48 protein-coding genes, 1 other RNA gene and 1 pseudogene (1 of these 50 cut by a window edge) are annotated in these 50,572 nt (G+C 58.8%); 33 read left to right on the plus strand and 17 right to left on the minus strand.

The features are described from left to right. Positions 1-1,019, plus strand: partial view of an iron-containing alcohol dehydrogenase gene (locus GH659_RS05615; RefSeq protein WP_153109988.1) — the 3' portion only. Its footprint begins 127 nt before the window's first position; the window shows 1,019 of its 1,146 coding nt (coding positions 128-1,146); the start codon falls outside the window, past its left edge; its stop codon occupies positions 1,017-1,019. 122 nt (positions 1,020-1,141) lie between these two features. After that, positions 1,142-1,576, plus strand: a complete 435-nt coding sequence (locus GH659_RS05620) for an Hsp20/alpha crystallin family protein (protein ID WP_153109990.1) — start codon at positions 1,142-1,144, stop codon at positions 1,574-1,576. Positions 1,577-1,662: 86 nt separating this feature from the next. Here GH659_RS05620 and pncB read toward each other — a convergent pair whose 3' ends face one another. Further along, positions 1,663-2,874 (minus strand): nicotinate phosphoribosyltransferase, encoded by a 1,212-nt coding sequence (pncB, locus tag GH659_RS05625; RefSeq protein ID WP_153109992.1) that lies wholly within the window; start codon positions 2,872-2,874, stop codon positions 1,663-1,665. Between the two features lie 196 nt (positions 2,875-3,070). Next, positions 3,071-3,946, minus strand: coding sequence for a cysteine hydrolase family protein (locus GH659_RS05630; protein ID WP_153109994.1), 876 nt, complete (start codon positions 3,944-3,946; stop codon positions 3,071-3,073). A gap of 155 nt (positions 3,947-4,101) precedes the next feature. On the opposite strand from GH659_RS05630, the gene xsc reads away from it, so the two are divergent. Beyond that, entirely contained in the window at positions 4,102-5,829 is a 1,728-nt protein-coding gene (gene xsc / locus GH659_RS05635; protein ID WP_211364116.1) for a sulfoacetaldehyde acetyltransferase, read from the plus strand. Between the two features lie 113 nt (positions 5,830-5,942). On the opposite strand, the gene GH659_RS05640 is transcribed toward xsc, so the two are convergent. From GH659_RS05640 to GH659_RS05670, 7 genes are all read right to left on the minus strand, one after another. After that, on the minus strand, positions 5,943-6,389 hold the full coding sequence (locus GH659_RS05640) for a hypothetical protein (RefSeq protein WP_153109995.1): 447 nt from the start codon (positions 6,387-6,389) through the stop codon (positions 5,943-5,945). A gap of 191 nt (positions 6,390-6,580) precedes the next feature. Beyond that, an RNA gene (gene ffs, locus GH659_RS05645) (signal recognition particle sRNA small type) lies at positions 6,581-6,679 on the minus strand. 94 nt (positions 6,680-6,773) lie between these two features. Next, positions 6,774-8,078: a hypothetical protein gene (locus tag GH659_RS05650; RefSeq protein WP_153109997.1), complete on the minus strand. Its 1,305-nt coding sequence runs from the start codon at positions 8,076-8,078 to the stop codon at positions 6,774-6,776. Positions 8,079-8,080: 2 nt separating this feature from the next. Next, a complete protein-coding gene (gene yoaA, locus GH659_RS05655; RefSeq protein ID WP_246167728.1) occupies positions 8,081-10,006 on the minus strand; it encodes a DNA repair helicase YoaA in 1,926 nt (641 codons plus the stop codon). After that, positions 10,006-10,758, minus strand: coding sequence for an amino acid ABC transporter ATP-binding protein (locus GH659_RS05660; protein ID WP_153109999.1), 753 nt, complete (start codon positions 10,756-10,758; stop codon positions 10,006-10,008). The genes yoaA and GH659_RS05660 overlap by 1 nt, the downstream gene beginning before the upstream one ends. A gap of 19 nt (positions 10,759-10,777) precedes the next feature. Next, positions 10,778-11,428, minus strand: a complete 651-nt coding sequence (locus GH659_RS05665) for an amino acid ABC transporter permease (protein WP_153110001.1) — start codon at positions 11,426-11,428, stop codon at positions 10,778-10,780. Positions 11,429-11,526: 98 nt separating this feature from the next. After that, positions 11,527-12,330 carry an amino acid ABC transporter substrate-binding protein gene (locus GH659_RS05670; protein WP_153110003.1) on the minus strand — a complete coding sequence of 268 codons (804 nt, stop codon included), beginning with the start codon at positions 12,328-12,330 and terminating at the stop codon, positions 11,527-11,529. A 90-nt stretch (positions 12,331-12,420) separates the two neighbouring features. Between GH659_RS05670 and GH659_RS05675 the strand changes: the two genes are divergently transcribed. From GH659_RS05675 to GH659_RS05690, 4 genes are all read left to right on the plus strand, one after another. Beyond that, positions 12,421-14,049 carry a methyl-accepting chemotaxis protein gene (locus GH659_RS05675; RefSeq protein WP_153110005.1) on the plus strand — a complete coding sequence of 543 codons (1,629 nt, stop codon included), beginning with the start codon at positions 12,421-12,423 and terminating at the stop codon, positions 14,047-14,049. 134 nt (positions 14,050-14,183) lie between these two features. Continuing rightward, a complete protein-coding gene (locus tag GH659_RS05680; protein ID WP_153110007.1) occupies positions 14,184-14,639 on the plus strand; it encodes a peroxiredoxin in 456 nt (151 codons plus the stop codon). 45 nt (positions 14,640-14,684) lie between these two features. Next, positions 14,685-16,115 carry a PhoH family protein gene (locus tag GH659_RS05685; protein WP_153110009.1) on the plus strand — a complete coding sequence of 477 codons (1,431 nt, stop codon included), beginning with the start codon at positions 14,685-14,687 and terminating at the stop codon, positions 16,113-16,115. 149 nt (positions 16,116-16,264) lie between these two features. Beyond that, positions 16,265-17,542: a transglutaminase-like domain-containing protein gene (locus GH659_RS05690; protein WP_153110011.1), complete on the plus strand. Its 1,278-nt coding sequence runs from the start codon at positions 16,265-16,267 to the stop codon at positions 17,540-17,542. 8 nt (positions 17,543-17,550) lie between these two features. On the opposite strand, the gene GH659_RS05695 is transcribed toward GH659_RS05690, so the two are convergent. From GH659_RS05695 to GH659_RS05710, 4 genes are all read right to left on the minus strand, one after another. Beyond that, positions 17,551-18,957 carry a DUF1302 family protein gene (locus GH659_RS05695; RefSeq protein WP_153110013.1) on the minus strand — a complete coding sequence of 469 codons (1,407 nt, stop codon included), beginning with the start codon at positions 18,955-18,957 and terminating at the stop codon, positions 17,551-17,553. Positions 18,958-19,053: 96 nt separating this feature from the next. Further along, positions 19,054-19,380, minus strand: coding sequence for a thioredoxin family protein (locus GH659_RS05700; RefSeq protein WP_153110014.1), 327 nt, complete (start codon positions 19,378-19,380; stop codon positions 19,054-19,056). A 62-nt stretch (positions 19,381-19,442) separates the two neighbouring features. After that, entirely contained in the window at positions 19,443-20,333 is an 891-nt protein-coding gene (locus GH659_RS05705) for an HDOD domain-containing protein (protein ID WP_153110017.1), read from the minus strand. Positions 20,334-20,387: 54 nt separating this feature from the next. Then, positions 20,388-20,633 (minus strand): hypothetical protein, encoded by a 246-nt coding sequence (locus GH659_RS05710; RefSeq protein ID WP_153110019.1) that lies wholly within the window; start codon positions 20,631-20,633, stop codon positions 20,388-20,390. A 30-nt stretch (positions 20,634-20,663) separates the two neighbouring features. Between GH659_RS05710 and GH659_RS05715 the strand changes: the two genes are divergently transcribed. From GH659_RS05715 to ettA, 5 genes are all read left to right on the plus strand, one after another. Beyond that, complete coding sequence (locus tag GH659_RS05715) at positions 20,664-21,554, plus strand: transporter substrate-binding domain-containing protein (protein ID WP_153110021.1); 891 nt, start codon at positions 20,664-20,666, stop codon at positions 21,552-21,554. 19 nt (positions 21,555-21,573) lie between these two features. Beyond that, positions 21,574-24,513: a hybrid sensor histidine kinase/response regulator gene (locus GH659_RS05720; RefSeq protein ID WP_153110023.1), complete on the plus strand. Its 2,940-nt coding sequence runs from the start codon at positions 21,574-21,576 to the stop codon at positions 24,511-24,513. 84 nt (positions 24,514-24,597) lie between these two features. Then, the gene (locus tag GH659_RS05725) at positions 24,598-24,948 is read left to right on the plus strand and encodes a glycine cleavage system transcriptional repressor (protein ID WP_246167731.1); all 351 of its coding nucleotides are present in this window, start codon (positions 24,598-24,600) and stop codon (positions 24,946-24,948) included. 31 nt (positions 24,949-24,979) lie between these two features. Further along, complete coding sequence (locus GH659_RS15030) at positions 24,980-25,123, plus strand: ACT domain-containing protein (RefSeq protein ID WP_246167733.1); 144 nt, start codon at positions 24,980-24,982, stop codon at positions 25,121-25,123. 40 nt (positions 25,124-25,163) lie between these two features. Further along, entirely contained in the window at positions 25,164-26,828 is a 1,665-nt protein-coding gene (ettA, locus tag GH659_RS05730) for an energy-dependent translational throttle protein EttA (protein ID WP_153110025.1), read from the plus strand. Here ettA and GH659_RS14775 read toward each other — a convergent pair. Next, complete coding sequence (locus GH659_RS14775; RefSeq protein ID WP_170285830.1) at positions 26,818-26,988, minus strand: hypothetical protein; 171 nt, start codon at positions 26,986-26,988, stop codon at positions 26,818-26,820. The two genes, ettA and GH659_RS14775, sit on opposite strands and share 11 nt — an antisense overlap. Between GH659_RS14775 and GH659_RS05735 the strand changes: the two genes are divergently transcribed. The 3 genes from GH659_RS05735 (at position 26,987) to GH659_RS05745 (ending at position 31,711) form a co-directional block, all read left to right on the plus strand. After that, a complete protein-coding gene (locus GH659_RS05735; RefSeq protein WP_170285831.1) occupies positions 26,987-28,624 on the plus strand; it encodes a sensor domain-containing diguanylate cyclase in 1,638 nt (545 codons plus the stop codon). The genes GH659_RS14775 and GH659_RS05735 overlap by 2 nt on opposite strands. Positions 28,625-28,701: 77 nt before the next feature. Next, positions 28,702-30,573: a molecular chaperone DnaK gene (dnaK, locus tag GH659_RS05740; RefSeq protein ID WP_153110030.1), complete on the plus strand. Its 1,872-nt coding sequence runs from the start codon at positions 28,702-28,704 to the stop codon at positions 30,571-30,573. 34 nt (positions 30,574-30,607) lie between these two features. Then, positions 30,608-31,711, plus strand: coding sequence for a DnaJ C-terminal domain-containing protein (locus GH659_RS05745; protein ID WP_153110032.1), 1,104 nt, complete (start codon positions 30,608-30,610; stop codon positions 31,709-31,711). A 198-nt stretch (positions 31,712-31,909) separates the two neighbouring features. Here the strand turns inward: GH659_RS05745 and GH659_RS05750 are convergent, their stop codons facing one another. Together GH659_RS05750 and GH659_RS05755 are read right to left on the minus strand one after the other, a co-directional pair. Next, positions 31,910-32,518, minus strand: coding sequence for a hypothetical protein (locus tag GH659_RS05750; protein ID WP_153110034.1), 609 nt, complete (start codon positions 32,516-32,518; stop codon positions 31,910-31,912). A gap of 59 nt (positions 32,519-32,577) precedes the next feature. After that, complete coding sequence (locus tag GH659_RS05755; protein WP_211364117.1) at positions 32,578-33,579, minus strand: SLAC1 anion channel family protein; 1,002 nt, start codon at positions 33,577-33,579, stop codon at positions 32,578-32,580. Between the two features lie 197 nt (positions 33,580-33,776). On the opposite strand from GH659_RS05755, the gene GH659_RS05760 reads away from it, so the two are divergent. After that, positions 33,777-34,634: an MBL fold metallo-hydrolase gene (locus tag GH659_RS05760; RefSeq protein ID WP_153110036.1), complete on the plus strand. Its 858-nt coding sequence runs from the start codon at positions 33,777-33,779 to the stop codon at positions 34,632-34,634. Positions 34,635-34,647: 13 nt separating this feature from the next. On the opposite strand, the gene GH659_RS05765 is transcribed toward GH659_RS05760, so the two are convergent. Continuing rightward, positions 34,648-35,868: a hypothetical protein gene (locus tag GH659_RS05765; protein WP_153110038.1), complete on the minus strand. Its 1,221-nt coding sequence runs from the start codon at positions 35,866-35,868 to the stop codon at positions 34,648-34,650. A gap of 189 nt (positions 35,869-36,057) precedes the next feature. On the opposite strand from GH659_RS05765, the gene GH659_RS05770 reads away from it, so the two are divergent. From GH659_RS05770 to GH659_RS05850, 17 genes and pseudogenes are all read left to right on the plus strand, one after another. After that, positions 36,058-36,489 carry a tautomerase family protein gene (locus tag GH659_RS05770; RefSeq protein ID WP_153110039.1) on the plus strand — a complete coding sequence of 144 codons (432 nt, stop codon included), beginning with the start codon at positions 36,058-36,060 and terminating at the stop codon, positions 36,487-36,489. Between the two features lie 45 nt (positions 36,490-36,534). After that, the gene (locus GH659_RS05775) at positions 36,535-37,161 is read left to right on the plus strand and encodes a class I SAM-dependent methyltransferase (protein ID WP_153110041.1); all 627 of its coding nucleotides are present in this window, start codon (positions 36,535-36,537) and stop codon (positions 37,159-37,161) included. A gap of 8 nt (positions 37,162-37,169) precedes the next feature. After that, entirely contained in the window at positions 37,170-37,862 is a 693-nt protein-coding gene (locus GH659_RS05780) for a Crp/Fnr family transcriptional regulator (RefSeq protein ID WP_153110043.1), read from the plus strand. A gap of 77 nt (positions 37,863-37,939) precedes the next feature. Then, positions 37,940-38,131 carry a YgaP family membrane protein gene (locus GH659_RS05785; RefSeq protein ID WP_153110045.1) on the plus strand — a complete coding sequence of 64 codons (192 nt, stop codon included), beginning with the start codon at positions 37,940-37,942 and terminating at the stop codon, positions 38,129-38,131. Between the two features lie 103 nt (positions 38,132-38,234). Beyond that, positions 38,235-39,893 (plus strand): FAD-dependent oxidoreductase, encoded by a 1,659-nt coding sequence (locus GH659_RS05790; protein ID WP_170285832.1) that lies wholly within the window; start codon positions 38,235-38,237, stop codon positions 39,891-39,893. A 46-nt stretch (positions 39,894-39,939) separates the two neighbouring features. Next, positions 39,940-40,452: a YeeE/YedE thiosulfate transporter family protein gene (locus tag GH659_RS05795; protein WP_153110049.1), complete on the plus strand. Its 513-nt coding sequence runs from the start codon at positions 39,940-39,942 to the stop codon at positions 40,450-40,452. Between the two features lie 11 nt (positions 40,453-40,463). Beyond that, positions 40,464-41,039, plus strand: coding sequence for a YeeE/YedE thiosulfate transporter family protein (locus GH659_RS05800; RefSeq protein WP_153110051.1), 576 nt, complete (start codon positions 40,464-40,466; stop codon positions 41,037-41,039). 130 nt (positions 41,040-41,169) lie between these two features. Continuing rightward, entirely contained in the window at positions 41,170-41,784 is a 615-nt protein-coding gene (locus GH659_RS05805; RefSeq protein WP_211364118.1) for a peroxiredoxin, read from the plus strand. A 98-nt stretch (positions 41,785-41,882) separates the two neighbouring features. After that, positions 41,883-42,320: a thioredoxin TrxC gene (gene trxC / locus GH659_RS05810; protein WP_153110055.1), complete on the plus strand. Its 438-nt coding sequence runs from the start codon at positions 41,883-41,885 to the stop codon at positions 42,318-42,320. A 56-nt stretch (positions 42,321-42,376) separates the two neighbouring features. Further along, complete coding sequence (locus GH659_RS05815; protein WP_153110057.1) at positions 42,377-43,591, plus strand: TsoY family (seleno)protein; 1,215 nt, start codon at positions 42,377-42,379, stop codon at positions 43,589-43,591. Between the two features lie 99 nt (positions 43,592-43,690). Further along, positions 43,691-45,865, plus strand: a complete 2,175-nt coding sequence (gene katG / locus GH659_RS05820; RefSeq protein WP_153110058.1) for a catalase/peroxidase HPI — start codon at positions 43,691-43,693, stop codon at positions 45,863-45,865. A gap of 170 nt (positions 45,866-46,035) precedes the next feature. Next, the gene (locus GH659_RS05825) at positions 46,036-46,434 is read left to right on the plus strand and encodes a hypothetical protein (RefSeq protein ID WP_153110060.1); all 399 of its coding nucleotides are present in this window, start codon (positions 46,036-46,038) and stop codon (positions 46,432-46,434) included. Between the two features lie 231 nt (positions 46,435-46,665). Then, positions 46,666-47,337 carry an ArsR/SmtB family transcription factor gene (locus tag GH659_RS05830; RefSeq protein WP_153110062.1) on the plus strand — a complete coding sequence of 224 codons (672 nt, stop codon included), beginning with the start codon at positions 46,666-46,668 and terminating at the stop codon, positions 47,335-47,337. Between the two features lie 21 nt (positions 47,338-47,358). Continuing rightward, positions 47,359-49,035, plus strand: coding sequence for an acetolactate synthase large subunit (gene ilvB / locus GH659_RS05835; RefSeq protein ID WP_153110064.1), 1,677 nt, complete (start codon positions 47,359-47,361; stop codon positions 49,033-49,035). Between the two features lies 1 nt (position 49,036). Next, entirely contained in the window at positions 49,037-49,360 is a 324-nt protein-coding gene (ilvN, locus tag GH659_RS05840; RefSeq protein ID WP_153110066.1) for an acetolactate synthase small subunit, read from the plus strand. After that, positions 49,357-49,713, plus strand: a complete 357-nt coding sequence (locus tag GH659_RS05845) for a DsrE/DsrF/TusD sulfur relay family protein (RefSeq protein WP_153110068.1) — start codon at positions 49,357-49,359, stop codon at positions 49,711-49,713. The genes ilvN and GH659_RS05845 overlap by 4 nt, the downstream gene beginning before the upstream one ends. A 169-nt stretch (positions 49,714-49,882) precedes the next feature. Further along, positions 49,883-50,389 (plus strand): annotated as a pseudogene (locus GH659_RS05850) (class I SAM-dependent methyltransferase); the annotation flags it as partial. Positions 50,390-50,572 lie beyond the last annotated feature (183 nt).

Below are 50,572 nucleotides of genomic sequence, written 5' to 3' on the forward strand. Positions count from 1 at the left end.
ACGGCGTCTATGACCAGGTCGCCGCCGCGCTCGACGGCCGGCAATGGCTGGAGTTTTCCGGCGTCGAACCCAACCCGACGGTCGAGACGCTCGACAAGGCCGTGGCGCTGATCCGCAAGGAAGGCGTTGACTTCATCCTCGCCGTCGGCGGCGGCTCAGTCATCGACGGCAGCAAATACGTAGCCGCCGCTGCGTGTTACGACGGCGACGGCTGGGACATTCTGACCGGCCGCCACCGCGTCAGCCAAGCCTTGCCGCTCGGCGCCGTGCTGACGCTACCGGCAACCGGCTCGGAATCGAATGGCGGCGCCGTCATCACCCGCAAGACAACGAAAGAAAAACTCGTTTTCTCCTCCGATGCCGTTTTCCCGCGCTTTGCCGTGCTCGATCCGGACGTTATCAAGTCGTTGCCGGAACGACAAATCGCCAACGGCATCGTCGATGCATTCGTCCATGTCTGCGAGCAATACCTGACTTACCCGGCAAAAGCATGGGTGCAGGACGGCTACGCGGAAGTGCTGTTGCGCAATCTCGCCAACCTCGCCACCCAGTTCAAGGAACGCGACAGCGATTCCTGGCGCGCAAATTTCATGTGGACGGCCAACCAAGCGTTGAATGGCCTGATCGGTGCCGGCGTGCCGCAGGACTGGGCAACGCACATGATCGGCCACGAACTCACCGCCCGTTACGGCCTCGACCATGCGCGCACGCTGGCCATCGTCCTCCCCTCGTTGTTGCGCAACCAGATTGAAAACAAACGCGTCAAACTCGCCCAGATGGGGCGCAACGTGTTCGGCCTCATTCCCGGCCTCGATCTCTCCGAGCGCGCCATCGCATCGATTGAAGACTTGTTCCGTAGTCTGGATGTTCCTGTGCGACTCAGCGAGGCTGGCATTAACGATCCCGAAGCCGCCGACGCCATCTCCGCCGCACTCCGGACACACGGCATGGAGAAGCTCGGCGAACGCGGCGCCGTTACACTGGAAGTGGTCCGCGACATCCTCGTTGGGGCCGCCTGATTCTTGCTGTTCTGGCATCGAGGCTGGGGCGAATTCAAAAGGGAAGCGAACTTGAAAACGCTTCCCCCATCCTCCATATTGGATTCACACGGGACACCCCGGTGATTTGCAAGGAGGAAAAAATGGCCAATATTTCGCGCTACAACCCCACCGACGATGCATTTGACGATCTCTTTCGCGGCTTCTTCCTGCGTCCGGTACGCGTCGGTCTTGAAGGGCAACCTGACGTTCAGATCAAGCTTGATGTGAACGAAGACGACAAGGCTTATACCGTTCACGCGGAAATTCCCGGCGTGAAAAAGGAAGACATTCACGTCACGGTGGAAGGGGGCATGGTCGCCATCACTGCCGAAGTGAAGAAGGAAAAAGAGGAAAAGGACAAGGAAGGCAAGAAAGTGCTGCGCAGCGAACGGTATTTCGGCAAGGTTTCGCGTTCGTTCTCACTCGGACAGGATGTTGATGAATCGGCCGTAACGGCCAAATACACGGACGGCGTCCTTGAATTGACGTTGCCGAAGCGCGCCGAGTCGAAATCGAAACGGATTGAAATCCAGTAGTCCTTCACCTGGCATTCAACACACAGGGGCACGGAGAAAGCATTCTCCGCGCCCTTCGTATTTTCGGACTTGACGCGCCAAGGAAGTCAGCCCGGCGCGCGGTGGTTGAATACCTGGCGCAAATACGCAAGGAAGGTTTCGTTTTCGCACAGCGTCTTGCCGGGCGAATCGGACAGTTTGGCGACCGGCTGGCCGTTGCATGACAGAATCTTCATGACGATATTCAGCGCTGCATGCGGCGTATCGTTGGTCAGCGCGGTACCGATGCCGAACGCCGTTTGCACACGGCCTTTGAAGTGCTGATAGAGCTCGACAGCACGCGGAATGGTCAACGCGTCAGAAAAAACGAGACGTTTGGTCTTCGGTTCCAGGTTCAACGATTTGTAGTGCGCGATGGCCTTCTCGCCCCACACGAACGGGTCGCCGGAGTCGTGCCGCAACCCGTCGAAGAGCTTGGCAAAGTAGAGATCGAAATCGGCGAGAAACGCATCCATGCCGACCACGTCGGTCAGCGCCACGCCAAGGTCGCCGCGGTACTCCTGCACCCATCCCTCCAGCGCCGCCTTCTGGAAATCGCGCAGTCGAAAACCGAAGGACTGGTAGGCCTGCAGATATTCGTGGGCCATCGTGCCGACGGGTGTAACGTCGAATTTCCGGGCGAGATAGACGTCCGAGGTGCCGCGAAAATGCTCCGGCACTTCCTCGACGAGCGTGCGAATGACTTCTTCATGCCATGCGCCGGAATATCGCCTCCGAAGACCGAAGTCGAAGAAAACGAACTTCTCTTGCCCGGAAATCAGTTCGTCACGACGCGCACGAAGAAAATCGATCTTTTCCCGCAGCCGCCGGCGCGCCTCTTCCAATACGGAAGTATCGTGCGGTAGCCGCCGAAAATACAGTTCATTGACGATGTAAAGAACGAAAATCTCGAACGCCATGACATGCACCAGCGGTCCCTTGACCGTGATGCGCAGGTTTCCCCCCGCGGCGCTGACCTCGATGAAGTGCCGCTGAAAACGGAACAGCGTCAGAAAATCGACGAAATCGCTCTTGATGAAGCGCAGGCCACGCAGGTAATCGAGTTCGCCGGCCGTAAAGCTCAGCGTGCAGAGGTGATCTAGCTGGGCATTAACCTCGTCCTTCAATTCGGCCAGCGGAAAAGCCATCCGGTTCCGGCAGACAAACGCATATTCGGCCTGCGCGCCGGGATGGCTGTGCAGCAAAGCCTGCCACATGGTGAATTTGTAGAGATCGTTCTCCAGCAGACTGTGAACGACCGGTTCTCGACAAAGGCTCATTATTGTTCTCCGATTCGGCCGAATACGGCGCACGCCGGCTCTCCGGCAATATCCGGTTCTTTCCGCCCAGGACTCAGGGCAGCATTTTGGAATGGTGCTGGGCATCGCCGCAAATCAGGCGACGCGAGATGTCGCGAAATATCTCTGAGTATCCGATGAATCAGCTATCGGACGACAACCCCGCACTCAATGCCGGTCAGCCAGCCGCATTTGCCAGCAACTCCGGCAGCACGTCACTCGAACGCGCAATCCGCACGCCACGCAACCGCATGGCGTCAATGAAAGACTCATACTCCGATTCGAAACCACTGACCGGGCTCATGCAATCGGTCAACAGCACCAGCTTTCCGGCCTCCGCCGCCGGAAAGTTCTCGACGATATGCTCAACGGTTGCCTTGACGCAGTGGCTCCCCGCCTCACCCGCGATCAGGATCGTATCGGCCATTTTCAGCTGTTCGATGAAAGCCGTGTTGAGCTGCGTCGCCGGATCATCGTCCAACGGCACTTCGGCTTTGATCGCGCTGTAGTGTTCCGTCCACGGATTCGTGCCTTTGATCAGCTTGCCGACCACACGCCCGAATTTCTCTTCCCAGCGATTGTAGGCATGGCGCACGTCAGCGTGCACGTTGTTGCCCCATGTGCCGATTTCGCAATGCACCGGCCAGACCATGTGAACATAGCGGCCGTTCGCTTCCAGCACCTCAAGATAGGCCAGCACCCGCGGCGCCGCGGCCTTGTCCCGCGGGCGGAAACGACCATTGCAGACATCGGCCGCGCGGATCTGGGTAAACGGCGCCACCGCCGCGCCATCGCTCGTCAGCCAGAACGGCGGATGCGCAATATCGACGCGATGGTGCGAGTCGAGTGTGACGGTGATGGCCGTCAGCCCATCACCGCCCTGATCGATCAGCGTAGCGAGCCGCTGCATGTCGGCATGCGCCCCCGAAACAGGAAGGGCCGGCGTCTCATACTCATGGGGCTTGCCTGGAAGTGCCGGACAGTAATCCGACGGCAGATCGCAAAAGTCGTTTTGCGGATCGATGATAACGAGATGGATTGATTTACCGGCCATTGCAAATCTCCAGATGCAGACGGCTTATCATATCCCGCGCTTTCGGTTTTTCGCAGTTTTGTTCTTTGGGTTGCCCCCAAATTGCCCGGCAGGAGCAGAGTTGCCTAGAATCCGGGCTTGTCCGATATCGCTATCCCCGAGCAAAGGAATCCATCATGGTTCAGTCGCACATCAAGCAACGCATGACGCCCTCCGAGGCGTTTGTCGAAACCCTCGTCGCGCACGGCGTGACTGACGTCTTCGGGATCGTCGGCTCGGCATTCATGGATGCGCACGATCTCTTTCCGCTTGCCGGCATCCGCTTCATTTCCGTAGCTCACGAACAAAACGCCGCGCACATGGCCGACGGCTACGCCCGCGCCAGTGGCAAGGCGGGCGTCTGCATCGGGCAAAATGGGCCGGGGATTACCAATTTCGTAACCGCCGTCGGCGCTGCCTACTGGGCGCATTCGCCAGTGGTGGCAATCACCCCGGAGGCAAGCAGTCTGAACATGGGCCTTGGCGGTTTTCAGGAAACGGAACAGTTGCCGATCTTCTCGAAGATCACCAAATGGCAGGGCCACGTCGCCAACCCGGCGCGCATCGCCGAACTGACCGGTCGCGCCTTCCACTATGCGTTGCACGAACGCGGCCCGACGCAACTCAACATCCCGCGCGACTTTTTCTACGGCGAGATTGAAACGTCCATCCCCCGGCCTGTCACGATCGGACGCGGCCCCGGCGACAGCGAGGCCATCCGCGCTGCCGCCCGACTGCTCGCCGACGCGAAATTTCCCGTCATTCTCGCCGGCGGTGGCATCGGTGTCGCCAACGGCATGGAAGAACTCAAGCGTCTCGCCGAACAGCTGACGGCGCCGGTCGCCAATTCCTACCTGCACAACGACACCTTCCCGGCCAGCCATCCGCTTGCCGCCGGACCATTGGGCCATCAGGGTTCGAAAGCCGCAATGCGACTGATCGCCAAGGCCGACATCGTGCTGGCCCTCGGTTCGCGCCTGAGCCCGCTCGGCGCCATTCCGCAGTACGACCTAGACTACTGGCCGACGGAAGCGAAAGTAATCCAGGTCGACGCCGACTTCCGCGCCCTCGGTCTGGTCAGACCGGTCGATATCGCCATCCACGGCGACGCCCGCGCCACCGCCGTGGCACTGATGGATGAACTCGTCAAAAGCGACGGATGCCGCGCCCCCGATACGACGCGCCTTGCCGAAATCACCCGCATCAAGGCCGAATGGGCGCAGGAACTGGCCTCAATGGTTGGAGAAAATCAAGAAGGTCGCATCGACCCGCGCCGGGCGCTGACCGCATTGGCCAAGGCGATGCCTGCCAACGCCATGGTCACAACCGACATCGGCAACGTCTGCTCGATCGCCAACAGCTACCTGAAGTTCGAGGCGCCAAACTCCTTTTTCGGTGCCATGGCCTTCGGCAATTGCGGTTATGCACTACCGACGGCGATGGGCGCCAAGATTGCCCGCCCTGACCGCCCATCGATCGCCTACGTCGGCGACGGCGCCTGGGGGATGAGCCTCAACGAAGTAATGACCGCCGTGCGCGAGAACATCCCGGTCGTCGCCGTTGTTTTCGAAAATGCGCAATGGGGCGCCGAGAAGAAAATCCAGATCGAGAACTTCGGTAATCGCATCCAGAGCACCGAACTGGCCAACCCGGACTACGCTGAACTGGCACGCGTCATGGGCGCCGATGGCATCGTCGTTTCCGAAGAAGACGAGGTTGGCGACGCGCTCAGAACCGCCGTAGCCTCCGGCCGCCCCACGGTCATCAATCTGAAGCTGACGAAAGCACTCGGAAATCTTTTCCAGCGCAATGCCGTCAAGTCCCCCGTTCGGTTGCTCGAAAAATACGCCGCGCACAGCAGATAACGAAACCGGGCGCTCTCGAAAACTGAACGGCCAAAACAAAACAGCCCGAGGAAATTCCCGGGCTGTTGCTATCACCTATTCACCACCATTCCACAATGGGCGTGGCAAAAAACTTATTCGGCCGAATTATCAGGCGCCGGTTTCGGCGCTGCAGAAACCTCGGCGGTGGCGCCTCCGGAATTCGATGAATCATTTTGCTGACCAGTTGGCCTCTCGCCCATCGGCTTTTTCGGACGACGATGCTGGCGTTTCGGATGGCGCGCTTCCTGTTTGGGATTGGCGCCATCACCTTGGGGACGCGCATCCTGACGTGGGCCGCTGTTATTGACGGAAGGCCTGGCGTTTTGGTTGCGGTCCTGGCGACGTCCCTGCCCGGAATTTCCCTGCCGTTTATCCTGCGTTCGTTCCGAGTACCGGTTGCTGTTTTCCCGATTTCCAGGCGCTGTCTGGATCTCAAGCTCATTAAGCTCGTCCCATTCCGCATCGGTACGATCCCGATCAGGAATGGCAAGGAGTTCGCGAATTCGACGACGCAAATCGTTTAGCTGTGAATCATTCATCGATGCATTATGTACCACACAATGTCAGTGATTCAATACCGGGCGGAAAAGCACACAAGGAGGACTTATTGCGAACAAGTCCAGACCGGGGAGCTATAACCCCGGAATCAATTCAATTGCTTTGATTACGCATTTGCAATTGCAACCGCTTGGCGACTTTTTCGGCTAACAAGCGGTTAAGGCTGGGTTAAGGTGGCGAGCCTTACCCCCGGCACTCACAGTAAATGGCTGTGGCTGCTTCCTTCCGGACCTGACCAGGTTCACCACCCTGCAATGCGGGGAGACCCGCCGGCGCGAATAGTATCACAACACAGTCCGCATGGCAGATGGTTTCGGACTATTTGAAACGCTACGCTTTGTGACTCAGCGCGTCCGAGACCCGCATCAGCGACAACCGACCGGAAAAACCGCCGCGAAACCACCACCACGCGTGCGAAAATTGGTCGTTTGACCTTGATAGAGACGTGCCGAGACGAGTTGCACGGCATCGCGATACACATAGTTGCGCAGATCCAGCTTGAGCCGGTGTTCGACGCCATCAACAAGCAGGTGGCGCTCCGATGGCGGCACCAACGCCTGCGCGATGAAGCCGCCTTGGGCGATTTCATCGAACACGCGCTTCGTGACTTTGTCGCCCCGGTAGGCGCCCTTGCTGCCGTAGCCGGCGCATGGCTTGAAGAACCACTGCTTGCGCGTCGCCCAGAAAGAGACGGCATTTTCCGGCGTCACTTCCGACGTCGCGGGGACGCCAAGCTTGATAAGCTGCCGGTCGGCTGCGCTGACGCCGATGGCGGCAAGCCACGCGTCATCGGACAGGGCGACCAGATTGCGTTTGTCGGCATACAGCGCGTGCGCCCGCGGATGCGGGGTCAGCACCACTGCACCGGCCAGATACGCGGCCTGTAACGCGGCGTTACCCGGTTCTTCAAGGGCGAAATCGGTCAGGCGGTTATAAACGAGATCGATGACCTGCCCATCATGCCGCAGAAATTGCCCGTCAAACTCCAGCTCACTCGGCGACAGCACACGTGTCGCGATCCCGTGAGCCTCGAACAGTTGACGGAAAAGTTCGAATTCCGGGGAGAGGAATTGTTCCTCCGGCGATTCGTCGACAATGGCTATGCAGTTGAGCGGCGTATTTCCGCGCTCAAGCCGCCATTCTTCGAAAAACATCGCAGCAAAACTCTCCTCGACGCCGTGCCGGGTCGCGCAGGCGGCATCGAACGAAGGGCAACACGCCTGTTGTGCGCCGAGCAGACGCGCAACCAGCATCCCGCCGCCGGCGTTGGTGTTGATCTCGATCAAGCGAGGACCATCGTCGCCAAGATGAAAGTCAAACCCCAAAAATGCGCCGGCCGCCTTGGGTTCGAAGCAACGCGCATTCTCGGGCGCGTAGGCCAGAACGCGCTTCTGCCACGCGGGCAAGGCAACAACACGCCCGATGGCCTTGATCAATCCGGCCATGAAATCAAGGTGCGTTTGCGCGACATAGACGCGCGTATCGGCAAAGAGATGGGGGCGCGAGGCCAGCAGTTCCTGATAGGAAAACCCTTCCCACTCGAACGCCCGCTGGAGTGCGGCATGATCGACTGTCCGGCAGAAGCAATCCTGGTTGAGGATTGCCGCGGCTTCCCGGCAATCCGGTGGCAAATCGGCCCGGTTGATTAATTTCGGTCGATGCGCCGTCATCGTCATGCTGTCCGGAAGAACGCCAGCACGTCATCGAGCACGCGCGTCCGCTTCATCGGCGGCAGGCTGCGCCAGACACGCTTGCCGTAGGGTTTGTCGATCAGGCGCGGGTCGCAGATCATCAGGACGCCGCGGTCAGCCTCATCGCGGATCAGCCGCCCCGCGCCCTGCTTGACGTTGATAACCGCGCGCGGCAACTGGTACTCCATGAACGCATTGCGGCCGTCCTGCTTCATGCGATCGATGCGCGCAGACAAAACTGGATCGTCGGGCGGCGCAAACGGCAGCTTGTCGATGACCACCAGCGACAGCGCCTCGCCGCGCACATCGACGCCTTCCCAGAAGCTCTGGCTGCCGACCAGAATCGCATTGCCGAGGCGACGAAAACGCTCCAGCAATTCGTTCTTGCTGCCCTCCCCTTGCATCAACAACGGCAGCTTGAGTCCGGCGCGTTCCAGTTGTTCCTCAAGCAATTCGCGGGTCCGGCGCATGGCGCGCAGTGAGGTACAGAGGAAAAAGGCCCGCCCACCGCTCGCCTGCACAACCGGAAACGCGGCTTTGACCACGGCTTCGGTGTAGGTGTAAGTATTCGGGTCCGGCATGCCGGTCGGTACGTAGAGAACGGCCTGCTGGCCATAGTCGAACGGGCTTTCCCACGAAGCCGATTCGGCATCGACCAGCCCCATTTCGGCGCAGTAGTGGCCGAAATCCTGTAGCACGGCGAGTGTCGCGGAGGTGAAAACCCACGCCCGCGGATGGCCGCTCATCTGCTTCTGCATGATGCTGGCGATGACGAGCGGCGTCGCATTGAGTTGCAGCGAATGCGTGTAAGTCTCGCCCCAGCGCACGTACTCCTTGTCGGCGCCGGTTTGCCAGCGCCGCAGCTGGGCCAACAGTTCGCCGGTACGCCGCCAGCAGTTTTCCAGCCCCTCGGAACGCTGCGCCTGTGTTTCCAGCAACGCCGCGAGCACGTCAAGTTCGCGGATCAGGCCGACCAGGTTATTGTCGAAGCCCGCACGTTCCTCAAGCTGGGCGAGCGAAAACCGCGCCGGGTCGACCGGCAGCGTCAGGCGCAAATCCTTGGCCGCCTTTTCGACGATGCCGCAGATCTTCGGCAGATCGAGACAATCGCGCGCTGAAGCGAGCCCTTCGACCTTGGTATCGCGGACAAGATCGAGAACCTGCGCCGTCGATACGTTGTTGCCGAAAAAGAGACTGGCGGTTTCGGGCAACTGGTGCGCCTCGTCAAAAATCACGGTGTTGCAGGCGGGCAAAAGCTCGGCCGTGCCTTCGTCACGCAGCATCACGTCGGCAAAGAAAAGGTGGTGATTGACGACAACGAGATCGGCGGCCAGCGCCTCGCGCCGTGCGGCGAGTACAAAACATTCCTTGTGGTGCGGACACTCCTGGCCGAGACAGTTTTCCCGCGTCGACGTCACCATCCCCCAGACCGGCGATGTTTCGGAGACTTCGCCGCATTCGGCTTTGTCGCCGGTTTTGGTCTGTTTGGCGAAACGGGCGATGCGCGCCGCGTCGGCGGCATCCTCGCGCGTGAAAAACCGCCCGTCGCCTTGCGCCTTCTCCAGATGGTAGTGGCACAAATAGTTGGCACGCCCCTTGAGTAGCGCCACCTGCACTGGCGCGCCGAGCACGTCGCGCACCATCGGGATATCTTTGGAGAAAAGCTGATCCTGCAGGTTCTTGGTGCCAGTCGAAACGATCACCTTGCCACCGGAAAGTAGCGCCGGCACGAGGTAGGCAAAGGTTTTGCCGGTACCGGTGCCGGCCTCGGCGACAAGCACCTTGTTGGCCGTGATCGCCGCTTCGATGCGTTCGGCCATTTCGAGCTGTTGCGGGCGCAGGCGATAGCCGGAAATACGCTTCGCCAGCAAGCCGTCGGGGGAAAAAACTTCGGTCAGCGACGGCACTAGAGCATGCTCTCCAGAAAGGCCCGCGTGCGCGGGTGCTGCGGCGAGGCGAAAAATTCGCGCGCGGGCTGTTCCTCGACGATAGCGCCATCGGCCATGAAGATGACGCGACTCGCCACTTCGCGGGCAAATCCCATTTCGTGTGTAACGACGACCATCGTCATGTGCTCGTCGGCCAGTCCGCGCATCGTGCGCAGTACTTCGCCGGTCAGTTCCGGATCGAGCGCCGAGGTCGGCTCGTCAAACAGCATGATGTCCGGCTCCATCGCCAACGCCCGGGCAATCGCCACGCGCTGCTTCTGCCCACCGGAGAGGCGCGACGGGTAACTATCGCGCTTGTCGAACAGGCCAACCTTCTTCAGCAACGCTTCGGCCTTGGGCACAACCTCGTCACGGCGCAGACCTTTGACGGTCATCGGCGCCTCGATGATGTTCTGCAGCACGGTGAGATGCGGAAACAGGTTGAAGTGCTGGAAGACCATGCCCATCTTGCCGCAGACGCGGCGAATCGACGCCTCGGAAACGTAACGGCAAGCCCCGCTGCCATCGGTCGTGACCAATGGCTCGCCTTCGATCTCGATGCTGCCGCGATGGATCGTTTCGAGGTGAATCAAGCAGCGCAGGAACGTGCTCTTGCCCGACCCCGACGGGCCGATGACGGCAACCACCTCTCCTTTGCCCACTTCAAGCGAAACGCCCTTGAGTACCTCGACCGGACCGAAGTGCTTGTGGATGTCGACAGCGCGAATCATCGGTGCAATTGAAGAAGTCTCAATCATAGACAGCGTATTTCTTTTCCAGGCGCTGGAAGCCGTAGGTCAGCACGAGGGTCATGATCAGATAGAAGGCGGCGGCGACGACAAACGGCGAGATCGTGAAATCGCGCTGAACGATGCCGCGCGCGGCACGCAGGAGATCGTTCATCGCCAGCACGTAAATCAACGACGTGTCCTTGACGAGCGTGATCGTCTCGTTGCTCATCGGAGGCAGGATGCGCTTGACGACCTGCGGCAGCACGATGCGGCGCATGGTCTGCGGATAAGTCAACCCAAGCACGCGTGCGCCTTCATATTGGCCGCGATCGATTGACTGGATGCCGGCACGGAAAATCTCGGCGAAATAGGCCGCGTAATTGAGCGTAAAGGCGAGAATCGCCGCCGGAAAATCCGGCAACCGAATGCCGATGACCGGCACGAACGGCAAGGCAAAATAGATGAACAACATCTGCAGCATCAACGGCGTACCGCGCATCAGCCAGATGTAGCCGTTAACCACACCACCGAGCACGCGAAAACGCGAGAGGCGGACCAAGGCCAGCGCCAGCCCAAGCGGCACCGACAAGAGCAGCGTGATAATGAAAACTTGCAAGGTCACCCCGGTTCCCTGCAACAGGGGGGGCATGATATCGAACACGTAGTTCATTGATGAGAGCAGAAAAAATCCGGCCCGGCAGGCCAGCGAAAAAACGCGAGTCTACCGGAAGGCCGGATGGTTCAGGCAAATCTTAGGAGATTGCCCGTCTATTTTTTGATGATGTCGCTACCGAACCATTTGGTCGAAATGGCACCGGCTGCACCGTCGGCCTTCATGTCGTTCAGAACTTTCTCCAGTTCGGCCATCAGCTCCAGATCATCGGTACGAGTGCCAACGCCGTAGTCCTCGGTACCGAAATTTTCGTCGAGCACGCGATACTCGCCGGGCTTTTTGGCGATGTAATAGCGGCCGACAATTTCGTCGACGACCAGCGCATCAAGGCGGCCGGCCGACAAATCCATCAGCGCTGTCACGTTGTCGCCGAACTTCTTCAGTTCCTTGATCGACTTGGCCGCGTCAACATCTTTCTGGACCGCATCGACGGCGCTGCTGCCGTCCTGTACGCCAAGTACCTTGCCGGCCAGATCGGCCTTGGCCTTGATCGGCGACTTCTCGGTCACGATCACGATCTGGTGATTTTCAAGATACGGTGCCGTGAACAGGATATTGGCCTTGCGCTCTTCGGTAATCGTCAAGCCGTTCCACAAGACGTCGATGCGCTTGCCCTTAAGCTCCGCTTCCTTGGCATTCCAGTCGATCGGCTTGAAGGTCACCTCGGCGCCGAGCCGCTTGCCTGTCTCTTTCGCGAGATCGATATCGAAACCAACCAGTTCGCCCTTCTCGTCGCGGAACCCCATTGGCGCGAAATTGTCATCGAGACCGATCACGATTGTTCGAGCCGCTGCAGTTGCCGGCGCCGCAGCGACGGGCGTTTCATCCTTCTTGCTGCACGCCCCCAGCAGGGCCACTGCCATCAGCCCGGCAATCACAATAAAAAATTGTTTCTTCATATATTTTTCGAGCTCATATAAAAACGTGAGGAATGCTATATTCGTCGCCGTCATTGCTTCAGTCAAATTTAACGATAAAAAGGGGGTCTCATGACTATCGCACAACGCCTGATTGCTCTAATCGTTGCTTCGATCACCGCCTTGGTCCTGTTGTCAGGGGTCAGCTATTTTCAGACGGACAAAGTCTACCGACAGGCCAATTACGGCAACGAGAACACGGTACCCAGTATCGAAACGCTGCATAGTGCCTCGCTCGCCTTTTATCAGATAAGAACCCTGGTGCTCTATCACATACTCACGACCCACATGGGCACACAAAATTCGAGCATCAAGGCGGAGTTCGACGCCAAAATTGCCGAAAAGGCCACTGAAGTCGAGAAAGAGTTGCAGAACTACGAGAAGCTCGTCTCGAACGATGAGGACAGACGCCTGCTCGATGCCGAAAAAGCGGCATTTGCCGACTACAAGAAATTCCTGGAGCCAGCACTTGCCGCCTCCCGCGAATTCCGGACTGAAGCGGCGATGGAAGAAATAGCCAGGAACCCTGAACTCCCAAAGAAAGTGGCAAATGCTCTCGAGGCACACATGCACTTCAACGAAGATTTGGGGAACAAAGAGGCTGAAGCTGCCACCGCCGAAAAAAGCAGCGCCAACACCCAATCAATCGCCATCTCGCTGATCGCGCTGGCCATCATCGGTGCAATCAGTTTTACGACCCTGCGCAGCCTGACCCAGCGCATTGCTCTGGCCAATCAGGCGACCAACCAAATCGCATCGGGTGACCTGCGCGCCTCCGAAACGTTACGGAGCGTCTCGAACGACGAAATTGGCCAGCTGCTCCGCTCGCTCGACAGGATGCGCCTTGATCTGGCGACGACAATCAGCGACGTCGTAGCCAATGCAGAGAACGTCGCCAACTCGGCCACACAGCTCTCAACGTCGGCCCAGCAGGTCTCGACCAGTACCGAGAGTCAGACTTCGTCGACGGCTGCGGCCGCATCTGCCGTAGAAGAAATGACAGTCAGCATCGACCACATCGGAAGCAGTGCCACCGAAGCCAGCCAGCGAGCCACTGAGGCGGGCGAAAAAGCCGCGGAGAGCGAGAAAAACGTAGACTCCGCGTCGGCACAAATTGCCCTGGTCGCCGATCAAGTCGAACACACGTCGGGTCAGATGCAGCAACTCTCCGAACAGGTCCAGCAGATCGGATCGATTACCGTGGTTATCCGCGAAGTGGCCGACCAGACAAACCTGCTGGCCCTTAACGCAGCCATCGAAGCCGCGCGAGCCGGCGAACAGGGACGCGGCTTTGCCGTCGTCGCCGACGAGGTACGGAAACTTGCCGAACGGACGACCGCTTCGGTCAAGGAAATCAGCGAAGTCATCTCCAGTATTCAGGAAGGCGCAACGGCCGCCGTCAGCAGCATGGAATCGAGCCGTAACGTCGTTAACCAGGTCGTGGTGACGGCACAGGAAGCCAGCACGTCGATGGGTGAAATCCGCGATTCCGCCGACACCGTCCGTCTGGCCATCGAAACCATCTCGGACGCATTGCGCGAGCAGAAAACGGCGTCGACCGATGTGGCCCGCAATGTCGAGGCGATCGCCCAAATGTCGGAAGAAAACTCGGCGGCTGTCGTCTCGGTCGCCAGCACGGCGGAACAACTTGTTCAGCTCTCCGGCGCGTTGAAATCGAGCGTCTCCCGATTCCGCCTCTGACGGGCTTGAATCCCATCCCTGCGGGGGCCGGAGCATCCGGCCCCCGTTTTTTTTCTGCTATTGTCTCGGGAAAGAGCAGCGCCCGACCAACACCCGTTCCAGAAGCGCTTTTGACACCAGAAAGGCCTAATTCAATGATCAACAGCATTGTCAGCGATTTCGAATTACCCGCCACCGGCGATCAACACTTCAAGCTCTCTGCCAACCAGGGGAAAACGGTCATCCTCTACTTTTATCCGAAGGACAGTACCCCGGGCTGCACAACGGAAGCCCAGCAATTCCGCGACCTCCATGCCGAATTCGAGCAGGCGGGTTGCGTCATCGCCGGTATCTCCCGCGACAGTCTGCGTTCGCATGAAAACTTCAAAGCCAAACAGGAGCTTCCGTTTGCGCTGATTTCCGACGCTGAAGAGCAGCTTTGCAGCCAGTTCGGGGTCATCAAGGAGAAAAAAATGTACGGCAAACTGGTCCGGGGCATCGAGCGCAGCACCTTCGTGATCGACAAGAGCGGCGTACTCAGACACGAATGGCGCGGCGTCAAGGCGCCCGGGCACGCACAGCAAGTGCTGGATTTCGTAAAAACGCTTTAACTTCATCAACGCCGACGCCAACATCCAACATTCGGAGACACACTCATGGTTCAGAAGCCTGCAGCCAAGACCAAGCCAAAGAAAATCACGGCGCCGCACACGAAGCTTTTCGTCCTCGACACCAACGTTCTGTTGCACGATCCGACCTGTGTTTATCGCTTCGAGGAACACGACGTTTATCTGCCGATCAAAACGCTGGAGGAACTCGACAACAACAAGAAAGGCCTCTCCGACGTTTCGCGCAACGCCCGGCAGGTCTCCCGCACACTCGACGAAATCGTCTGCAGTCAGGAAGACAGCATCCAGAACGGGATCGCCCTGTGCGAACTCTCCCACAAACTGGCCAGCGGTCGCCTCTTCCTGCAAACCGAAGCCATCTCGAACGAATTGCCGAGCGGACTGCCGACGGCCAAATCGGACAACCAGATTCTCGCCGTCGTCATCCACCTGCAACGCCTCAATCCGAATCGCTCGGTCATCCTGGTGTCGAAAGACATCAACATGCGCATCAAGGCGCGGGCGCTCGGTCTCGAAGCGCAGGACTACTTCAACGACAAGGTGCTGGAAGACATTGACCTGCTCTACAGCGGCGTCCGTGAATTGCCGGCCGATTTCTGGGATAAACACGGCCAGGGCATGGAATCCTGGAAGCAGGAAAGCCGCACGCTCTATCGCGTCAAGGGGCCGCTCAGTGCCAAGCTGCTGGTCAATGAATTCATTTACCAGGAAGGACCGCAGCCGCTACACGCCATTGTTCGGGAGGTAGCGGGAAAAACAGCCCAGTTCGAAACGCTCATCGACTACACGCATCCGAAAAACAGCGTCTGGGGCATCACCGCACGTAACCGCGAGCAGAACTTCGCTCTAAACCTTTTGATGGATCCGGAAATCGATTTCGTCAGCCTGCTCGGTCAGGCCGGAACCGGAAAAACGCTCCTCACCCTGGCCGCCGGATTGACGCAAGTGCTCGAAGCGAAGCGCTACTCGGAAATCATCATGACGCGCGTGACGGTACCGGTCGGCGAAGACATCGGCTTCTTGCCGGGAACAGAGGAGGAAAAAATGGGGCCATGGATGGGCGCGCTCGAGGACAATCTCGAAGTGCTCAACAAAACCGACAACGAAGGCGGCGAATGGGGCCGCGCCGCAACACAGGATTTGATTCGTAGCCGCATCAAGATCAAGTCGCTCAACTTCATGCGCGGTCGAACCTTCCTCAACAAGTTTCTGATTATCGACGAGGCGCAGAACCTGACGCCGAAGCAGATGAAGACGCTGATCACCCGCGCCGGCCCCGGCACCAAGGTCGTCTGCATGGGCAATATTGCGCAGATCGATACCCCCTACCTGACCGAGGGAAGCTCCGGATTGACATACGTCGTCGACCGTTTCAAGGGATGGAGCCATTCGGGCCACATCACCCTGCAACGCGGTGAGCGTTCCCGCCTCGCTGATCACGCGGCGGAAGTGCTCTAAACTGCGGCAGTGCTATACTCCGCCGCCAGTCGTGCCCTCCGGCACGGCTGATCCGTTTTTACAACCCATAGCCCGCGGCAAGCAACCTGGCGAAGTTCGTCAGGTCACCATTCGCCGCTGCAAGGCTCAAGAATTCAGGAGAGTCGAGCTTGAAACGACGCGACTTCCTCGCTGCATCGGCAGTGCTTTCCTTCTTCACTGCAATCCCGGCGCTCGCCGCCAACAAAAAGAAAACGCCAGGCAAGCAGACAACAAAAAAGACATCGGCAAAAAAAACGACAAGCCGCAGCAAACCTTCGGCGAAAAAGGGTAAAAAAAGCAAAACCACAACGCGAAGCGTAGCCCGCCCGGCGCCCGAACCTGCCCAAACAGCGACCTACACCCCGCAACCGACCGAGGCGCCGAATGTCATCAGTCTTCCGGACGAGAAACCTGCGCAGTGGAAAACGTACGACATACGCACCGAAATAACGCTCAACCGGATCAACGGCAAGGTTCGCCTCTGGGTACCGCTCGCCCAGTACCGGGACACGCCTTGGGAACGCTCCTTCGGCCATAGCTGGCAGGGCAACTTCCAGAGCGCCGGCATCTACCGTGACCCGATTGCGGACATGGAGGTTTTTTACGCAGACTGGGCCGATGGCGGGACCCAGCCGCAACTCCACCTGACAAGCCAGGTAGCGACACAGGACCGCAACTTCGACATCACCCGGCGCGGAGCCATCGCCGAGAGAGGTGAAGTCCTGCGCCGCAACCTCCAGGAAACTGCGCTTGTCCCCACCGACGGCATTGTCCGGCGGACCGCCGAGCAGGCAATTGGACGTATCAAAGACCCCTTGGCACAAGCGAAGGCGTTATATGACTGGGTTGTCGATAACACTGAATATGACCCGGCGCAAAACCGCGTCGGTCATTCGAACATCGCCACCTTGCTCGAAAGCGGCAAGTTCCACGGGCGGAGCGCCGACATCGCCCTCCTCTTCGTCGGGCTTTGCCGCTCGATGGGCATCCCGGCGCGCCCCGTCTTCGGGCTGCGCCTGGATCGATCAAGACTGTTCGGCAGCCTCGGTGCCAGCGGCAATCTTCAAACCGCGCAGCACTGCCGGGCCGAGTTTTACAGCCCAGGCTATGGATGGATTGCCGTAAACCCGGCCGATGTGCGCAAGGCGATTCGCGACGAAGGCTTGAGCAGCAGCGACTCCAGACTGACCGTTCTCAAGAAGCTTCTATTTGGCTTCTGGGAAATGAACTGGATCAGCTTTAACGCAGCGCAGGATGTCGCCCTGCGCGATTCGACGGGAAGCAAGCTGCCCTTTTTGCTTTACCCGGTCGTGGAAACGAATCAGGGCCGGTTCGACAGCATGGACAGCAATTTAATGACCTATCGCGTCACGGCCAGCCGTTCGGACTACGAAACGACCGGGTAAAACACGCCTCAGAAAGCATAACGCAGTTCCGCATAGATGCGGTCGTTCTTGTCATAGCGCCCGAACAAGCCAAGTTCGGGCCCTTTGAAAATATCGATCCCCGTCACCAGCCGCCAGTTTCTTTCGAACGCCCAGGAGACTTTCGGCCGGAACAGCCAATCGGTGCGATTCAGACTGGCGATCCATAGCGCTTGTGCTTCGACCTTGTCGGTGAATTTGTGATTCAACAGCAAGCTGTATCCCTGCTCCCGCTTGTCGGAGATCAAGTCCGGATCGTGATCGAAGAACGTGCGCTCGAATAGTTGAACATTGAACCGCGTATCGGCTGGCAACGTAAAATCCAGACCCAGCGCCCAATCAAGCGTATTTTGCGCTACGACACCATCGACATCGCTCAGCCGGGTCACGCTGAACCGACGGCCTCGCGTATAGACAGTCTCGGCCTTGAGCACGACATCCCCAAAGTCCTTGGCAAGCGTGCCACCATATTGGCTGATCCGATCGTGCCGAGCTTCGTAGATGAACGTTCCGGGAACGCTCGTCGCATCCCGATAGAAAGTCGGCGAAATGTCCATGCTCCGGTAAGTGAAGCCGGAGACATCCCAGCCATTCGCGAGCATCGACAACCGCAACCCATAATTGGTATTCGAGAGATTTCTCGTCGGAATATCTTCATTGCGATACTGAACATTTACGCCGGCCGGCTGCCATTGATGCGGGAAAAATTCCGCCCCGGGCTCGCCAATCTTGTCGTAAATGGCGACCGGAATCCACAAGAGTTCAGCGTGGAAATTGTCTTTGAAATATTCGGTACGGGCAGCCCATTGCGTAATCCTCATGGTATCGAATTCCGGCAGGATGAACTCACGCATATCCCGTGCAGAAACAACGTCGGCAAAAAACAGACCGACCATTTCCCCCCAAACCACGTGCTGTTTCCCGAAACGAAAATCCAGGTCTCCGGTCGAGACATCGAGATAATTCTCGCGCAGATCGAAATAGAAACGCTGGTCGTCGGCGACATCCCCTGGGTAAAAATCATCGATGCTAAAGACTGCGTCGTAATTCAAACGAGCCCCCAGCTTCCACTTGACGCCACCGCCCAGGTTGCCTTGCGAACTCAGATCAGCCCGCGTAAGCATTTTTGACCACTGCCCAGGCGACTCGAAAACCCGAGCCAGTTCGAACTGGAGATAGCCTTTTACGCCCGTCCCCGCTGATGGAGTTTTTTGTTCCTTGTCGCCAAACAAATCATCACGATCAAAAAAGACATCGTCCTCAGCGTCAGTGGACGGTAGTGATCGTTCGACAGCAGAGGCGGCAAGGGGTATGGATAAAAGCGCTACAAACAGGAGGAGGACATCTCGGAGAAACACGTTCGTTCGCCTGTTGCGCTTCCAAAGCAAACTGTTCATGCCAATTTCCTCATAGCAGGTCACCACCGGCCGTAGCCGGAGAAGCAAAGGCCAGCCGGGACTTCTGAATGACTCCGAAACGCCATGTGATGCAACTCACGTTCGATCCGGCGCCAATCCCGCCAGTGCCAGGGTAATAGCTTCGGCATTCGTGGGGCGAACGAGGCGTTCGATCTCTTGCCCATCCTTGAGGAAAACAAGCGTCGGCCAAAGCTTGATGCGATACGAACGCCCTAACGGCCGCCCGGGGCCATCTTCGACACGGATGTGGCGTACGCCCGAATAAGGCGCGAGTGCTGCCGCAACCAATGGAGAAGCCGCCTGACAGTGGCCACACCAATTGGCACCGAATTCAAGGACCACAACTCCGGGAATGGCATCGACGTCTGCTCTGCCGAGTTCTTCGTTAGCGTAGGGATTCATACACTTCTCCAAGTTGGGAGGGTTATGGACAGGACGCCACCAATCCGGGCCACGGCGCCTTCTCAGTTGAAAGTTGCCATGATTTCACGTGCATCGGCTTCCACTTCAGGCATGATTGTGGCGAATTCACTGCGAATCTGCTCGAAGACATTCGTTCGTTCTTTAGCCTGGTCTTCCTCGTCTTCGAAATACACCCACTCGTGGGAAATACCAGCCACGATATTGGCCACGTAGACGACATCGCTGAGGGTATTCAACCTGATCGGCAACGGTCTGGGACGATCATGATCCACCGTCGCCTCGACAATCTCCTCGGGCAAGCCCAGGGCATTGAGCAGCGTCACGCCGATCCCCTCGTGCCACTGCATGATGAGATGCTTCACCGTATCAGGACGCATCCGGAGTTCGGGATACTGGGCGGCCCGGTAAAGCATGTAAAAAGCCCCAAGATCATGGACAAGCCCCGCCAGCATCGCTTCATCGGGGTTCACGCGCGTGCGGGTACGTGCAAGATGACGTGCAGCGGCGGCCGTCGTGATGGTGTGCTCCCATAGCAGATTGGTGAAATCGCGGAACTGAACGAGTTCTTTGGCATGCACGATCTGCCCCATGGCAATTGCCAGCGTTGTAGAGCGAACCACCTTGATGCCGAGACGGGCAATCGCGGCGGGCACATCGCGTACCGGACTCCCGCTCGCGTTATAAAACGCCGAATTGGCGAGCCGCATCAGCTTGGAAGCCACCAACGGCTCCACGCCGACCACGGCAGCTATCTGTGGAATGGACACATCGGGGTTCTGCAGCTCTTTACGTAGCCGCAAAGTGACGTCAAAGCAGGTCGGAAAGACCACATCGCCGGCCAGTTCCCTGGCAATGTCTTCGAGCATCCGGAAACGTTGGGCGTTAAGCGCTTCCCCGACCTTGTTTTCTTCTGGATTATCTTGCGTAGTCATCGTAATTTTGTACTTGCCGTATTCGGAGGATTCAGAGGAAAAGGCAGTGCATCTTCAGGCACCGGGCGAAAGCGGATTTACCCCCGGCGGACATGATTTCGAATTCAATCTTAGCATTTCCATTACCAACGCAATCGCTCCGATTTTCCGGGAAAATCCCGAGAGAAACAGGATTGCGAAAGGATTGCCGCCAACAGCTTTTGCGCGGCATGCTATATTGATATGCTGTTCGGCAACGCCAGTCCGCTGCTTACCAAATGCCCATTGATAGAGCCAAGATGATGTCGAGGACTTGTTCATAATGAAAGCCATCCCGCAGGGCCTGGTTCCATGAACCTCTGCATCAAAAAAGTGGTGTTGTGTCTGTTTGCGCTGATCAGCCTTAGCGCCAGTGCGCAGGATCTGGCCGAAATCCGCTCGCGCGGAGTATTGCGTCACCTTGGCGTACCCTATGCACGTTTCGTCATCGGCAACGACAGCGGCCTTGATGCCGAAGTCATCCAGCTGTTTGCCAAACACATCGGCGTTCGCTACGAATACGTGCCCACCGATTGGCACAACGTGATCGAAGATCTGATCGGCCAAGGCATTCAGTACAAACCCGTCGTGCACGCTCACGGCAGTCGCCCGATCAAAGGAGACATCGTTGGCAACGGCCTGACCATCCTGCCAGCACGTGAGGCGTTGATCGATTACTCGGTACCGACATTCCCCTCGGCCGTCTGGCTGCTTACACGCGCCGATTTTCCGGTTGAACCGATCAAACCGAGCGGAAACATCACCACCGACATCGAGGCAACCAAGGCAAAACTTACGCATGGTTCCACGTTCGTGATGGAAAACACTTGCCTTGATTCGAAAGCATACGGCCTTGATGGCAAGGGCTATCGGTTGCTTCAATTCACCAAGAGCATCAACCTCAACGACATCGTTCCGGCCGTTCTCAAACGCGAAGCCGACATGACGCTACTGGACGTGCCAGACGTGATCGTGGCAATGGAAAAATGGCCGGGGCAGATCAAGATTATCGGGCCTGTTTCCGGCGAACAGCGCATGGGCATCGCCTTCCGCAAAACATCTCCGGCCCTGCGCCAGGCGTTTAACGAGTTTTTCGTCAAGCTGCAAAACGACGGAACCTACATGAGACTCGTCAAAAAGTACTACCGTGCAGCGCCACGCTACTTGCCGGATTACTTCCGCAACATCCCTGGCGAACGCTAGGACCCTGACAGTCGTCGCCATGCTCCAACTACTACGGCATTACAGGAAAAGCGTTTTTACCTTTCTTCTTTTCATCGCCTATGCCGGCGCTGTTTTCTGGAGCAATTACGATTCCCTCCAACAACTGCAAGCCAATGCCCAACTGCAGTTCAGGATGGAGACGGAAAAGCAGGCATCCGCCATCGCCTATTTCTTCTCGGAGCGGCGCAACGACATCGAAGGACTGGCCGAATCCTCAGTCATCACCAATTTTTTCGTCAACCACGATCTTGGCATGAGTTACCAGTACGGCCTCGGGGTTAACGTTCAGTTGATCGAAGACAATTTCGAGCGCCTGGCCGGCCACAGGCGAGTGGGGGCCGAAGCACCTTATACCGGCTTGTTGCTCGTGGATAACACAGGGGACCCCGTCGCCAGCTGGAACGCGCCTGAAATTCCAGGCGCGCTCCGGAAAACGCTCTTTCCCGGCAATTCGCCAGACCATCGGTCTTCACGTACCCTGCTTGGGGATCGAACCGGAGAAATATTGATCACCGCTCCGGTTTGGATGAACGACGCCTACCGCGGCGAACTGATCGCCTGGATCGATGCAGACACGAGTCTGGCGCAGTTCGGGCAAACCGGAACAAGTTTGCACAGCGTATTGGTCGACCGCCGGAACGGCTCCCCGCTGCGGCCCGGAAGCGACTTGGCGAAGCAGCTGGCTCAGTATCCACCGGAAAAAAACCTTCTTACGCCCGCCGGCGTAAGCAATCAGGCGTCTCTGCACGATTTTGGGCCGGATCATGTCCTCGCCCGCGTCGAGATCAAGAATACGCCGCTTGCCTTCGTCTCCGTTTCCCAAAAGACGCCAGTGAACAACGGCATGGCGCGACTCTTCGTCATCGCCGCCGCCGTCGTCCCGCTCATCGTGATCCTTGTCGCCTTCCTTGATGCACTCGAACGGCGTCGGCTAGAGCATATGCAGGAACTCGCGCGACGCGAAGCCGAACGACTGGCCAAGGCACGGAGTGAATTTCTGGCCAACATGAGCCATGAAATCCGCACCCCCATGAATGCCATCATCGGCCTCGCCGAGTTGTGCCTCGCAACGCAGCCTGACCGCAAGCAACGCAACTATCTGACAAAAATCCAGCGCGCTTCGAATTCCCTGTTGCGCATCGTAAACGACATCCTTGATTACTCGAAAATCGAGTCCGGGAAACTCGGCATCGAACAGGTTCCGTTCGATCTCGATCAAGTGCTCGATGATCTGAGCGCAATTTTTTCCGAGCGCGCCGGCAAGAAGTCGATCGAACTCGTGTTCGATACGGATGATTCCTGCCATCGGAATTTCATTGGTGACCCACTACGCATCGAACAAATTCTCATCAACCTGATCGGCAACGCCATCAAGTTCTCCGACCAAGGCACTATCGCTGTGCGCCTGCGTTGCGAAGCGGTCGATGAATGCCAAACCAGGCTGAACGTGGAAGTGATTGATGAGGGCATCGGGCTTTCGCGCAATCAATTGAACCGCCTGTTCAGCGCCTTCGCCCAAGCCGACACAACGACCACGCGGCGCTACGGTGGGACCGGACTTGGCCTCGTCATCAGCAAGCGGCTCGTCGAATTGATGGGCGGTCGCATTCGGGTCAAGAGCGAGTCGGGCAAAGGCAGCAATTTCCGTTTTTACATCACGCTCGGCGTCGGTAGCGGAGACGAAGCGCCTCTTGATCTCCGGCGCCGTAATCTGTCCCCCCATGCCTCAAAACCGGTTCTGCTCATCGACGACAATCCGCTTTGCCGCACCACCCTCGCCAGTCAACTAAAACGGCTCGGACTGGACGCCGAAATCCATGCATCCGGGGCAGAAGCGCTGCGCGCCGTGATGCGTGCCAGCGCGCCGGACTATCTGGTGGCACTGGTTGATCACCAGATGCCCGGACTCAACGGCGTCGAAACCATCGAACGACTCAAAACCTTCTGGCAAAACAAACACCCTGCCCCGCCAATCATTCTGATGACCGACCTCAGTCACAAGGAAGCGGAAGCAGCGACCAGTCTCTCGGACAGTCTGCTCCTCAAGCCGGTGACCAGTAGCCGCCTCTTTGCAGAAATCGCCCCCTTGATCGGCATTGAATACCGGGAAGAAAGCGCCGAAGCCAACGGCATGGAAGCGGATATCAGCGGATTGAACGGTCTCGACATTCTTCTCGTCGACGACGCACCGCTCAATCAGGAAGTCGTACGGGACATGCTCGTTAATGCCGGGGTCCAGGTGCGCATTGCGAAGAACGGGCGAGAAGCCATCGAATTCATTCGTCGGCAACGCCCCGATGGCGTCCTCATGGACTGTCAGATGCCAGTCATGGACGGTTACGAAGCCACCCGCCAACTGCGCGAAGACGCGCGGTACCGCGATTTACCGATCATCGCCCTCACCGCCAACGTTCTGCAAACCGAAAAGGAACGCTGCATGCAGGCGGGCATGAACGACTACCTCTCGAAGCCGGTCAGTTCCAGAGCGCTTTATACCGTCCTCGCCTCAGCAATCGATAAAACACGAACACCACGGGCAATCGTACCAGGCGATACCGCTCCGTCTGCCGCCAACGCTCTCGATCTTCCGGAATTGCGCGGCATCGACAGCCAGTTGGGTTTGCGTTACGCGAATGGCAAACCGGTACTCTACCGAAAACTGTTAAAGCTCTTTCACGACACTCATGGCCGGGAATTTGAATCCGGATTCAAGAGCGCGCTCAGCAAGGACGAATGGGACACCGCCACCCGCCTGGCGCATTCGCTCAAGAGTGCGGCGAAGACGATTGGCGCCATCGACCTCGGCAATCTCGCCAAAACGCTTGAGGATGCGTGTCGGGAACGCGAAGCAGACACCATCCCGGGGATTCTTGAGCGGCTGCTGAACGAGATGCGAAACATCTGCGACGGACTTTCAACGATCGCTCCCGAGCAATAACGGCACGCCAAACGGCGATAACAGACAATCCGGTACAATTCGCGCATTTCGCGTTCGTCCCCGTCCACTCGTCAGGAGCCGTCCATGAGCACCTCTCTCGTATTGACCGCCATCGGCAACGATCGCCCCGGCCTTGTCGAGCAACTGGCCAAGGTCATCAGCGACCATCAGGGCAACTGGCTCGAATCATCGATGTCGCATCTCTCGGGAAAATTTGCCGGCATCGTTTGCATCAGCGTTCCGAACAACGGGATTGAAGCGCTGACGGCCGCGCTCGCCGGAATTGAAGGGCTGCGCGTGATCTCGGAGATATCGGAAGACGCAGGAAGCGCCAGCAAAGCACGTCGCCTCAAGCTCTCCCTGGTCGGCCATGATCGCATCGGCATGCGTACGCGAAGTTTCCCAAGTACTCGCCCGTCACGCGGTCAACGTTGAAGAACTCAACACGCATACAGCAAGCGCCCCGATGTCGGCCGAAGTCCTGTTTCACGCCACGGCCGAACTGACCGCTTCGCCCGGACTCGACACCCACGCTTTGACCCGCGATCTCGAACTCCTGTCGAACGACCTGATGGTCGACATCACGCTCGACGAAACCATTCGTACCTGATTTCACCCGATTCACCACTAAACCTTTACCGCATAAGAACATGGCTCAATACGTAATGTCGATGCTCCGCGTGAGCAAAATCGTCCCGCCCAAACGGCAGATCATCAAGGACATTTCCCTCTCCTTCTTCCCCGGCGCCAAGATTGGCCTGCTCGGCATCAACGGTTCGGGCAAATCGACCGTCCTGCGCATCATGGCCGGCGTCGATAAGGAATACGACGGTGAAGTCCAGCATCTGGCCGGCATCCGTGTCGGCTACCTGCCGCAGGAACCGCAGCTCGACCCGGAAATGACGGTACGTCAGGAAGTCGAAAGCGGCATGGGCGAAGTCATGGAAGCGCAGGCCAAGCTGGAAGCCGTCTACGCCGCCTACGCCGAACCCGATGCCGATTTCGACAAGCTCGCCGAGGAACAAGCGCGGCTCGAAGCGATCATCGCCACCTCGGGCTCCGACACCGAGAACCAGATGGAAATCGCCGCCGACGCGCTGCGCCTGCCGCCGTGGGACGCCGTTATTGGCAAGCTTTCGGGCGGTGAAAAACGCCGCGTCGCGTTGTGCAAATTGCTGCTGTCCAAACCCGACATGCTGCTGCTCGACGAACCGACCAACCACCTCGACGCCGAATCGGTCGAATGGCTGGAGCAATTCCTCTGCCGCTTTCCCGGTACCGTCGTCGCCGTCACCCACGATCGCTACTTCCTCGACAACGCCGCCGAGTGGATTCTCGAACTCGACCGTGGCCACGGCATCCCGTGGAAAGGCAACTATTCAAGCTGGCTCGAACAGAAGGAAGAACGGCTAGAACAGGAGCAGAAACAGGTCGACGCCCACATGAAGTCGATGAAGCAGGAACTCGAGTGGGTACGGCAGAACCCGAAAGCGCGCCAAGCCAAGAGCAAGGCCCGCCTGGCCCGTTTCGAGGAACTCTCGAATGTCGACTACCAGAAGCGCAACGAGACACAGGAAATTTTCATTCCGGTCGGCGAACGCCTCGGCAACAAGGTCATCGAATTCAAGGAGGTCAGCAAATCCTTCGGCGACCGCCTGCTCATGGACAAGCTCTCGTTCAACGTACCGGCCGGCGCCATCGTCGGCATCATCGGTCCGAACGGCGCCGGCAAATCGACGTTGTTCCGCATGCTCACCGGCCAGGAAAAACCGGATACGGGCGAAGTCGATATCGGCGAGACCGTCAAACTCGCCTACGTCGATCAGAGCCGCGATTGCCTCGACGGCACCAAGACCGTCTTCGACGAAATTTCAGGCGGTGCCGACATTCTCACCGTCGGCAAGTATGAAACCCCGGCCCGCGCCTATATCGGCCGCTTCAACTTCAAGGGCGGCGACCAGCAGAAATTCGTCGGCCAACTCTCCGGCGGCGAACGCGGCCGCCTGCATATGGCCAAGACGCTGATTTCCGGCGGTAATGTGCTGCTGCTTGACGAACCGTCCAACGATCTCGACGTGGAAACCTTGCGTGCGCTGGAAGACGCGCTGCTTGAATTCGCCGGCAGCGTCATGGTCATATCCCACGACCGCTGGTTCCTCGACCGCATCTGTACGCACATCCTGGCCTGCGAAGGCGATTCGCAGTGGACGTTCTTCTCCGGCAACTACCAGGAATACGAGCAGGACAAGATCAAGCGCCTCGGCCAGGAAGGCGCCAAGCCGAAGCGGATCCGCTACAAGCCGATCACCCGCTGACGATCGGACGAACAGGCAAATCTTCGATCACGAGGCAGACGTCGGTGTGGGCGGCACCGACGTCACGCTGGCCGAAGCGTTTGCCGGCGGCGATGCAGACGCGCAGTGCCCACGAGTCCACAACAATAGTCAGGCGCAATAAACTGGACGCACCCACCATGTTCCCCGCCCAATTCCTCGACCTGCGGACGCTACTCACGAGCAACGTCGCCAGCATGCTGATTTGTTTCGTCGTTATGGCCGCCGTTTGGCGAAGCAATCGGGGACGAGTGCCGGCGACAAGCTATTGGCTCCGTAGTCTTGGCATCCAGTTCGTATCGTTCCAACTGTTTCTGTTGCGCGGGACTATCCCCGATGCGCTGTCGATCGTAGTCGCCGCCTGGCTCGTCACGACGGGTTTAATGCAACTGCTCGCCGGATTGGCGCTGTTTCTCGATCGGCCACTCTCCCTGAAACATGATTATGTGCTTCAGACGATATTCGTGATTCTCCACGCCTATTTCACCTACGCTGACCCAAGCCTGTTCTGGAGATGCATCAACTACTCCGCCGTCCTGACATGGTTCAGCCTCGAATGCGTCTGGCTGGTACTCAGGACGCCTGCAGAACGGCGATTGGGCGCGCAATTCCTCGGCGGCGTGATGATCGCCTATGCCCTGCTCTTCGCCGGGCGAATCATCTACTACGTGTCTAATCCACCCGGTCCGGATTTCTTTCACGCAAGTGCTTACGATCTGGTGATGTACCTCGGGATTCAGGTCTTGGCGGTGTCGCTGACCTTTAGCTTTGTTCTGATGGTCAATCGCCGATTGCATCACGACCTGAGTATGGACATCGAAAAGCGCCGACAGGCGGAGGAAGGCATGGTCCTGAACATTTCCCGTCTGGCACGCGCCGAGTTGGCCTCCAAGACGGGCAACTGGGAACTGCACCTTGATACGCGGACGATCACTAGCTCTCCCGGTGCCGTCAAGATTTACGGCCTGTCAGCCTCCCGATTCGACTACGAAGCCATCAAGACCATACCGCTACCCGAATATCGCCCCGCCCTCGACGCGGCAATCGACAACCTGATCCAAAAGGGACTCCCCTATAACGTTGAGTTCAGAATCAAAACGGCGGATACGGGCGAGTTGAAAGACATTCATTCGATTGCCGAATTCAACCCGGCACAACGAACCGTCTTTGGGATCATTCGGGACATCACTGAGGAAAAGCGGGTCGAGTGCGAACTCGAACGCTTGGCGCAAATCGATCCCCTGACCAGCGTCCTTACCCGTCGGCACTTCATGACGCTAACCTCCCGGGAACTGGCCAACGCCACCCGCTATGGAAGCAAACTGTCGGTGCTGATGCTGGACATAGACTATTTCAAGCAGGTCAACGACACCTACGGCCACCAAACCGGCGACACCGTTCTGCAAAGGCTGGGAGAGATATTTCATAGTGTTTTGCGCGAGGTCGATATCGTCGGTCGTTTCGGTGGCGAAGAATTTGCCGTGGTGCTTCCACAAACCCCGCTGCTTCAATCGTTCGAAGTAGCTGAACGCTTGCGGCGAACCGTCGAATGCTGCGAAATTCCGCGCGAACACGGCTTGCCGGTGAAGATCACCGTTTCGATCGGCATAACGGAACTCGATGACGCGTCGGACAATATCGATACGTTGCTGGCCCGTGCAGACAAGGCGCTTTACGACGCTAAACACCAAGGTCGTAATCAGGTCTGCGCCTACGAAATCCATTCGGACTTGCAAGCGTTGGACAAGTCCCCTGATCAGGAGAGCTTTGCCCGATAACCAGAAAACCTCGGCCTATACTGAAAACCGAAGCGCATCGAAACAACAAGTTCGAACAAGTTCGGCGAGGTGACACCATGGCAATCATCGGTATCGATCTGGGTACATCCAACTCGGCGGCGGCAGTCCTGCGCGGTGGCCGGCCGGTCCTGATTCCCAGCGCCGAAGGAGTGAGCCTCGGCGGAAAAGCATTCCCGAGTTATGTCGCAATCACCACCGACGGCCAGATGCTGATCGGCGAACCGGCGCGGCGGCAAGCAGCGGCCAATCCGGAAGGGACGACCACGGCGTTCAAGCGCCGCATGGGCACACGTGATCGCGTGCGTCTGCACGACCGGGAGTTTTCGCCGGAACAGTTATCCGCCTTCCTGCTGCAAAAGATCAAGCGCGATGCTGAAGCCTTCCTCGGCGAGCCGGTGACAAAGGCGGTCGTCACCGTGCCGGCGTATTTCGACGACAACCAGCGCAGCGCCACCAAGGACGCGGCCGGCATCGCCGGGCTGGAAGTCGTACGGCTGGTCAACGAGCCGACCGCCGCATCATTGGCCTACGGACTCGACCGTGCCGGGCAGGAACTGCGCATCGCCGTCATCGACTTGGGCGGCGGCACGCTCGACGTGACGATCATGGAGTTCGGCAAGGGCGTGTTCGAGGTCAAGTCCACCAGCGGCGACACGCGGCTCGGCGGCACCGACATGAACCAGGCGATTTTCGAGGCGCTGGCCCAGCGCTTCTATGAGCAGAGCGGCATCGACGCGCGACGCGATACGAAAGCCGCCGCACGGCTGATGGAGGCGGCGGAAATCGCCAAGATCGAATTGTCGACGAGCGTCACCACGCACCTCAGCCTGCCGTACATCGGCGTCGTCGGGGGCGAGCCGAAGCATCTGGAGATGGATCTCGGGCGCGCCGATCTCGAACGTCTGGTGGCCCCAGTGATCGACCGTTGTCGACAGCCGGTCGAACAGGCTCTGCGCGATGCCGGCCTCAGCGCGTCGCAGGTCGACCGCATCGTCTTCGTCGGCGGGCCGACGCGCATGCCGGCCGTGCGATCCTTCTTCGAGAAAATGTTCGGGCGCAGCGCCGAGATGGGCGTTGACCCGATGGAATGCGTGGCCTGTGGCGCGGCGATTCAGGCCGGCGTGCTGACCGGCGAGGTGCAGGACATCGTGCTCGTCGACGTGACGCCGCTGACGCTCGGCGTCGAGACCCTCGGCGGCGTGGCGACGCCGCTGATCGGCCGCAATACCCCCGTGCCGGTCAAGAAAACCGAGACCTTCACCACCGCTGCCGATCTGCAGACCTCGGTAACGATTCACGTCTTTCAGGGCGAGCGAGCGATGGCGGCGGATAACGTCAGCCTCGGCGAATTCAACCTAGACGGCATCCCGCCGGCGCCGCGCGGCGTGCCCAAAATCGAGGTCAGCTTCGATATCGACGCCAGCGGCATGCTCGACGTCTCGGCCAAGGACAGGGCGAGCGGGCGCAGCCAGTCGGTGCGCATCAGCGGTTCGATGCGGCTCTCACGCGACGTCAAGGAACGCATGGAGAAAGAGGCCGATCAGTATGCCGAGGCCGACAAGAAGCGGCGCGAGGAGGCCGAAACGATCAACGACGCCGATAGCCTCTGCTATCAGGCCGAGAAAGTGCTCGCCGATTTCGCGGACAAGCTGACAACAGAAATGAAAGACCGTATCGAACAGGCGCGTCGCCAGACGAAGGAAGCCTGTAACAAGCGTGACGCGACGTTGGCCAAGGAGGAGGCAGAGAAGTTGCGCAAGGTGCTGAAGGAGGCCGGCACGGTGATCTATGCCTCGACGCAGCCGCCGGGTACCGGCCCGTATCAGGAGGTGCGTTCGGGGCAAGGCGTGCCACCGGGGGACGCGGAAGCCGGCGAGCCGCGCTCCAGCGCGGGCGGCGGGCGCGTCGTTGATGCCGAATATCATTGATGCAGCCTTGGACTGAAGGCGGCAGGAGGCTGTCATGGCCGACGCGAAACGCGATTACTACGAAGTACTCGGCGTGCCGCGGGATGCCGATGCGAAGGCGATCAAGGACGCTTTCCGCCAACTCGCGCTGAAGTTTCACCCGGACCGCAATAAAGCGCCAGACGCCGAAGCACGCTTCAAGGAAATCGCCGAGGCCTACGCCGTGCTTTCCGACCCGAAGAAGCGCGCCGACTACGATGCTGGCGGTTTTTCCGGGCTGGGCGGCATGCGGCCCGAGGACATCTATGGCGGCATCGACTTCGAGAACCTGTTTGGCGGCCTCGGCTTCGACTTCGGTGGCGGATTGTTCGAGCGTTTTTTCGGCGAACGCCGGCGCAAGAGCGGACCGCCGCGCGGCGAAAACCTCGAGGTGGTCTTGCGCGTGCCGATCGAACGGGTGTTCACGGGCGGCGACGAGGCGGTGCATATCGAACGCTGGGTACAGTGTCCTGCCTGCAAGGGCAGCGGGGCGAAGGCGGGAACGTTGCCGCGCACGTGCGAAACCTGCCACGGCAGCGGGCGGCAGGTGAAGAAAAGCCAGGACAGCAACGTTTTCTTCGAGCAGGTGACGGTGTGCCCGACCTGCGGCGGACGCGGCTTTTTCATCGACGATCCGTGTCCCGCCTGCCAGGGGCGGGGGCAGACGCTGATTGCGGAGAAACTGACGGTCAAGGTGCCGGTTGGTGTCGACGAAGGCATGGTGCTGCGCATCCCCGGTCATGGCGTCGCCGCGCAGGAAGCCGGTGGGACGCCCGGGGATCTGTTTGTCATCGTTCATACACTGCCGCATGCGCAGTTCAAGCGTGATGGCTCGGATTTGTGGTCCGTACAGGAACTCTCGTTGACCGACGCCGTACTCGGTACGCAACTGCAGATACCGACGCTGGATGGACCGACCAGCGTGCAGGTGCCTCCCGGCACCCAGCCTGACACCGTGCTTCGTTTGCGCCACAAGGGGTTGCCGAGCTTTGGTCACAGCGGGCGCGGTGATCTCCTGCTGCGCATGCGACTGGTGGTCCCCGAGCATCTCTCCGCGGAGGAGCGCAAACTCTACGAGCAATTGCGCCAGATTGCGCGGGGTCACGCCGCAGGAGGATGACGATGGTCGTTTCCCGGTTCGAGCCACGCGCGCATCGAGAAGGCCGGCGCCAACCTTGCTCCCTACGACGCCTTGTCCTCAACCTCTTTCGCCTCGACTGGGAGATATGCATGACTTGCACGCTCCCGATTTGCATTCAAATCAACACAGACCAGAAACTTTTTGAGATTCTTTTCTGGAATCAGGAGGCAGAACCTTTTATCGGTCAGCCACAGTCTGCGCAAACACCCCCTGCAACCATGCAAGATCGTCAGCGAGCGTGAGCGGATCATTATCGCGAATACCCCGGAATGGCACATTCAGCCCCCGTGCGCCAAATTCGCTTTGCAACGCCTGTATCAACAGGCCCGAATCCGGAGAAGGAATGGTCTCTCCGTTATGCACGGCACAACCGGGACTCTGATGGTTGCCGCCAAGAACGGCCAGCAGCGTATTCCCCCCCGCCAGCTGCACCTCAACCCGATCCGCCACATCGGCCGCAATTCTCCGGCAACATGCCCGCCCATGCACCGTGTCCATCGCCTCCCGGAGAGACTGACCGGGCTTTCGCTGCCTGCTGGCCCCCAGTGCCGCAACCTCCGGGCACGGCATCTGCAGCATTCCCACTTGATATTTCTGGCATAAACCGACAACTTCGCCATTCATCGCCGGGAAACGGGCCGCCCCTCTATCGCGCGCGTTCTGATTCAGGATGCACTCGATGACGACAACGAAGCGGCCAGCTCGATTATCAGAACACGAATTGACGCCAATCCAGCGCGCGACGCGGCTCTTTATTTTCCCCAACAGGACATCGAAAGACGACACGCCTTTTCTCCTGCTTTACGTTGCGCCCGGCCCAAAGGAACGGGCGCGATCCTGGTCAGCTACTCCGGTACGCAAATCGCTTTTCGCCGAATAGCGCCCAAGGTTTTAAAAATCAACACGGTCACGACCACGCTGACGAGGCCCAAGAGCGCGACGCCCAACCCGTTGAAAACCGTTACGCCGGAGCGTTTCGCCATCAACAGCGTGGCAATGGTCATTGCTGCCAGCGGAAATGAATAAGCCCATGCGGAAACATAAAAGCCCACCTGAAGAAAGCGCCTCGCGTTGACGCCAAGCAGCAAGAACAGAAACAGCGCCGTGTAATAAAGCACACGCGAAAAACCATCGACTTCCGGCACCAGCCCACTGTAGGCGATAAATCCAACGGCCGGCGGCGCGATGAAAATGAACAGGGTGGGCAGCAGTTTGGAAGGAATCGGATCGTGGAAGAAAACGCGGTACAGCACGATGGTCATCAGAACGACCCAGAACACAATGCCAACGCTGAAATAGAACCACGAAATTTCGGGTGAGGCGAACTTCACGCCGACAATCGGCACAAACAGATTGCCGACGACCGGGATGAACCAGGCCGGGTTGGCATGTTTGATGTCGTAATGCGTGTGGTACATCCAGCTACTCAGGATAAAGACGGTAAACCCAAACTGCACCAACGTGCCCACGAGCCACAAAGCAAACGACAACAATGGAAAAGTCTCCAGCCAGACGACCGCTTGCAGCAAAAGACCAATCGATATGGCGGGAAAGAAATTGACGCGCACCGGATGCTTCCACTCGCCCGCAACCGCTTGAGGATAGCGCAACAACTTGGCTCCATAAGCAAAGGCCAGCACGATGAAAATGGCGCCGGCCAAACCACCTATTATTTGCCAGATCACGCACGGTACGCCGAACATCGCGCTCGCCTTCTGCCACGCGATGGCGAGGCCGCTCACGCCCATGACGATGGAAAACAACGAAACAGGCAAATGCGCGAGCCGCATCTCCCCTGTGTTTTCCGGCACGTTTGCCGCTTCCTGTACGCGTTCTGAACCTGCCATTATTGCTTCCCTTTCATCGGTTGGTCAGTGGTAACCGGCTATCTGTCGATTACCCATTACGATACTTACGATGGTGATAAACAGTCGCCAATTTATTTCCATTCCTGATTGAATGCAATTTCTTTTTCTGGCATATGCTAAATTCTTGATCCTCAAACTTTCACAACCGCCACGCCAAGCGCAGGGGGAATCAGGATATGCCACCCAAACTCATTCAAATCACGCTGATTGCCGACAATGAAGTCATGCCCGGCCTTATTGCCGAACACGGCTTCGCCGCCTGGATCGAAACGGGCGACACCGCCCTCCTCTTCGATACCGGCCAGGAACAGGCACTTGAGCACAATGCCCGGGCGCTCGGCCTCCACCTTGACCAAGCCGATGCATTGATCCTCAGCCACGGCCACTACGATCACACCGGCGGCCTGCCCACCTTTCTCGCGGCCAATCACAAGGCACCGGTTATTTTCGGGAAAGGTGCGACGGCACACCGTCTCAGTTGCCACCCCGACCAACCGCCCAGAGCGATCGGCATGAAACCCGCCGTGCTGGACGCACTTGCCGCGTTACCGCCGGCTCGCCGGATCGAAATCAGCGCGCCGTACCTTCTTCAACCGGGTATCGGCATCAGCGGACCGGTCCCGAGAAGCGTGCCGTTCGAGGATACCGGCGGGCCATTCTTTTTCGATGAACAGAAGCAGCAGCCAGACCCGATCATTGACGACCTCTCGATGTGGTTCGAAACGACTGACGGCCTGGTGATTCTGACCGGCTGCTGCCACGCAGGATTGATCAATACCGTCGGCCATATCCGGGCGGTGTCGGGTATCGACCGGGTGCGCGGCATCATCGGCGGGCTGCACCTCAATCAGGCGTCCGACGCTCGAATTGCCGCCACCACGCGCTTTCTCGCCGAGTGCAAACTCGATTTCCTGATCCCCTGCCACTGCACCGGTGCGCACGTCGCCGAACACCTGCAGCAGACATTCGGGGCAAACATCGTCAAGCCCGGCCATGCCGGACAGACGATTCAAGCAGGAAACCTGCGGAACTGACCACTGGCATCGCTCAAGAGCGCGTCGAGCGCGCGGCCAGCCACGTCGCGCCAATCGCCAACGCCGGCACGGCCAGTGTCACGCCGACGTTTCCGAGCATTCCCGGCGCCAGCAACAAGAGCGCGCCAAGTCCGGCCATCATCAGTCCGGAGAGCAGTTTCAGCAGCCGCCCTTCGCGCTCGCTCAATTTACGGGCGCCCATGGTGCGCACGAAGGCCAGAACGATCGCCATTAGCGGCAGGATATAAACCACGTTGTACAGGGCCAGGTACAGGTAATGCGGCGTGGCGCTGCTTTCCTGCAGCGTGAGCAGGCGCGTGAAGAGCATCGGCAGGCCGGCCGTGCACAGCAGTTCGTAGAAATTGGCGGCAACGGCCAGAACGATGGTCGTGACAATCATCGCCGGCAGACTGCCCGCGCCGAGAATGCGCCGCGCCCGCTGAAAAACATCGGCGCGCCCTTCCGCCGAAATGGACAGCGTCACACCCTCGTGGAAACGCATGAAGTCCTTGATGTTGATGGCGCCCATCACCAGCGCCAGCAGTCCGGCCACAGCCGTCACCCAGGGCAGGCTGCCGAGCAGCAGAAAGAGATTGAGCCAGGCGGCCATGAAGGCGAAATACATTCCCCCGGAAAACGCGACGAAGATGCCGCCGATAACCAGCATGCGCCGCCCATTCTGCTGATGCACCAACAGCGAGAGCAGGAAGAGGAGGACGAAAAACGCGCACGGATTGAACGCGTCGAGGGTGGCCAGCAAAATTGTCAGCAGCGGCAGGGAAAGGCGGGCGGGATCGATGGCGCCAAGTAGCGGCAATTTGAAGCCGTCGATGCTTTGGCGTGCGACATTATCCTCACTCCCCTGCTTTCGACATCGTTCGAGTCGGGCAACGAAAGCGCTCACACCCGCCGGCGTCGCATCGAATCCGGTTTCCATCGTCCCGCAGTAAATCAGTGACGGCACCGCCTGCGCCTTCTGACCGACCTGTTCGGCCAATTCAACGAAGCGCCGGACGTTCTCCGGATATTCGCTGAGTTCGTAGTCGTACAGTTCGATCCAAGGATACCGCTTCGCCAGATCGAGAATCGGCGGCCGGGCGTCGAGACAATGCGGGCATTGCTTGGACCAGAACAAATGGACAGGCACCGACCTTGGCACGTCTGCAGGCGGATCGGCAGCGAAGGCCAGTAAATGCAACAGACACAGGAACAAGAGGCAAACGACTTTACGCATGGTGGTTCATCTCACAAGAATCCCAGACCACCCACGCGGGGAAATACCACCACGCGGATCGGGGAGCGATTTGCTTTTCATGATGTTTTTTTTGGCACAGCCAAAATTGGCTTATGCTAATAATAGAATATTGATTTTCGTCTCAAACCAACACCACCATCTAAAACCCGACAAATTGGGGAGACCATCATGCCCATTCTCAACATTCATCTTGTTCAAGATCGCTTTGACGCCGCCACAATACAAAAGCTCTTGCTCCGTTGCAGTGAGGCGTTCGCAGCGGGACTACGCTGCCCGGTCGACCGGGTTCGTGTCTTTGTCACCGAGCATAAGCCCGACTTCTACTGCGTCGGCGGCAAATTTGTCAGCGATGGCGCGGTGGCCGCCCCCTATTTTTCGTTCATGGTTCTGGAAGGTCGTTCGCTTGAAGATCGGCAGCATCTGTTGCGAACTTTTACCGACATCATTGTCGAGATGCTTGACGTACCAAGGGAGAGCGTGCGCGGCGGGGTCGTTCCGGTTTCACCGGAAAACTGGAGCGTCGCAGGCGTTCCGGCCAGCATTCTGCGCCAGAGCGAAATCGAAGAAAGGCGCAAGACGGCGGAACAGAAGGCTCCATAAGCCAGGCATGCAAACCTCCCGATTCCAATAGCGGCTACAGCGACCATGAACACATCAACTTCAACACCAAGCTTCGACGAACGCGCCAAACTCTGGGACGCCGATCCGATGAAAACGGCTCGCGCACAAGCAGTCGCCGATGCCATTCTCGCCAATGTCCGGCCCACTGAAGGAATGCGCGGCTTCGAATACGGCTGCGGCACCGGCCTGCTGAGTTTTTGCCTGCAAGAGCATTTGCAGCACATAACCTTGGCCGACAGCTCGACCGGCATGCTTGAGGTGCTGCGCGAAAAAATTGCCGCGACCGGCTGCAAGAACATGGCGTCGGTGCAACTCGACCTGACCACCGACCCGTTACCGGATGAGCGGTTTGACATCACCTATTCGCTGATGACGTTCCACCACATCCCCGGCACCGATGCCATCCTGCGCGATCTTCACGCCCTACTCGCTCCTTCGGGCTACTTGTGCATCGCCGACCTCGACAGCGAAGACGGCTCATTCCACAGCTACGAATTCCATGGTCACAAGGGATTCGACCGCGATGACCTGGCGCGGCGCGCCGGGGCGGCTGGCTTCCGCAACATCCGGTTTTCGACCGTATTCACGATCAGAAAAGGCAGCCCGGAGCGGGAATATCCGGTGTTCCTGATGATCGCCGAGAAAAACTGAGGCCGCGCATGACCGATAACACAACGCAACCGCCACTATCGCCGGTTCAGTGCAAGCAACTGCTGGACTTGTATCCCGTGCTGGCCAGTCTGGCCGAAAAGGACCTGGAAACTTTATTGCAATCGGCAGCCATCATGAACGTGCCGGCCGGTGTGCAGCTGTTCGGCGAACATCAACCCTGCATGGGATTTCCCCTGTTGCTGGAAGGCAGCATCAAGGTCGTCAAGCTGTCGAACAGCGGCCGTGAACTGATGCTCTACCGCGTCACACCGGGAAGTTCGTGCATCATTTCCTCCAGTTGCCTGCTCGGCAAGAGCGACTACAACGCGCGGGGCATCGCCGAGACGCCGCTGGTGCTGATCGTTTTGCTGGTACCCGACTTTTCCCGCCTCCTGCTCGAATATCCGGCTTTCCGCGATTTTGTCTTCCACCTGTTCGCCGAACGCATCGGCGATCTGATGCAACTCGTCGACGAAGTTGCCTTCGCCCGGCTTGATCAGCGGCTGGCGAAGCGTCTTCTCGTCAGCGACGAAGCCGTGCTGCACATCACGCATCAGCAGCTGGCGGACGACCTTGGCAGCGTGCGTGAAATCGTCAGCCGCCTGCTGAAAGGCTTTGCCGCTCAGGGCCTCGTGTCGCTCGCCCGCGAGCAGGTCAGAATCACCGACCGCGCCGGACTGCAAAGCCTCGCGGCTATGTAACCCAGGTCACATACACAGCCATTTTCGTTTCCTACAATGAAACCACTTTCACACGTGGCATAAACAGGAGGCGCATCATGAAAAGCAACGTTGGCGGTATCGACAAAGTACTTCGCATCGTCGTTGGCGCGGGCCTGATCGGCGCTACCGTCGCCGGCTTCCTGCCCGTCTGGGGCTACATCGGCGCCGTGCCGCTGCTGACCGGTCTGCTGGGCTGGTGCCCGTTGTATCCGCTGCTCGGGATCAACACCTGCCCGACCAAAAAATAAGCGTTTTCCGTTATTGGCCGCGTGATCGCCCTGCGGGCGAACCGCGGAGCCCTTCTTTACCCTCAATTTCCATCTTCATCTTCGGAGAAATTCAGTGACCCCAATGAACATCCTCGTCGTCGGTGGCGTAGCCGCCGGGGCTTCCTTTGCTGCACGTGCGCGGCGCCTCAACGAAGCCGCGCAAATTACGATCATCGAACGCGGCCCGGATGTTTCCTTCGCCAACTGCGGCCTGCCCTACCACATCGGCGGGGAGATTCCGACCCGCGACGTACTCGCGGTTCAGACTGCCGAATCATTGAAGGGCTTGCTGAACCTCGACGTTCGCACGAACAGCGAAGCCGTCGAGATCGATCGGGCGGCCAAACGCGTGCGCATCAGGAACTTGGAAACCGGTGCCGACGAATGGATGGCATACGACAAGCTGATGCTCGCCCCCGGCGCTTCGCCGCTGCGCCCGAATATGCCGGGCATCGGCGACCCGCGGATTTTCACCCTGCGCAACCTGCAGGACATGGATCGCATCATGGCTGCAACCGAAGAAGGCATGCGCGCGGTCGTGATCGGCGCCGGCTTCATCGGTCTCGAAATGACGGAACAGTTGCAACGCAAGGGGCTGACCGTTCAACTCGTCGAACTGCAGCCACAGGTCATGCCGCCGCTGGATGCGCCAATGGCGGCGTTGCTGGAAAGCGAATTGCGCCACAACGGCATCGGGCTGCATCTCGGCGACGGGATCGAGCGCTTCACTGGCGATAGCGACCACGTCCGGTGCCACCTGAATTCCGGCGCCGTTCTGGAGGCCGATCTGGTCATTCTGTCGATCGGCGTCAAGCCGGACAGCGAACTGGCAAAGGATGCCGGGCTGCAACTTGGCCCGCGCGGGCATATCGTCGTCGACGGCTTCCAGCGCACTTCCGACCCCGACATCTACGCGGCGGGGGATGTCATCGAAACGCTCGACCGCGTCATTCTGGGTAGCAAGACGGCCGTGCCGATGGGTGGCCCCGCCAACCGGCAAGGGCGTGTCGCGGCTGATCACATATTCATGCCGGACAAGGTTCGCCCCTACCCGGGATCGATCGGTACCGGCATCGTCCGCGCCTTCGAGGCCGTCGCCGGCATTACCGGCTGGAGCGAGAAGCGGCTGGCCGCCGCCGGGATTCCGTTTGAAGCGGTGACCGTCAATGACAGCCATCACGCCACCTATTACCCCGGCGCCAAGCCGATGACGCTCAAAATCTGCTGGGATCCGGAAAGCGGCCGTTTGCTCGGCGCCCAGGCGAACGGTTTTGAGGGCATCGACAAGCGCCTCGACGTGCTGTCCACGGCCATCGTCGCCGGCATGACCGTCGACGACCTGTGCCATCTGGAACTGGCGTATGCGCCGCCGTTCGGGGCCGCCAAGGACGCGATCAACCTCGCCGGCTTCGCCGCCTGCAACCGTCGGGACGGGCTGGTCGAACACATCGAAACGCTGCCGGATGATCCGGCCGTGCAAGTCGTCGATGTGCGCGGCAAGCCGCTCGCTGACGCGTTCCCGGCGCCGGGCAAGATCATCAACATTCCTTTCCCGATGCTGCGCTCGAGCCTCGACAAACTGGATCGCACACGGCCGGTTGTCACCCTCTGCGCGTTCGGCAAGATGAGCTATTTCGCCGCGCGTGTCCTCAAGCAAAACGGCTTCAACGTGGCGAGTTTCAACGGCGGATTGAAAGGCAGCGTCGATCCGCGTTCGCCCGCGAAATTGCCGAATCCGTGAGGATTGACTACAACTGACCGCATCGCCCACCTGAAGGAGGAACATCATGAAACTATCGGATAAAGCGTGGTCGCCCTACGTTGCCGGGGTGTTGATCGGACTGCTTCAGATTCCGGCTTTCCTGCTCATCAACACGGCCCTGGGAACGTCTTCGTCGTACGTGACGGCGGCTGGCACGCTGGCCAGCGTTGCCGATCCCGTCATCACGCAAATCGATTACGTCGCCAAGCATCTGTCGGGCGCAAAGAACTGGTGGCAGGTCGCGTTGGTGATCGGGATCGCGGTGGGCGCCTTCTTCTCGTCGCGCCTTTCCGGGATGCAGCGCCCGAGTGTTTCGCCGGTTTGGTCGAAGGCGCTCGGCACGGGTTCCTTGAGTGTCCGCATGGTACTGGCTTTCATTAGCGGCTTTCTGCTACTCATGGGCGCCCGCATCGCCGATGGCTGCACGAGCGGCCATGGCATCTCCGGCCTCGCTCAACTGGCGCTCAGCTCGTTCGTCACCGTCGGCTGCATGTTTGCCGGTGGAATGATCGTCGCCCTGTTTCTGCGCAAAATCTGAGGAGAACGACCATGTCAGTCCTGAACGCCATCATTATCGGGCTGTTGATGGGCATCGTCTTCGGCTTTGCCCTTGAAAAATCCCGCGTCTTTGAGCCCGGCATGATCGTCGGCCAGATGCAGTTGCGCAATTTCACGATGCTCAAGGTTTTCCTGACCGCCGTGATTACCGGCCTCGTGGTCATCGGCCTCATGCACGGCTTTTTTGGCGGGAAACTGCATCCCAAGGCGCTGCTGTACGGCGCCAATATTTTCGGCGGACTGATGCTTGGCGCGGGCATCACGCTTGCGGGCGGTTGCCCCGGCACCGTGCTCGCCCAGATCGGTGCGGGCTACAAGGATTCCTGGCTCGTTCTCCTTGGCGGTCTCGCCGGCGCGCTGACGTTCAGCTATCTCGAGCCGACGTTAAAGCCGATTCTGCTCTCCGGCGGACCGGGGAAACTCACGCTCGACACGGTCACCGACGTTCCCTTCTGGGTGCTGGCCTTCGGATTCGCCATCGTGCTTGTGATCGTGCTCGTCGCGCTGGAGAGATGGCGTCCGTGGCAAGCCGATCTGGGCGCGAATTATGACGGCATGAATGAATAGTTCGTCTGCTGAATGTTTCGATTTTAACGAGGAGGTAAAGGCTGTGGGATGTGATACAGGACTAAAACCGATCAAAAAGTCCCCCGTCGAGGAAAGCCGGGAAAACCAACCAACAAAGGAGAAAGAAACGATGAGCTCAACCATGGTTCGCAGGGAAATGCCGCAATTCACGATGGACGCCTACGACGCCAAGACCGGGCATTTCACGACGGTTTCCAGCGACGACTACAAGGGAAAATGGTCGGTCGTATGCTTCTATCCGGCCGACTTCACCTTTGTCTGCCCCACCGAAATCGCCGCGATGAACGCGAAATACGACGAGTTCCAGAAGCTCGGCGTGGAAATTCTGGCCGTCTCGGTCGATTCAAAGTTCTCCCACAAGCGGTTTGCCGAAACCGAGCCCATCCTGAAAGGACTGAAGCTGATGATGGGCGCCGACTCGAACCAGCAAGTCAGTCGCGCATTCGGCGTGCTTGTCGAGGAAGAAGGCGTTGCCCTGCGGGGACGTTTCCTCTTCAATCCTGACCAGATTTGCGTCGCGCAAGAGGTTCAGGCCGATTCCGTCGGCCGCAACGTGAATGAATTCCTGCGTCAGGTCGAAGCCTGGCAGTACGCAACGAAAACGGGCGAAGTTTGCCCGGCCGGATGGCGCCCTGGGAAGAAAACACTCCCAGTGAACACCGACGCCGAAAAAATGGCCGGGCATGTCGGCGATTACATCACGCTGGAAGAAATTCTCAGCTGACCAGGCGATAGCGTCATGGCGGGGACAAAGCGACGGAGTGGTCACTGCGCCCCCCCATGACTATCACTCGATTTTGGCTGGAAACACAGGAGACCTTCATGAACGACACGCAAAATCGCGTCTGCCCGCACTGCGAAACAGTCAATCGGGTTTCAACCGAAAAGCTCAGCGATCATCCGATCTGCGGTTCCTGCAAGAAACCGCTGCTGACCGGCGAAGTACTTGAATTGAAGCGGAAAAACTTCGATCTGTACATCGATAAGAACGACTGCCCGGTTCTCGTCGATTTCTGGGCGCCATGGTGCGGCCCCTGCCGGATGATGTCTCCCGTTATTGCCGAAGCAGCGAAAGCATTGCAGACATCGGTGTGTGTCGCCAAGCTCAACACCGAAGAAGAGCCGGAGCTGGCCACGCGTTTCGGAATTCGCAGCATCCCGACGTTGATGATTTTCCGCAACGGCAAGATGCTGCGCCAGCACAGCGGGGCCATGAGTCTGTCCAGCCTCATGCAGTGGATCGATTCGAGCCTGACCTGAGATTGACATAGCGGTTCAACAACGGCCTCCGGGCACGCCTTTCGGACGGAGCGATCATGCTTTTCAAGACGCATCTGGCAGAACGTTACAGCCCGCTCTATCTGCTTGCCGCACTGGGCGCCGGAGGCATGGCGGTGGCGTTTTATCTTCACCTCATGTTTCTTACGCCGCATCCGGATAGCCCCGTGCCGACATGGGATAGCCTCCGGATTTTCTGGGATGGCGCCGACTCGCTCGCCAGAATCGGGATCGGCACGGCATGGCTGGCAACGCTCGCACTGATCGTTCTCCACGTCCTGTTGCTGCTCTGGAACGTGCGCGAGTACCGGATTTTTCAGCGCACACCGGCTTACCAGGAGCTCCTGCAGTCGAACGCGACTTTCCAGCGCATGGCGTGGCCGCTGACGCTGGCGATGAGCATGAATGCCGGATTTGTCGCCGCCTTGCTGCTCATTCCCGGCTTCTGGTCAGTCATCGAGCGCATCTTTCCGTGGGCCATCGCCGCATTCGCCGTCCTGGGATTCAGCGCACTGCGCTTGCAGACGAGCATTCTCGGCGAGCAACTCACCCGAGGTGGCTTCCAGTGCGAGAAAAATAACAATCTCGGCATGATGATGGCGCCGTTCGCGCTGGCGATGATTTCAGTAGGATCCTCCGGCCCCGCCGCCATGTCAAAAACGTTGGCAACCTCGCTGATCGCCACCGCGCTTTGCTGGGTATTTCTGGTGATGGCCGTTCTGGCCGCGCTGGTTTACGTGCTGATGAGCATGCGCGCCCTGTTTGCGCAGGGTGCTTCCGACGATTCGAGCCAGACCTTGATGGTCGGTGTCCCCATTTCGACGGTATTGGGCATCGCAGGCTACCGGCTGGCCATGATGCTGCAGCACCATTTCAATGCCGACATCCCGCCGATCGTCATCCTGCTCGGATTCCTGAGCGTTCTGAACGTCCAGTTGATGTTCGTGCTCTTTGGTGCGTCGATCCTGCTGCGTAACCGGATGCTCTGGAAAGCACTGAGCAACGGCCCCACGCCCCTATCCTTTGCGCTGGTCTGTCCGGGTGTCGGACTGGTCGTCACGCTGATGTTCCTGATTCACCGAGGACTGCTCCCTGTCGTGCCGGAACTGGCCAGTCTCGTTCCATGGTTGACGGCCCTGCTCGTCCTCGCACAAATCGGGCTGCTCGCCGCTTATACAAACATGGTGAAGCATCAGCTTTACTCCTTGCCCCCTCATCCGGGGAAGCGGAAAGAAATGGCCGGAAATGAATGACATATTTCTAAAGTTCATTCAGTATGGACATCGATATTTGCTCTTCCTAAACTGAATAAGTTTCCATTTCACAAAGCGAAAAACAACCAGGAGGGGAAAATGGCAAATAGTCACGAAAATTCCGGCGGCAAATGCCCTGTCATGCACGGTGGCGTCACTTCGGCGAACATGTCGAGCATGGATTGGTGGCCGAAGGCGCTGAACCTCGACATCCTGCACCAGCACGACAGCAAGACGAACCCGATGGGCTCCTCTTTCAACTACCGGGCAGAGCTCAAAAAACTCGATGTCGAAGCCCTGAAAAACGATCTCAAGGCTTTGATGACCGACAGCCAGGAATGGTGGCCCGCCGACTGGGGCCACTACGGCGGCCTGATGATCCGCATGGCCTGGCACTCGGCCGGCACCTACCGCATTGCCGATGGCCGTGGCGGTGGCGGCAGGGGCAACCAGCGCTTCGCGCCGCTGAACTCCTGGCCCGACAACGTCAACCTCGACAAAGCCCGTCGCCTGCTCTGGCCGATCAAGAAAAAGTACGGCAACAAGATCAGCTGGGCTGACTTGATCATCCTCGCCGGCACCATAGCCTACGAGTCGATGGGGCTCAAAACCTTCGGTTTCGGCTTCGGCCGGGAAGACATCTGGCACCCCGAAAAAGATACTTACTGGGGCTCCGAAAAGGAGTGGCTCGCCCCCAGTAGCGCTGAAGGCAGCCGTTACTCCGGCGAGCGCGATCTGGAAAACCCGCTGGCCGCCGTGATGATGGGCCTGATCTACGTGAATCCGGAAGGCGTGGACGGCAAGCCCGACCCGTTCAAAACGGCCAAGGACATGCGCGTCACTTTCGCCCGCATGGCGATGAACGACGAGGAAACGGTGGCCTTGACCGCTGGCGGTCATACCGTCGGCAAGTGCCACGGCAATGGCAATGCCGCTAACCTCGGCCCGGCTCCGGAAGGCGCGGAACTCGAAGAACAGGGGCTGGGCTGGATAAACCATACCAGCCGTGGCATTGGCCGCGACACGGTGACCAGCGGCATCGAAGGCGCATGGACGGCTCATCCGACAAAATGGGACAACGGCTATTTCGACATGCTCTTCAAGCACGACTGGTGGCTACAAAAGTCTCCGGCCGGTGCCTCGCAATGGGAGCCGGTCGCCATCAAGGAAGAAGACATGCCGGTTGACGTCGAGGATCCGTCGATTCGCCGCAAGCCGATCATGACCGACGCCGACATGGCCCTGAAGTTCGATCCCGAGTATCGCAAGATCGCCGAACGCTTCCACAGCGATCCGGCCTATTTCTCGGAAGTTTTCGCCCGTGCTTGGTTCAAGCTGACCCACCGCGACATGGGGCCGAAGGCCCGTTACATTGGCCCGGATGTGCCGCAGGAAGACTTGATCTGGCAGGACCCGGTCCCTGCCGGCCGCAAGGATTACGACGTCGCGGCCGTCAAGGCAAAGATCGCCGCCAGCGGCCTCTCGGTCAGCGAGATGGTTTCCACCGCTTGGGACAGCGCCCGCACCTACCGGGGCTCGGACAAGCGCGGCGGGGCCAACGGTGCACGCATTCGTCTGGCGCCGCAAAAAGGCTGGGAAGGCAATGAGCCGCAACGTTTGGCCAAAGTGTTCACCGTGCTGGAAAAGATTGCCGCAGAAACCGGCGCCAGCGTCGCCGATGTCATCGTCCTGGCGGGCAATGTCGGCGTCGAACAGGCCGCCAAGGCGGCAGGTTTTGCGGTAACGGCACCCTTCGCGCCGGGCCGCGGCGATGCCACGCAGGAAATGACGGATGTCGACTCGTTCGCTGTATTGGAGCCCTTGGCCGACGGCTATCGCAACTGGATGAAGAAAGACTACGTCGTCAGCGCCGAGGAGTTGCTGCTCGACCGCACCCAACTGATGGGCCTGACCGCACATGAGATGACGGCGCTGGTTGGCGGCATGCGGGTATTGGGCACCAACCATGGCGGCACCAGGCACGGCGTCTTTACCGATCAGGAAGGCGTGCTGACCAACGACTTCTTCGTCAACCTGACGGACATGGCCTACACCTGGAAACCGGCCGGGCGAAACCTCTACGAAATCTGTGACCGCAAAACCGGCGTAGTTAAATGGACCGCAACCCGCGTCGATCTCGTCTTCGGCTCGAATTCGGTTCTTCGTGCCTATGCCGAGGTCTATGCGCAGGACGACAATAAGGAAAAGTTCGTGCAGGACTTCGTTGCGGCATGGACGAAGGTCATGAACGCAGACCGTTTCGATCTGGCTTGAAGTTTTAGCTGAAAATCCTCGCGCCGCCTTGGTGCGGCGTGAGGACAAGGATTTCGATCGCAAAGCTTGCAAAATCGTACGAAAAATCATCCTGTGTCAAGCCGGGAAAGCATGCAAAAAGTCTATATTGAAGTAAACCAACAGCAGCACAAACATGAAAGGAGATGGCCATGTCCACGAAGAATGTCGCAGGTCAGATGTGCATCGGCTCGTTGAATGCGGTCGCCGTACCGGAGAAATCGTTTTTTGCGGCGCTCGTGGAAGATTTGTGTGAAACGCCCGAGTCCCTGAAAAAGCAGTGCCCCAGCCCCGAGGCATACCAGAACTTGCTCGGCAAGATTGCAGAGCATGGGATAGTTACCTTCAAAAAGGATGGAATGGACGACGATACGTTCGGCGTAATAGCCCGTCTTCCTTCCGGGAAACTGGCGACCTGCCTCGTAAAGAACGAGTGGGTTTGTGAAACGAACGAAGCCGCCAATGCGATTGCAGAAAAACTCAGTCACGAAACGGACGAGGCAAAAACCCTCGTTTTCGGTACGGATTTTCTCCAGTCCATGGATAGTTGATCCGTTTTTTCGGAAGCCGCCTGCACGCCGTTTATTAGAGATCCCGTGTCAGGCGGCGCACCAAAAAATTGCAATGCGTCAAAGCAGTTGAAACATTCGCAACAGAGCAGCTCAGATGTAGCCCTTTCGTCTGGCTGTACGATCAATCGTAGCAAGTGAGTATTCACGCGAATTATGGCAAGGAGGCAATCTTGCCTTGTTAAATATTCGTACAATCGTTAGAGTGTTAGCATGAACAATCGATTACTGAAAGACATTCTTTACGAACAGGTTGCCCGAATCGGCAAGGCCGTATCCAGCCCAAAGCGGCTGGAACTGCTGGAGTTGCTGGCTCACGGTGAAAAAACTGTCGAAACGCTGACGAGCGAGTTGTCCATCGACATTAAGCTCACCAGCTCTCACTTGCGAGTGCTCAGAGAGGCGCGGCTGGTGACGGTCCGCCGCGACGGCAAATACATCGTCTATCAGTTGGCCGGTAGCGACATTGCCGGGCTGTTGGTAAGTCTGCGCCAGGTCGCCGAAGAACATTTGCTGGAACTGAAAATGGCACTCGGGAAAATCGTGGCCGATCCGGCCACGCTCTCTGCCGTCAGCCGCGAGGAGCTTCTGGAACAGGCGGGGCGCGGCGAGGTATTCGTCATCGATGTGCGTCCCGCGGCGGAATACGAAGCCGCTCACCTTCCCTTCGCCCGCTCGATGCCGGTCGCCGAGATCGAGCAACGCCTCGCCGAGTTGCCGTCCGACGTCGAGATCGTCGCCTACTGCCGGGGGCCGTTCTGTCTGCTCTCCGACGAGGCCGTGAAAGTGCTGGCAGCAAAAGGCTACCGGGCCCGCAAGATTCCCGAAGGGATCAGCGAATGGAAAGCAGCCGGCTTGCCTGTCGAGGCTTCTCGTAGCAAATAAATATTTTTCGTGGAGACTCCGATGTCTGCAACTGAAATCCTTACCGGCGCTGAAGTTGTCGTCCGCCTGCTTGAGCGCCAGGGAATCCGTGTGATCGCCGGCATCCCCGGGAGCGCCAACCTTCCCTTGTACGATGCCTTGGGGCATTCGACGCAAATCCGGCATGTCCTGCCGCGACATGAACAGGGCGCCGGTTTTATCGCGCAAGGCATGGCACGCGCCAGCGGCCAGCCGGCTGTCTGTTTCGCCACGTCCGGCCCCGGCACTACCAACCTGCTGACCGCGATTGCCGACGCAAAGCTCGACTCGATCCCGGTCGTCGCCATTACCGGCCAGGTGTCGCGCAGCCTGATCGGTACCGACGCCTTTCAGGAAGTCGATACGTACGGCATGAGCCTGCCGATCACGAAACACAATTTTCTGGTTAACTCCGCCGCCGATTTGCTGAAAATCCTGCCGGAGGCTTTCCGGATCGCTGTTTCCGGCAGGCCTGGGCCGGTGTTGGTCGACATTCCCCGCGACGTGCAACTGGAGAAGGTGGACGTCGCCACATGGCCCGAACCGGGAAAAGCTGATGCCTTACCCGCTGTGGATGACGCGTTGTTGCAGACTGCCGCACGGATGATCGCTGAAGCCAGACGTCCCGTCCTCTATCTGGGCGGCGGTGTCATCCATTCCGGCGCCGCCGAAACCGCGCGTGCCTTTGCCGAACAAGGCGGTTTGCCGACCGTTACGACGCTCATGGCACTCGGCGCGCTGCCGGTCGAACATCCGTTGTCCCTGGGCATGCTGGGGATGCACGGCGCTCCCTGTGCCAACATGGCCATGGACGAAAGCGACTTGCTGATCGTCGTCGGCGCCCGGTTCGACGACCGCGCCACAGGCAAACTGGCCGAATTCTGCCCGCAGGCCCGAATTATCCACATCGATATCGATCCAGCCGAACTCAACAAGCTGCGCGCCAGCCACATCGCCATCAGCGGCGATGTCGAAACCGTTTTGCGACGCTTGCAAGCCCAACTCAAGCCACAGGATCGACCGGACTGGCTGTCACACATCCGGCAGCTGAAAACGGATTGGCCGCTTCGCCTGCCCGGCGCCGACGATCCCCGCACGCATTACGGATTGGTTCGCGCCGTGGCGGCATGCCTAGACGACAACGCCATCCTCGCCACCGATGTTGGGCAGCATCAGATGTGGGCGGCCCAAGCCTACCCCCATCACAAGCCGCGCCGCTGGCTGACTTCCGGTGGCCTGGGCACGATGGGCTTCGGCCTGCCAACAGCGCTCGGCGCTGCGTTGGCCGAACCGGACAACACCGTCGTCTGTTTTTCGGGCGATGGCTCGTTGCTGATGAACATCCAGGAACTGGTGACGGCGGCGCAGGAGAACGTCAATCTGAAAATCGTGCTGATGAACAATGCGGCCCTTGGGCTGGTGCATCAACAGCAAACGATGTTCTACGGTGCGCGCCGATTTGCCTCGCTGTTTACGCATGTTCCGGATTTTGTCGCCCTCGCCAGGGCGTGCGGCATTCGCGCCATCGACCTCGATACGGCAGACGATCCGCGTGCCGCGCTGGCCGAGGCCATCAAACAACGCGGCCCTTGCCTGATCCATTGCAGCATCGACGTGCAGCAACTGGTTTGCCCGATCGTTCCTCCCGGCGCAGCCAACCGTGAAATGATCGGAGCCTGACATGAACTCCGTAAGCCCGAAGCGAACTGTCCTCGAACTGACGGTGAATAACCACCCCGGCGTCATGTCGCATGTTGTCGGCCTGTTTTCCCGTCGCGCCTTCAACGTCGAAGGCATCCTTTGTCTGCCGGTTGGCAATGGCGATATCAGTCGCATCTGGCTGCTGGTCGATGAAGACGGTCGCTTGCCGCAGATGATCAGGCAAATCGAAAAACTGTACGACGTAAAAAGCATTCTCCGGCGCCAGGAAAACGATGGCCTCTTTGACCGTCTTGAAGAATTGTTCACATCCCCGAACGATGTCTCTCAAAAGGAGCCGCAATGAAAACCCTGATCATTTTCAACCGTGAACCGTACGACAACACCGACGTTACCTGGAACGGACTGCGTCTGGCGGACAAGCTGCTCGATGCTGGAAGCGAGATCAGAATCTTCCTGATGAACGATGCGGTCGATATGGCGCGTGACGTTTGCCGGCCACCCGAAGGCTACGATCAGGACCTTTCGCAAATGCTCAAAGCTTTGATGGCTCGCGGTGTACCCGTCAAAGTATGCGGAACCTGCATGGCCCGCTGCGGCATCTACAAGAACCACCCGTATTTCGAGGGCGCTGAAAAATCCACCATGCCGGCGCTGGCCGAATGGGTCGTCGATAGCGACAAGGTGATCTCATTCTGAAACCTTGTACAGGCGCTGCTTCGCTTTGATTCCCGCCAACTACGACGCTTGGTACGACAGCCCGCGAGGGAACTGGATCGGTGAGACCGAGTACCGCCTGATGTTGAGTGAACTGGCCTCTCCTTCGGAAGGTCGGATACTCGATGTCGGCTGCTGAACCGGCTGGTTTACACGCCGACTGGCCGCTCTGCCAAACCTGCAAGTGACAGGGCTCGACCTCGATCCGGAATTTCTCGCGTTCGCGAGCGGCCACGATCCTCGCTCAACCTACCTGCAGGCCGATGCGCTTGCTTTGCCATTTGCCGACAACAGTTTCGATTACGTGCTTTCGGTTGCGGCCTTGTGTTTCACCGCCGACTGGCAGAAGGCGGTGTCGGAGATTGTGCGGGTGACGCGCAAGCGTTTTGCCATCGGCCTGTTGAACCGACACAGCCTGTTATGGCTCGACAAGGGTCGCCATGGGGGTAGCGGTACGTATCGCGGCGCACTCTGGTTATCGCCTGCCGAGTTTCGAGACAGTCTCAAGGGGCTTCCTGTTGAGAACATTCGCACGCGCAGCGCGATTTATCTCCCCTCGGGTACAAACACCGCGCGCATCGTGGAGCGACTTCTCCCCGGCGGCCTACCGTTGAGAGGAATGATCGTTCTGAGCGGCGAAAAACCGGCCGCCGGGTGAACCGTGTTTCACCCGATGGCGAGATGGGTTTTATGGGGTTTCATTGGCTTTTCCTGTTTTTCCGCATACTCGGTATTGGATGCGCAGGGCAATCGCATCAAACCTACCCGAGTCCAAGGATGGACTCCCGGTAGGCATCAGAGGAGGCGGCGAGGATTCTGCGCGTATGAATGCCAGCCTTTC

The sequence above is a fragment of the Propionivibrio limicola genome (genome assembly GCF_009469695.1).
GTDB lineage: Bacteria > Pseudomonadota > Gammaproteobacteria > Burkholderiales > Rhodocyclaceae > Propionivibrio > Propionivibrio limicola.

Coding starts and splice junctions, on each gene's coding strand:
- GH659_RS05620 (WP_153109990.1), top strand. CDS start 1,142: ATGGCCAATATTTCGCGCTACAACCCCACCGACGATGCATTTGACGAT.
- pncB (WP_153109992.1), bottom strand. CDS start 2,874: ATGAGCCTTTGTCGAGAACCGGTCGTTCACAGTCTGCTGGAGAACGAT.
- GH659_RS05630 (WP_153109994.1), bottom strand. CDS start 3,946: ATGGCCGGTAAATCAATCCATCTCGTTATCATCGATCCGCAAAACGAC.
- xsc (WP_211364116.1), top strand. CDS start 4,102: ATGGTTCAGTCGCACATCAAGCAACGCATGACGCCCTCCGAGGCGTTT.
- GH659_RS05640 (WP_153109995.1), bottom strand. CDS start 6,389: ATGAATGATTCACAGCTAAACGATTTGCGTCGTCGAATTCGCGAACTC.
- GH659_RS05650 (WP_153109997.1), bottom strand. CDS start 8,078: ATGACGGCGCATCGACCGAAATTAATCAACCGGGCCGATTTGCCACCG.
- GH659_RS05660 (WP_153109999.1), bottom strand. CDS start 10,758: ATGATTCGCGCTGTCGACATCCACAAGCACTTCGGTCCGGTCGAGGTA.
- GH659_RS05665 (WP_153110001.1), bottom strand. CDS start 11,428: ATGAACTACGTGTTCGATATCATGCCCCCCCTGTTGCAGGGAACCGGG.
- GH659_RS05670 (WP_153110003.1), bottom strand. CDS start 12,330: ATGAAGAAACAATTTTTTATTGTGATTGCCGGGCTGATGGCAGTGGCC.
- GH659_RS05675 (WP_153110005.1), top strand. CDS start 12,421: ATGACTATCGCACAACGCCTGATTGCTCTAATCGTTGCTTCGATCACC.
- GH659_RS05680 (WP_153110007.1), top strand. CDS start 14,184: ATGATCAACAGCATTGTCAGCGATTTCGAATTACCCGCCACCGGCGAT.
- GH659_RS05685 (WP_153110009.1), top strand. CDS start 14,685: ATGGTTCAGAAGCCTGCAGCCAAGACCAAGCCAAAGAAAATCACGGCG.
- GH659_RS05695 (WP_153110013.1), bottom strand. CDS start 18,957: ATGAACAGTTTGCTTTGGAAGCGCAACAGGCGAACGAACGTGTTTCTC.
- GH659_RS05700 (WP_153110014.1), bottom strand. CDS start 19,380: ATGAATCCCTACGCTAACGAAGAACTCGGCAGAGCAGACGTCGATGCC.
- GH659_RS05705 (WP_153110017.1), bottom strand. CDS start 20,333: ATGACTACGCAAGATAATCCAGAAGAAAACAAGGTCGGGGAAGCGCTT.
- GH659_RS05710 (WP_153110019.1), bottom strand. CDS start 20,633: ATGAACAAGTCCTCGACATCATCTTGGCTCTATCAATGGGCATTTGGT.
- GH659_RS05715 (WP_153110021.1), top strand. CDS start 20,664: ATGAACCTCTGCATCAAAAAAGTGGTGTTGTGTCTGTTTGCGCTGATC.
- GH659_RS05720 (WP_153110023.1), top strand. CDS start 21,574: ATGCTCCAACTACTACGGCATTACAGGAAAAGCGTTTTTACCTTTCTT.
- GH659_RS05725 (WP_246167731.1), top strand. CDS start 24,598: ATGAGCACCTCTCTCGTATTGACCGCCATCGGCAACGATCGCCCCGGC.
- GH659_RS15030 (WP_246167733.1), top strand. CDS start 24,980: ATGTCGGCCGAAGTCCTGTTTCACGCCACGGCCGAACTGACCGCTTCG.
- ettA (WP_153110025.1), top strand. CDS start 25,164: ATGGCTCAATACGTAATGTCGATGCTCCGCGTGAGCAAAATCGTCCCG.
- GH659_RS05735 (WP_170285831.1), top strand. CDS start 26,987: ATGTTCCCCGCCCAATTCCTCGACCTGCGGACGCTACTCACGAGCAAC.
- GH659_RS14775 (WP_170285830.1), bottom strand. CDS start 26,988: ATGGTGGGTGCGTCCAGTTTATTGCGCCTGACTATTGTTGTGGACTCG.
- dnaK (WP_153110030.1), top strand. CDS start 28,702: ATGGCAATCATCGGTATCGATCTGGGTACATCCAACTCGGCGGCGGCA.
- GH659_RS05745 (WP_153110032.1), top strand. CDS start 30,608: ATGGCCGACGCGAAACGCGATTACTACGAAGTACTCGGCGTGCCGCGG.
- GH659_RS05755 (WP_211364117.1), bottom strand. CDS start 33,579: ATGGCAGGTTCAGAACGCGTACAGGAAGCGGCAAACGTGCCGGAAAAC.
- GH659_RS05760 (WP_153110036.1), top strand. CDS start 33,777: ATGCCACCCAAACTCATTCAAATCACGCTGATTGCCGACAATGAAGTC.
- GH659_RS05765 (WP_153110038.1), bottom strand. CDS start 35,868: ATGCGTAAAGTCGTTTGCCTCTTGTTCCTGTGTCTGTTGCATTTACTG.
- GH659_RS05770 (WP_153110039.1), top strand. CDS start 36,058: ATGCCCATTCTCAACATTCATCTTGTTCAAGATCGCTTTGACGCCGCC.
- GH659_RS05775 (WP_153110041.1), top strand. CDS start 36,535: ATGAACACATCAACTTCAACACCAAGCTTCGACGAACGCGCCAAACTC.
- GH659_RS05780 (WP_153110043.1), top strand. CDS start 37,170: ATGACCGATAACACAACGCAACCGCCACTATCGCCGGTTCAGTGCAAG.
- GH659_RS05785 (WP_153110045.1), top strand. CDS start 37,940: ATGAAAAGCAACGTTGGCGGTATCGACAAAGTACTTCGCATCGTCGTT.
- GH659_RS05790 (WP_170285832.1), top strand. CDS start 38,235: ATGAACATCCTCGTCGTCGGTGGCGTAGCCGCCGGGGCTTCCTTTGCT.
- GH659_RS05795 (WP_153110049.1), top strand. CDS start 39,940: ATGAAACTATCGGATAAAGCGTGGTCGCCCTACGTTGCCGGGGTGTTG.
- GH659_RS05800 (WP_153110051.1), top strand. CDS start 40,464: ATGTCAGTCCTGAACGCCATCATTATCGGGCTGTTGATGGGCATCGTC.
- GH659_RS05805 (WP_211364118.1), top strand. CDS start 41,170: ATGAGCTCAACCATGGTTCGCAGGGAAATGCCGCAATTCACGATGGAC.
- trxC (WP_153110055.1), top strand. CDS start 41,883: ATGAACGACACGCAAAATCGCGTCTGCCCGCACTGCGAAACAGTCAAT.
- GH659_RS05815 (WP_153110057.1), top strand. CDS start 42,377: ATGCTTTTCAAGACGCATCTGGCAGAACGTTACAGCCCGCTCTATCTG.
- katG (WP_153110058.1), top strand. CDS start 43,691: ATGGCAAATAGTCACGAAAATTCCGGCGGCAAATGCCCTGTCATGCAC.
- GH659_RS05825 (WP_153110060.1), top strand. CDS start 46,036: ATGTCCACGAAGAATGTCGCAGGTCAGATGTGCATCGGCTCGTTGAAT.
- GH659_RS05830 (WP_153110062.1), top strand. CDS start 46,666: ATGAACAATCGATTACTGAAAGACATTCTTTACGAACAGGTTGCCCGA.
- ilvB (WP_153110064.1), top strand. CDS start 47,359: ATGTCTGCAACTGAAATCCTTACCGGCGCTGAAGTTGTCGTCCGCCTG.
- ilvN (WP_153110066.1), top strand. CDS start 49,037: ATGAACTCCGTAAGCCCGAAGCGAACTGTCCTCGAACTGACGGTGAAT.
- GH659_RS05845 (WP_153110068.1), top strand. CDS start 49,357: ATGAAAACCCTGATCATTTTCAACCGTGAACCGTACGACAACACCGAC.